This is a genomic window from Synechococcus sp. BIOS-U3-1, assembly GCF_014279975.1.
Lineage (GTDB): Bacteria > Cyanobacteriota > Cyanobacteriia > PCC-6307 > Cyanobiaceae > Synechococcus_C.
In genome coordinates, this window is record NZ_CP047936.1 from 2,196,837 (window position 1) to 2,250,728 (window position 53,892).

62 protein-coding genes, 1 pseudogene and 1 riboswitch are annotated in these 53,892 nt (G+C 51.2%); of the genes and pseudogenes, 33 read left to right on the forward strand and 30 right to left on the reverse strand.

Annotated elements, in window-relative coordinates; genetic code table 11:
- Nucleotides 1–520 precede the first annotated feature (520 nt).
- Entirely contained in the window at nt 521–667 is a 147-nt protein-coding gene (locus tag SynBIOSU31_RS12060; RefSeq protein ID WP_186490354.1) for a hypothetical protein, read from the reverse strand.
- Between the two features lie 244 nt (nt 668–911).
- Here SynBIOSU31_RS12060 and SynBIOSU31_RS12065 point away from each other — a divergent pair, with 244 nt between their 5' ends.
- The 3 genes from SynBIOSU31_RS12065 (at nt 912) to SynBIOSU31_RS12075 (ending at nt 4,428) form a co-directional block, all read left to right on the forward strand.
- Nucleotides 912–1,175, forward strand: a complete 264-nt coding sequence (locus tag SynBIOSU31_RS12065; RefSeq protein ID WP_186493181.1) for a hypothetical protein — start codon at nt 912–914, stop codon at nt 1,173–1,175.
- Nucleotides 1,176–2,142: 967 nt separating this feature from the next.
- A complete protein-coding gene (locus SynBIOSU31_RS12070; RefSeq protein WP_186493039.1) occupies nt 2,143–3,249 on the forward strand; it encodes a DUF389 domain-containing protein in 1,107 nt (368 codons plus the stop codon).
- A gap of 114 nt (nt 3,250–3,363) precedes the next feature.
- Nucleotides 3,364–4,428, forward strand: a complete 1,065-nt coding sequence (locus tag SynBIOSU31_RS12075; RefSeq protein ID WP_186490356.1) for a metallophosphoesterase family protein — start codon at nt 3,364–3,366, stop codon at nt 4,426–4,428.
- A gap of 109 nt (nt 4,429–4,537) precedes the next feature.
- Here the strand turns inward: SynBIOSU31_RS12075 and psbA (SynBIOSU31_RS12080) are convergent, their stop codons facing one another.
- Nucleotides 4,538–5,617 carry a photosystem II q(b) protein gene (gene psbA, locus SynBIOSU31_RS12080; RefSeq protein ID WP_186490358.1) on the reverse strand — a complete coding sequence of 360 codons (1,080 nt, stop codon included), beginning with the start codon at nt 5,615–5,617 and terminating at the stop codon, nt 4,538–4,540.
- 193 nt (nt 5,618–5,810) lie between these two features.
- Between psbA (SynBIOSU31_RS12080) and SynBIOSU31_RS12085 the strand changes: the two genes are divergently transcribed.
- From SynBIOSU31_RS12085 to SynBIOSU31_RS12100, 4 genes are all read left to right on the forward strand, one after another.
- Entirely contained in the window at nt 5,811–5,969 is a 159-nt protein-coding gene (locus tag SynBIOSU31_RS12085) for a hypothetical protein (RefSeq protein ID WP_186493183.1), read from the forward strand.
- Nucleotides 5,970–6,005: 36 nt separating this feature from the next.
- A complete protein-coding gene (locus SynBIOSU31_RS12090; protein ID WP_186490360.1) occupies nt 6,006–6,359 on the forward strand; it encodes a hypothetical protein in 354 nt (117 codons plus the stop codon).
- Between the two features lie 109 nt (nt 6,360–6,468).
- The gene (locus SynBIOSU31_RS12095; RefSeq protein WP_255477229.1) at nt 6,469–6,828 is read left to right on the forward strand and encodes a hypothetical protein; all 360 of its coding nucleotides are present in this window, start codon (nt 6,469–6,471) and stop codon (nt 6,826–6,828) included.
- Nucleotides 6,829–6,910: 82 nt separating this feature from the next.
- Nucleotides 6,911–7,279, forward strand: a complete 369-nt coding sequence (locus SynBIOSU31_RS12100) for a hypothetical protein (RefSeq protein WP_186490361.1) — start codon at nt 6,911–6,913, stop codon at nt 7,277–7,279.
- Here SynBIOSU31_RS12100 and SynBIOSU31_RS12105 read toward each other — a convergent pair.
- Complete coding sequence (locus tag SynBIOSU31_RS12105; protein WP_186490363.1) at nt 7,258–8,205, reverse strand: aspartoacylase; 948 nt, start codon at nt 8,203–8,205, stop codon at nt 7,258–7,260. The genes SynBIOSU31_RS12100 and SynBIOSU31_RS12105 overlap by 22 nt on opposite strands.
- 55 nt (nt 8,206–8,260) lie before the next feature.
- Here SynBIOSU31_RS12105 and SynBIOSU31_RS12110 point away from each other — a divergent pair, with 55 nt between their 5' ends.
- From SynBIOSU31_RS12110 to SynBIOSU31_RS12125, 4 genes are all read left to right on the forward strand, one after another.
- Nucleotides 8,261–9,250, forward strand: a complete 990-nt coding sequence (locus tag SynBIOSU31_RS12110) for a glutathione S-transferase C-terminal domain-containing protein (protein ID WP_186490365.1) — start codon at nt 8,261–8,263, stop codon at nt 9,248–9,250.
- Nucleotides 9,247–9,885, forward strand: coding sequence for a DUF2301 domain-containing membrane protein (locus tag SynBIOSU31_RS12115; RefSeq protein WP_186490367.1), 639 nt, complete (start codon nt 9,247–9,249; stop codon nt 9,883–9,885). Before SynBIOSU31_RS12110 ends, SynBIOSU31_RS12115 begins: the two co-directional genes overlap by 4 nt.
- Complete coding sequence (locus tag SynBIOSU31_RS12120; RefSeq protein WP_186490369.1) at nt 9,882–11,792, forward strand: ABC-F family ATP-binding cassette domain-containing protein; 1,911 nt, start codon at nt 9,882–9,884, stop codon at nt 11,790–11,792. The genes SynBIOSU31_RS12115 and SynBIOSU31_RS12120 overlap by 4 nt, the downstream gene beginning before the upstream one ends.
- 174 nt (nt 11,793–11,966) lie before the next feature.
- Nucleotides 11,967–12,185 carry a CP12 domain-containing protein gene (locus SynBIOSU31_RS12125; protein ID WP_186493041.1) on the forward strand — a complete coding sequence of 73 codons (219 nt, stop codon included), beginning with the start codon at nt 11,967–11,969 and terminating at the stop codon, nt 12,183–12,185.
- Nucleotides 12,186–12,288: 103 nt separating this feature from the next.
- Here the strand turns inward: SynBIOSU31_RS12125 and SynBIOSU31_RS12130 are convergent, their stop codons facing one another.
- Complete coding sequence (locus SynBIOSU31_RS12130) at nt 12,289–12,471, reverse strand: hypothetical protein (RefSeq protein ID WP_186490371.1); 183 nt, start codon at nt 12,469–12,471, stop codon at nt 12,289–12,291.
- A 102-nt stretch (nt 12,472–12,573) separates the two neighbouring features.
- On the reverse strand, nt 12,574–13,563 hold the full coding sequence (gene obgE / locus SynBIOSU31_RS12135) for a GTPase ObgE (RefSeq protein WP_186493042.1): 990 nt from the start codon (nt 13,561–13,563) through the stop codon (nt 12,574–12,576).
- Nucleotides 13,564–13,623: 60 nt separating this feature from the next.
- Here obgE and SynBIOSU31_RS12140 point away from each other — a divergent pair, with 60 nt between their 5' ends.
- Complete coding sequence (locus SynBIOSU31_RS12140; protein WP_186490380.1) at nt 13,624–14,856, forward strand: ABC transporter ATP-binding protein; 1,233 nt, start codon at nt 13,624–13,626, stop codon at nt 14,854–14,856.
- Between the two features lie 13 nt (nt 14,857–14,869).
- Here the strand turns inward: SynBIOSU31_RS12140 and SynBIOSU31_RS12145 are convergent, their stop codons facing one another.
- The 4 genes from SynBIOSU31_RS12145 to SynBIOSU31_RS12160 form a co-directional block, all read right to left on the reverse strand.
- The gene (locus SynBIOSU31_RS12145) at nt 14,870–17,245 is read right to left on the reverse strand and encodes an endonuclease MutS2 (protein ID WP_186490382.1); all 2,376 of its coding nucleotides are present in this window, start codon (nt 17,243–17,245) and stop codon (nt 14,870–14,872) included.
- Nucleotides 17,245–17,643 (reverse strand): VOC family protein, encoded by a 399-nt coding sequence (locus SynBIOSU31_RS12150; protein ID WP_186490384.1) that lies wholly within the window; start codon nt 17,641–17,643, stop codon nt 17,245–17,247. Before SynBIOSU31_RS12150 ends, SynBIOSU31_RS12145 begins: the two co-directional genes overlap by 1 nt.
- 162 nt (nt 17,644–17,805) lie before the next feature.
- Nucleotides 17,806–18,807, reverse strand: a complete 1,002-nt coding sequence (hemB, locus tag SynBIOSU31_RS12155; protein WP_186490386.1) for a porphobilinogen synthase — start codon at nt 18,805–18,807, stop codon at nt 17,806–17,808.
- Nucleotides 18,808–18,859: 52 nt separating this feature from the next.
- Nucleotides 18,860–19,849 (reverse strand): DnaJ C-terminal domain-containing protein, encoded by a 990-nt coding sequence (locus tag SynBIOSU31_RS12160; protein WP_186493043.1) that lies wholly within the window; start codon nt 19,847–19,849, stop codon nt 18,860–18,862.
- A 117-nt stretch (nt 19,850–19,966) separates the two neighbouring features.
- On the opposite strand from SynBIOSU31_RS12160, the gene SynBIOSU31_RS12165 reads away from it, so the two are divergent.
- The 4 genes from SynBIOSU31_RS12165 to fldA all read left to right on the forward strand — a co-directional run bounded on the left by SynBIOSU31_RS12165 (nt 19,967) and on the right by fldA (nt 23,139).
- Nucleotides 19,967–20,335 carry a hypothetical protein gene (locus tag SynBIOSU31_RS12165; RefSeq protein ID WP_186490388.1) on the forward strand — a complete coding sequence of 123 codons (369 nt, stop codon included), beginning with the start codon at nt 19,967–19,969 and terminating at the stop codon, nt 20,333–20,335.
- 4 nt (nt 20,336–20,339) lie between these two features.
- Nucleotides 20,340–22,013 (forward strand): SulP family inorganic anion transporter, encoded by a 1,674-nt coding sequence (locus SynBIOSU31_RS12170; RefSeq protein ID WP_186490390.1) that lies wholly within the window; start codon nt 20,340–20,342, stop codon nt 22,011–22,013.
- Nucleotides 22,014–22,303: 290 nt separating this feature from the next.
- Complete coding sequence (locus tag SynBIOSU31_RS12175; RefSeq protein WP_186490392.1) at nt 22,304–22,477, forward strand: hypothetical protein; 174 nt, start codon at nt 22,304–22,306, stop codon at nt 22,475–22,477.
- A gap of 155 nt (nt 22,478–22,632) precedes the next feature.
- Entirely contained in the window at nt 22,633–23,139 is a 507-nt protein-coding gene (fldA, locus tag SynBIOSU31_RS12180; RefSeq protein ID WP_186490394.1) for a flavodoxin FldA, read from the forward strand.
- A 74-nt stretch (nt 23,140–23,213) separates the two neighbouring features.
- On the opposite strand, the gene SynBIOSU31_RS12185 is transcribed toward fldA, so the two are convergent.
- The 9 genes from SynBIOSU31_RS12185 to SynBIOSU31_RS12225 form a co-directional block, all read right to left on the reverse strand.
- Nucleotides 23,214–24,173: an NAD(P)/FAD-dependent oxidoreductase gene (locus SynBIOSU31_RS12185; RefSeq protein ID WP_186490396.1), complete on the reverse strand. Its 960-nt coding sequence runs from the start codon at nt 24,171–24,173 to the stop codon at nt 23,214–23,216.
- 2 nt (nt 24,174–24,175) lie between these two features.
- Complete coding sequence (locus SynBIOSU31_RS12190) at nt 24,176–24,976, reverse strand: alpha/beta fold hydrolase (RefSeq protein WP_255477230.1); 801 nt, start codon at nt 24,974–24,976, stop codon at nt 24,176–24,178.
- A gap of 445 nt (nt 24,977–25,421) precedes the next feature.
- Complete coding sequence (locus SynBIOSU31_RS12195) at nt 25,422–26,456, reverse strand: chlorophyll a/b binding light-harvesting protein (protein ID WP_186490398.1); 1,035 nt, start codon at nt 26,454–26,456, stop codon at nt 25,422–25,424.
- A gap of 1,532 nt (nt 26,457–27,988) precedes the next feature.
- Nucleotides 27,989–28,261, reverse strand: a complete 273-nt coding sequence (locus tag SynBIOSU31_RS12200; protein ID WP_186490400.1) for a DUF3303 domain-containing protein — start codon at nt 28,259–28,261, stop codon at nt 27,989–27,991.
- Nucleotides 28,262–28,789: 528 nt separating this feature from the next.
- Entirely contained in the window at nt 28,790–29,266 is a 477-nt protein-coding gene (locus SynBIOSU31_RS12205) for a hypothetical protein (RefSeq protein ID WP_186490402.1), read from the reverse strand.
- 202 nt (nt 29,267–29,468) lie between these two features.
- A complete protein-coding gene (locus SynBIOSU31_RS12210) occupies nt 29,469–29,702 on the reverse strand; it encodes a Nif11-like leader peptide family natural product precursor (protein WP_186490409.1) in 234 nt (77 codons plus the stop codon).
- Nucleotides 29,703–29,964: 262 nt separating this feature from the next.
- Entirely contained in the window at nt 29,965–30,210 is a 246-nt protein-coding gene (locus tag SynBIOSU31_RS12215; RefSeq protein WP_186490410.1) for a hypothetical protein, read from the reverse strand.
- 188 nt (nt 30,211–30,398) lie between these two features.
- Nucleotides 30,399–30,593, reverse strand: coding sequence for a hypothetical protein (locus SynBIOSU31_RS12220; RefSeq protein WP_186490411.1), 195 nt, complete (start codon nt 30,591–30,593; stop codon nt 30,399–30,401).
- A gap of 230 nt (nt 30,594–30,823) precedes the next feature.
- Nucleotides 30,824–31,126, reverse strand: a complete 303-nt coding sequence (locus SynBIOSU31_RS12225) for a hypothetical protein (RefSeq protein ID WP_186490412.1) — start codon at nt 31,124–31,126, stop codon at nt 30,824–30,826.
- A gap of 933 nt (nt 31,127–32,059) precedes the next feature.
- Here SynBIOSU31_RS12225 and SynBIOSU31_RS12230 point away from each other — a divergent pair.
- On the forward strand, nt 32,060–32,716 hold the full coding sequence (locus SynBIOSU31_RS12230) for a response regulator transcription factor (protein WP_255477231.1): 657 nt from the start codon (nt 32,060–32,062) through the stop codon (nt 32,714–32,716).
- 311 nt (nt 32,717–33,027) lie between these two features.
- Here SynBIOSU31_RS12230 and SynBIOSU31_RS12235 read toward each other — a convergent pair whose 3' ends face one another.
- A complete protein-coding gene (locus tag SynBIOSU31_RS12235) occupies nt 33,028–34,035 on the reverse strand; it encodes a hypothetical protein (RefSeq protein ID WP_370593630.1) in 1,008 nt (335 codons plus the stop codon).
- A gap of 137 nt (nt 34,036–34,172) precedes the next feature.
- Nucleotides 34,173–34,454, reverse strand: coding sequence for a DUF3764 family protein (locus tag SynBIOSU31_RS12240; RefSeq protein WP_186493046.1), 282 nt, complete (start codon nt 34,452–34,454; stop codon nt 34,173–34,175).
- 1,073 nt (nt 34,455–35,527) lie between these two features.
- Here SynBIOSU31_RS12240 and SynBIOSU31_RS12245 point away from each other — a divergent pair.
- A complete protein-coding gene (locus SynBIOSU31_RS12245) occupies nt 35,528–35,869 on the forward strand; it encodes a hypothetical protein (protein ID WP_186490413.1) in 342 nt (113 codons plus the stop codon).
- Between the two features lie 689 nt (nt 35,870–36,558).
- The gene (locus tag SynBIOSU31_RS12250) at nt 36,559–37,776 is read left to right on the forward strand and encodes a site-specific integrase (protein WP_186490414.1); all 1,218 of its coding nucleotides are present in this window, start codon (nt 36,559–36,561) and stop codon (nt 37,774–37,776) included.
- Between the two features lie 419 nt (nt 37,777–38,195).
- Here SynBIOSU31_RS12250 and SynBIOSU31_RS12255 read toward each other — a convergent pair whose 3' ends face one another.
- Complete coding sequence (locus tag SynBIOSU31_RS12255) at nt 38,196–39,308, reverse strand: DUF1254 domain-containing protein (RefSeq protein WP_186490416.1); 1,113 nt, start codon at nt 39,306–39,308, stop codon at nt 38,196–38,198.
- A 362-nt stretch (nt 39,309–39,670) separates the two neighbouring features.
- Here SynBIOSU31_RS12255 and SynBIOSU31_RS12260 point away from each other — a divergent pair, with 362 nt between their 5' ends.
- On the forward strand, nt 39,671–39,832 hold the full coding sequence (locus tag SynBIOSU31_RS12260) for a hypothetical protein (RefSeq protein ID WP_186490418.1): 162 nt from the start codon (nt 39,671–39,673) through the stop codon (nt 39,830–39,832).
- Between the two features lie 229 nt (nt 39,833–40,061).
- On the opposite strand, the gene SynBIOSU31_RS12265 is transcribed toward SynBIOSU31_RS12260, so the two are convergent.
- Together SynBIOSU31_RS12265 and SynBIOSU31_RS12270 are read right to left on the reverse strand one after the other, a co-directional pair.
- Nucleotides 40,062–40,322, reverse strand: a complete 261-nt coding sequence (locus SynBIOSU31_RS12265; RefSeq protein WP_255477234.1) for a hypothetical protein — start codon at nt 40,320–40,322, stop codon at nt 40,062–40,064.
- Complete coding sequence (locus SynBIOSU31_RS12270) at nt 40,322–40,609, reverse strand: hypothetical protein (RefSeq protein WP_186490420.1); 288 nt, start codon at nt 40,607–40,609, stop codon at nt 40,322–40,324. The genes SynBIOSU31_RS12265 and SynBIOSU31_RS12270 overlap by 1 nt, the downstream gene beginning before the upstream one ends.
- Before the next feature lie 358 nt (nt 40,610–40,967).
- On the opposite strand from SynBIOSU31_RS12270, the gene SynBIOSU31_RS12275 reads away from it, so the two are divergent.
- A complete protein-coding gene (locus SynBIOSU31_RS12275; protein ID WP_186490422.1) occupies nt 40,968–41,246 on the forward strand; it encodes a hypothetical protein in 279 nt (92 codons plus the stop codon).
- Between the two features lie 146 nt (nt 41,247–41,392).
- Here the strand turns inward: SynBIOSU31_RS12275 and SynBIOSU31_RS12280 are convergent, their stop codons facing one another.
- Nucleotides 41,393–41,563, reverse strand: a complete 171-nt coding sequence (locus SynBIOSU31_RS12280) for a hypothetical protein (protein ID WP_186490423.1) — start codon at nt 41,561–41,563, stop codon at nt 41,393–41,395.
- Nucleotides 41,564–42,389: 826 nt separating this feature from the next.
- Nucleotides 42,390–42,518, reverse strand: coding sequence for a hypothetical protein (locus SynBIOSU31_RS14840; RefSeq protein ID WP_255477236.1), 129 nt, complete (start codon nt 42,516–42,518; stop codon nt 42,390–42,392).
- A 6-nt stretch (nt 42,519–42,524) separates the two neighbouring features.
- Nucleotides 42,525–42,673: riboswitch (cobalamin riboswitch) on the forward strand.
- A 34-nt stretch (nt 42,674–42,707) separates the two neighbouring features.
- Here SynBIOSU31_RS14840 and SynBIOSU31_RS12285 point away from each other — a divergent pair.
- A complete protein-coding gene (locus SynBIOSU31_RS12285; RefSeq protein WP_186493048.1) occupies nt 42,708–43,316 on the forward strand; it encodes a HupE/UreJ family protein in 609 nt (202 codons plus the stop codon).
- A 206-nt stretch (nt 43,317–43,522) separates the two neighbouring features.
- On the opposite strand, the gene SynBIOSU31_RS12290 is transcribed toward SynBIOSU31_RS12285, so the two are convergent.
- Nucleotides 43,523–43,732, reverse strand: coding sequence for a hypothetical protein (locus SynBIOSU31_RS12290; protein ID WP_186490424.1), 210 nt, complete (start codon nt 43,730–43,732; stop codon nt 43,523–43,525).
- A 24-nt stretch (nt 43,733–43,756) separates the two neighbouring features.
- Here SynBIOSU31_RS12290 and SynBIOSU31_RS12295 point away from each other — a divergent pair, with 24 nt between their 5' ends.
- Nucleotides 43,757–44,263, forward strand: a complete 507-nt coding sequence (locus SynBIOSU31_RS12295; RefSeq protein WP_186490425.1) for a hypothetical protein — start codon at nt 43,757–43,759, stop codon at nt 44,261–44,263.
- Between the two features lie 216 nt (nt 44,264–44,479).
- Nucleotides 44,480–44,923: a cupin domain-containing protein gene (locus SynBIOSU31_RS12300; protein WP_186490426.1), complete on the forward strand. Its 444-nt coding sequence runs from the start codon at nt 44,480–44,482 to the stop codon at nt 44,921–44,923.
- Between the two features lie 140 nt (nt 44,924–45,063).
- Here the strand turns inward: SynBIOSU31_RS12300 and SynBIOSU31_RS12305 are convergent, their stop codons facing one another.
- Nucleotides 45,064–45,444 carry a DUF805 domain-containing protein gene (locus tag SynBIOSU31_RS12305; protein ID WP_186490427.1) on the reverse strand — a complete coding sequence of 127 codons (381 nt, stop codon included), beginning with the start codon at nt 45,442–45,444 and terminating at the stop codon, nt 45,064–45,066.
- A gap of 457 nt (nt 45,445–45,901) precedes the next feature.
- Here SynBIOSU31_RS12305 and SynBIOSU31_RS12310 point away from each other — a divergent pair, with 457 nt between their 5' ends.
- Nucleotides 45,902–46,108: a DUF3104 domain-containing protein gene (locus SynBIOSU31_RS12310; protein WP_370593631.1), complete on the forward strand. Its 207-nt coding sequence runs from the start codon at nt 45,902–45,904 to the stop codon at nt 46,106–46,108.
- Here the strand turns inward: SynBIOSU31_RS12310 and SynBIOSU31_RS12315 are convergent, their stop codons facing one another.
- Entirely contained in the window at nt 46,109–46,822 is a 714-nt protein-coding gene (locus SynBIOSU31_RS12315; protein WP_186490428.1) for an SDR family oxidoreductase, read from the reverse strand. It abuts the gene before it with no gap.
- 256 nt (nt 46,823–47,078) lie between these two features.
- Between SynBIOSU31_RS12315 and SynBIOSU31_RS12320 the strand changes: the two genes are divergently transcribed.
- From SynBIOSU31_RS12320 to SynBIOSU31_RS12335, 4 genes are all read left to right on the forward strand, one after another.
- Nucleotides 47,079–47,705: a tetratricopeptide repeat protein gene (locus tag SynBIOSU31_RS12320; protein WP_186490436.1), complete on the forward strand. Its 627-nt coding sequence runs from the start codon at nt 47,079–47,081 to the stop codon at nt 47,703–47,705.
- A gap of 136 nt (nt 47,706–47,841) precedes the next feature.
- The gene (locus tag SynBIOSU31_RS12325; RefSeq protein ID WP_186490445.1) at nt 47,842–48,069 is read left to right on the forward strand and encodes a Nif11-like leader peptide family natural product precursor; all 228 of its coding nucleotides are present in this window, start codon (nt 47,842–47,844) and stop codon (nt 48,067–48,069) included.
- A gap of 138 nt (nt 48,070–48,207) precedes the next feature.
- Nucleotides 48,208–48,471 (forward strand): Nif11-like leader peptide family natural product precursor, encoded by a 264-nt coding sequence (locus SynBIOSU31_RS12330; RefSeq protein ID WP_186490453.1) that lies wholly within the window; start codon nt 48,208–48,210, stop codon nt 48,469–48,471.
- 19 nt (nt 48,472–48,490) lie between these two features.
- Nucleotides 48,491–48,715 carry a Nif11-like leader peptide family natural product precursor gene (locus tag SynBIOSU31_RS12335; protein WP_186490461.1) on the forward strand — a complete coding sequence of 75 codons (225 nt, stop codon included), beginning with the start codon at nt 48,491–48,493 and terminating at the stop codon, nt 48,713–48,715.
- A gap of 155 nt (nt 48,716–48,870) precedes the next feature.
- Here the strand turns inward: SynBIOSU31_RS12335 and SynBIOSU31_RS12340 are convergent, their stop codons facing one another.
- Nucleotides 48,871–49,215, reverse strand: a complete 345-nt coding sequence (locus SynBIOSU31_RS12340) for a hypothetical protein (RefSeq protein ID WP_186490463.1) — start codon at nt 49,213–49,215, stop codon at nt 48,871–48,873.
- Nucleotides 49,216–49,766: 551 nt separating this feature from the next.
- Between SynBIOSU31_RS12340 and SynBIOSU31_RS12345 the strand changes: the two genes are divergently transcribed.
- Complete coding sequence (locus SynBIOSU31_RS12345) at nt 49,767–49,925, forward strand: hypothetical protein (RefSeq protein WP_186490465.1); 159 nt, start codon at nt 49,767–49,769, stop codon at nt 49,923–49,925.
- A gap of 842 nt (nt 49,926–50,767) precedes the next feature.
- Here the strand turns inward: SynBIOSU31_RS12345 and psbA (SynBIOSU31_RS12350) are convergent.
- Nucleotides 50,768–51,847: a photosystem II q(b) protein gene (gene psbA / locus SynBIOSU31_RS12350; protein ID WP_186490358.1), complete on the reverse strand. Its 1,080-nt coding sequence runs from the start codon at nt 51,845–51,847 to the stop codon at nt 50,768–50,770.
- A 395-nt stretch (nt 51,848–52,242) separates the two neighbouring features.
- Here psbA (SynBIOSU31_RS12350) and SynBIOSU31_RS12355 point away from each other — a divergent pair, with 395 nt between their 5' ends.
- The 3 genes and pseudogenes from SynBIOSU31_RS12355 to SynBIOSU31_RS12360 all read left to right on the forward strand — a co-directional run bounded on the left by SynBIOSU31_RS12355 (nt 52,243) and on the right by SynBIOSU31_RS12360 (nt 53,746).
- Nucleotides 52,243–52,413: a hypothetical protein gene (locus SynBIOSU31_RS12355; RefSeq protein WP_186490467.1), complete on the forward strand. Its 171-nt coding sequence runs from the start codon at nt 52,243–52,245 to the stop codon at nt 52,411–52,413.
- 53 nt (nt 52,414–52,466) lie between these two features.
- Nucleotides 52,467–52,604: pseudogene (locus SynBIOSU31_RS14845) on the forward strand (high light inducible protein); the annotation flags it as partial.
- Between the two features lie 884 nt (nt 52,605–53,488).
- A complete protein-coding gene (locus SynBIOSU31_RS12360) occupies nt 53,489–53,746 on the forward strand; it encodes a hypothetical protein (protein ID WP_186490469.1) in 258 nt (85 codons plus the stop codon).
- Nucleotides 53,747–53,892: the final 146 nt, after the last annotated feature.

Genomic DNA, 53,892 nt, shown 5'->3' on the forward strand with positions numbered 1-53,892 from the left:
GAGAGAAGGGCTTAGAGCTGACGCACTGATCAGAGTGCGAGGCATAACCCCGACCAAAAGCGCTGAAACCGACCTTCCAACCAGATGTCCCGGTCAGGAGGAGATGTTTGCAGATTATTCCTTGTCGAAACTATTTAGATCCGTAAAGCGGCGCCAAGAATCGACTGGTTTATGACGCGTATTTCATGAACCTGTGCAACACGGGGTCTAAGGCCGCTCAAACGGCAACTTTTCGAAATGCCGCGCCTTCAGATTTACTTTAGATTTAACCCAACGTTGTTTCCGGGTCCTGCCCTTCTAGTCATGGCCAAGAGTCCAAAAGAGCTGGCGTTTCTTGGTGGCACGTTCCTTTTCGGCCTTGGAGCACTGGAAGTGTGCCTTCGATTCGGAGGGTTCTAAACCATCAAAAACAAAGAACCTCTGACAAAACGTCCATAGATCCAGTGAAAGAAGCAAGTTTGCACGGATAAAAAAAGCCCCGCATTCGCGGGGAAAGCATGAACGAGCACGATCACTTGGCTCAGATTGCACTAACCACAAGTTTGGTGGGTGACATGTGCGCTGATGTGACATCAGAACCCTCAGACGAAGCAGCAAAGGAATGCTGAGCGTCATAAAGACGGCGTGCCTTGAGCTCTTTTTCTTTAATCATTGCGAGGGTGTTCATGAGAACCTCCTACAGCGCCTCAAACCCCGTTGCCTGTTTGAGATCGAACTGCACCCTTCCTGGGGCCAACGTTTTCAAACCATAATCGATCGAAAGGGAGAGGTTGAGGTGAAAACCGAACAACTTGTGCCTGAAAGACCGCAACTCCCACAACAGCACTACTTAGCCCCGCAGCGCAGTGTCATGAGTCCACGCCCTAGAGAAACTTGCTGAGGAAAGCAAGGTCTAAAACAGCGTCCCAAGCTTGGCCATTGACGCAACGCAGGGGATAGAAGCTCTGTCCAAGCAGCTCATCTCCGCTCATTGGCCATCAAGAGTGACCAATGATGTCCTTCTAAGGCCGTTTCCCGTTAAGGTCACTCCTGCGGAACTGGATCAAATGGGCGACTACACCGTTGCGATTTGGGCCACCATCGGGCTTGTTGTAGTTTTCACGGTGCCAGTCGTCTGGCAATTCATGCAGCCCAATGATGATGACTTCGGCGATCTAACCAAACGTCGCAAGTAATCTCTGCCCTCAACTTCTCATCGCAGCTCGCTAAAAAACAAAAACAGATCAATTTCAGAACTGTCAAAATAGCTTAGATCTCTATAAGCCTGATCAGAGATTCACCCTTCAGCTAAATAAATCATGACGATTAGGTGCGATTTTTAATATTTCAAAGGCCCGGGCATGAATACTTTTAATCGAATAGGCTCATTTAAGTTGCGACTTAAAACAGTTTTAGTGAATTTTCAAATGAGAAAACTGGGGAACAATTGCTTCATGCCAGAATCAAATAAAAACCAGTTACTTCGATAACTCAAGCTAATCAGCTACTAACCACAAACCTAATCCACACTGGCAACACATTAATGATCAGGCTGAGAGCTTCTGTTCTTGGAATGGCTGTGTTTTAAGGACAACTGCAACAGACTTGATGCTTTTTCTGTTCTTCAACTTTCACCAGGCGGGTCACAAGATCCCAAGTGTCTTGAGCCGACATTTCGCCATTCGCTTCCCACTTTAAAGAAGACAGGTCAGAAGCAGACATCGCTCAAAAGACAGCCAATCAACTTAAGGGAAGGGCTGCTGATTTACGTAACTGCAACAGCAGTCAAACCTTTAATGATTTAGAGATTGGTGCTGGCGAATACGTTTGCCTTAGCTCCTGTACTAACTCACTCTCCCCGCCGCCCATAGTTGCCACAAAAGCTCTACATCCCGACGACCAAATAAAAACTCAGAGAACGAATCACAGCAGCAAAAGTCATTCCATTCATTGATTCAGAGGTTGAGGCTTTAATGCACAAATCATCGGGCAATGAACAGGTGGATCGCTCAGAACAATTGGTTAATTCTTAGATCGGAAGGCTGTACGTCTCCAGATCCTGAACAGCTGAGCACCAACAATCAGACTGCCCGCACCATTGACGAGTTCAAGGAGACGGGCAAGTTGTCCAGCCGCAAAATCAGGCAACTGCATCGCAGTCACATGCGTGATGCCACCTTGAATGAGGTGTTCATCGTGCTCAGCGTTGGCGCAAGTCTGATCTCAACCCTGGGTCTGCTTGCTAACAGCCCTGCAGTTGTCATTGGCGCCATGGTGGTGGCTCCATGGATCATGCCTCTAAGAGCCGCAGCCTTCGCCATCCTGCTGGGCGAGGTGCGGCTACTGGGTCGATCACTACGCACACTGCTTGTGGGAGTTTTGAGCACAACGCTGCTCTCTTTTCTGCTCGGTTATGCCGCTGGATTACCTCAGTTCGGCACAGAGGTTCTTGCCAGAACAAAGCCCAACCTGCTGGACCTGGGTATCGCACTCGTAGCAGGAGGTCTAGCGACCTACGCGAAGTTGCGCAGCGATGCCGTGAGTTCGCTGGCGGGAACGGCAATCGCTGTGGCCCTGGTGCCTCCTGTCTGCGTGATGGGACTGTTGCTGTCGCACCAGAACTGGAGTGAGGCCTCCGGAGCTGGATTGCTTTTCGCCACCAACCTGCTGGGAATTCTTACAGGCGGCTTGGTACTGATGGCCTGGAAAGACTCTGAATTCCGCCATGAGCTGCTCCGAAGTCGACTCAGCGTGGCCAGCTTCACACTCACAGGCCTGTTGCTAATTCCACTGGGAGGCAGCTTCATCGGATTACTGACTCAAGCCAATCGGGAAAACCGGCGATCCATGGTGGAACAAACGGTTCGAAAATTTCTTGTTAATGAAACTCTTACCTTCGGCGACCAGGAATTAGTGGATGTGGAACAGGTCGATATTGACTGGAGAACAACGAAAAATGGCAAAAATAAAAAAGAAGGAATTATTCGGATCATTGTTCGCGTGACAGATCCCGACCTTCCGAGTTACAAACAAGTCACCTTGGTACAGAAGGAGATCAACAATCTCCTGCAGAGCAATTATCAGCTTGTGGTCCAACGCACCGCTGTCGATGTGGTTGGTCCAAAAAAAGTAATTCTTCCTGCCCAGGAATTGGAGGAGACTAAGATTCAACAACCATTGGAAATCGACCAGACTGAGACTGGCGGACCCGAGAACAATCCGCTATCGCAGAACTCCAAGGATGCATTCGATGACCCAGGACAGTTTTGATGAGAGAGCAGCATCTTGTTGCGAATTCTTGAATGGACTCCAGAACGCAACGGTTGGGAAATCATGCTGAATCTGATGCCATCCATGCATTGATTCCGGCCATAAACTCGGCAGATGAAACAGACCGGACGTCGAACATTTCTACGATTGATCGCTGGTGCGGCTGTTTCAGGCAGTGTGCTTGATGGGCTGCTGCAAAAGACCGGTTCGCACCCGCTAGGTCCAGCCTCGGCTCCAACCGCTGAAGGGTTGAAATTGGGCTTGATCAGCGACCTCAACGGTTCCTACGGCAGTACGAACTACAGCAGCGCCGTTGAGCGTGGAGTGACGTTGCTGAGGCAGCAAGAAGCCGACCTGGTGCTCTGCGCAGGAGACATGGTGGCTGGCCAGAAGAGATCGTTGACGAACTCTCAGCTGGAGGCGATGTGGGCTGGTTTTGAACAATCGGTTCGAGCACCGCTTGAAAAAGCAGGCATCGCCTTGATCCCGGCCATAGGCAATCACGATGGCTCGAGTCAACAACATCAAGGACGCTGGATTTACGGAAGAGAGCGCCACCAGGCGGATCTGTTCTGGCGCAAGCATCGAGGAGATCTGCAATCCGGGTTGATTGACAGCGAGCGATTTCCCTTCCAGTACGTGTGGAAACGTCCTGGACTGTTTGTGGTCGTCATCGATGCCTCTTCAGCCAACGTTGATTCCTCACAACGTCAATGGATCGAAAAAGCACTGAACTCAACCCATCGCCACCCTGACGATCTATGCCTGGTGATGGGTCACCTTCCGCTCACAGCCGTCAGTGAAGGGCGGGCTCGCGCTGGGGAGTGCATCGCCAATCCTCAAGGGCTAGCCGGTCTGTTGCGAAGGGCCGGTGTTGACCTGGTGATCTCCGGTCACCACCACGCCTGGTATCCCTCTGAATCATTGGGTCTACGGCTACTCAGCCTGGGGGCGATGGGAAGCGGACCGCGCCGGATCATCGGCAGTGGTGTGATTTCACCTCCATCTTTGACGCTTCTTGAGTGGTCTCGAGCCTCGGAGCTGATTAGCGAAATGACCATTGATCTCAACACCATGCAGCCCATGACTCACCATGACCAACCTGCGCAGGTAAGTGTTCCTGGTTTTCCCGTCGCTCGTCGCAGAAGCCTGCAATGGCAACGAGCATCACCGATCTGACAACTTGCTGATCCAACAGCGTTCTGATCCAACAGCAAGCCAACAAAAAGCCCCCTCGTGAGAGGGGGCTTTCCGATTCAGTTGACCTGAATCGTTTGTTGATTCCAGATCAACCGATGGCAGGTGCTTGCAGAGCCACAGGTGTGGACTCAGCAGCAGCCAGGTCGAGGGGGAAGTTGTGAGCGTTGCGCTCGTGCATGACTTCCATGCCGAGGTTGGCGCGGTTCAGCACATCAGCCCAGGTGTTCAGGACGCGGCCCTGACCATCAAGGATGGACTGGTTGAAGTTGAAACCGTTCAGGTTGAAGGCCATGGTTGACACGCCAAGGGCGGTGAACCAGATGCCGACAACAGGCCAGGCAGCCAGGAAGAAGTGCAGGCTACGGCTGTTGTTGAACGACGCGTATTGGAAGATCAGGCGACCGAAGTAACCGTGGGCAGCCACGATGTTGTAGGTCTCTTCTTCTTGGCCGAACTTGTAGCCGTAGTTCTGGGACTCGCTCTCGGTTGTTTCACGAACCAAGGAGGAGGTCACCAGTGAACCGTGCATGGCGGAGAACAGTGAACCACCGAAGACGCCAGCCACACCAAGCATGTGGAAGGGGTGCATCAGGATGTTGTGCTCGGCCTGGAACACCAACATGAAGTTGAAGGTGCCGGAGATGCCCAGGGGCATGCCGTCAGAGAAGGAACCCTGACCGAAGGGGTAAACCAGGAACACGGCGGAGGCAGCAGCCACAGGTGCGCTGTAAGCAACGCAGATCCAGGGGCGCATGCCGAGGCGGTAGGAGAGTTCCCACTCGCGACCCATGTAGCAGAAGATGCCGATGAGGAAGTGGAAGACAACCAGCTGGTAAGGACCGCCGTTGTACAGCCACTCATCAAGAGAAGCAGCTTCCCAGATGGGATAGAAGTGAAGGCCGATGGCGTTCGAGGAGGGAACAACAGCACCAGAGATGATGTTGTTTCCGTAGATCAGGGAGCCAGCAACGGGCTCACGGATGCCGTCGATGTCGACGGGGGGTGCTGCGATGAACGCAACGATGAAGCAGGTGGTGGCAGCCAGCAGGGTGGGGATCATCAGCACACCGAACCAGCCCACATAGAGGCGGTTGTTGGTGGAGGTGACCCACTCGCAGAACTGCTGCCAGCCGTTAGCGCCGGAGCGCTGCTGAATGGTGGTGGTCATGAGAACGGGAAAGAATGTCTCCGAAGAGACGGTTACGGAAGGGCAGGAAGCCCTGCCAAGCCGGATTGTAAAGCAACATTGCGCAAGATGTCGACAGCTTTATGAAGCCCTCGTGAAGAACCATTGAGACCTCGCTCAGGAGCGACCCGCACAAGAGAGCAATCCCTAAAGGATCACTTAAGGTTCTCAAGTTGTGTCTCGGAAGACGCTTGTGGTCCTGATTCGTTGGTTGATCTCAGGGCAGCGTCTTGAGGAAACCGTCCCCACCAAGGATGCTCGCCATAGACGCCATGAACTGGAAGCCCAGGGTGCAGTTGTCTACTGGAGCGAACGACTCGTCGAAACTGGCTGAACACCCAAACTGAATCAATCAACCATCGCTGCGGTCATGCATCCGTCTTCAGCTCCCGCCGTTCGATCGCTGGCCATCGCTCTCACCGCAGTCATGACAGCGGTATTGATCAGTGCCTGTCAGAAACGCGGCGACACTCAGACGTCAACAGACATCAGTCGGGCCGCACAAATCAATGCGCTAATAACCCGTCTTAACCAGCTTGAAGAACGGGTCAGCAAGCAACTGCCAAGCAGTGATGACAGTGGAGAGCGTGTCCCACCAGGACCGATCAAATCAATCACATTTCGCAGCGGCACCGCCGACGACCGACTGAGGATTTACTGGGAAAACGGCAAAGTCAGCAGCCTGCCCTGCACTCTCGAGCAAGGCACCTGGGCCTGTGGATGATCATCTCAGGAGCAGTGATCAGCAGTCACATCAAAACATCCCTTCGCTGGCTCGAGACACACCATTCACCGACCATGGTCATCAGGCTGTTAGCCCGTTCAGGAGACCCATGAACCGACTGCTAACAGTGGCCTGCGGGCTTGCGATCTCGGTTGGAGGAATGGGTGCCGCGGAAGCCGCCCCCTCCCTGCCGCTTGCTCAGCCAAAAGCAGCGAACCTCGCAAGGATGAGAGCCGAGTCTCTGAACGGAGGGCTCGCGTCATACCGCGCTGCAGCCTGTATGTACGAGACAGGGGGAAGCTCATGCCTGATCTCCAAATCAGACCAGGGCTTTCTGTTCAGTTTTCGGGGCGGTTCACCAGGCTGGGAACTTCAATCGCCCCCAAGTCCGACTCTGGAAACAAGAGTGCTCGTGTCAAAAAATGGGGAGAGGATCCTGGCTGTTCCTTACAACGGTCCGATTCCCTGAATCCGCTGGTCAACAGAACCACAACGAATTAGTTGACAGAGGTTGATGCTCTGTCTCCGATAGAAGAGTCTTCCAAAAGGTCATGAATCTCTCTTCTTTAACTGCTCTTGCTGTGATCGCTGGAACAGGCGCTTTTGCAAGCGCCCCTGTCACAGCCCAAGCAGCAGTGCCAGCGTCCCAGGTGCGTGCGTTGAACCTGGCACGCAACACAGCAGTAGCCGAAAACGGTGGGCTCAGCGTCTACCGCCCCCAGCCCTGCATGTTCCAAACCAACTCGGGCGGCGGAGATTGTCTTGTGGATAACTCTGCAAACGGTTACACCTTCAGCTTCCTTGGCGGCAGTCCTGGTTGGCCGGAAAACGGCAGTGATGCCACCACGGATACGGAGGTTCAGATCGCTCCTGACGGTCGCAGTGTCCTGGACATCATCTACAACGGTTCTCCACGCTGATTTCCGTCCAGCAAGAGAGCAAGTGCCTCTGTCCAGCTCTGGGACAGGGGCCACTCTTCACGACTTGTGAGGCTTAGAGCAATGGACTTTTCCGCGTAAGCAGCTTCATTGATGAAGACAGGAATAGCTCCATTCGGCCCCTCATAGGCAATGGTTGTTCCCTGGGCCGAAACAAACAGAGGATCACCGCAGCGCAGCGGAATCCAATCTCGATCCTGCAGTTGGGGATGAATCAACGCTGCAGCCTCACCTGAGGCCTGTCGAGGCAGATCAAGGCTTTTGAGATGACGGTGAAGTAGAAGCTTGTCGGGATAGCAGGCTTCGCCGGAAACGACGTCAGCGATGGCTTGAAACACCGCCTGAAGCGCAAGCTGCGTTTGTTGAACGATGTCGTGCCTGCGGACGCTTTGAGGCACTGGCCCGACTTCAATCACAAGCCCACAGGGCCAGCGCTCCACCATGAAACCCTGTTGAGCAGCATCCGCTTCATGCAAATAGACCTGTAACCCCAGCGATGACTGGATCAGCGCTGCCAGGGCCAGATCAGCTGGCCTGCGGCCATACACCACCAGGCAGTTACCCATCGCAGCTGTGGTGCTGTGCAGGTCAACCACTAGGTCGCAGGGTGTTTGTCCCTCAGGCCCGAACTCGCGCTGCAGTTCCAAAGCCCTGAGCATTTCACGATCGCACCGCTCGGGGTGGTTCGCACTTTCCTGCAGAAGATCGGGACGGAAGGAACGATTGAGATCGCGATCGCAATAACGACGACCCACTGCGCGGGCCTCCGGATTACCAATCACCGTTCGGACGACACATCCACACGCATCAATCAGCTCCTTCTGAAGGGCCCATTGCTCCAGGAGCCAGGGAGCATTGACTTCGTTGCCGTGGGTACCAGCCACCACCAGCACTCGGGGGCTTGCCATCAGGTCGCTGCACTCATCCACAGACTGAAGGACAATGCCTTGAAACGGAACCGTGATGTCGATTCCTCCACTGATCGTTCGCAGCGTGCGAAAGGGCTGGCAGTGGCAGTGGCAACGCCTGATGACAGGGCTGGGGCCAGCGGATGAGCAGGGCAACTACCAAAGGCCAGACAGCGCTCCGATGCAAACTTCGGTTCCGGAGGCAGAAGATCTGCAGGGGCGGGAGCCAAACCATCGACCGCGGCTACTGATTGGACGCAGCTGTCCGTGGGCACACCGCACCTGGCTGATGGTGAAACTGCGGGGTCTTGAGAGCAGCCTTGAGGTGATCCCCGCCAAGGCTGACCACGAAGAGGGCCGGTGGCGACTGGAGCCGAGCTGGCTGGGCTGCACCAGCCTTCTGGAGCTGTATCGCCGCTGCGGAGCTGAACCCAGTCTGCGGGCGACCGTGCCGGTGCTGGTCGATCCTGGCCGCAGCGAACAACACAAACCACAGCTTCTCGGCAATGACAGCACTCCCCTGAGCGCCGCGCTGAACCGTTGGCCAGCAGCACCAGACGCACCGGATCTATCACCAGCCCACCTTGAAGAGGCAATCGAGAGATGGCAAACCTTGTTGCAGCCCGCAGTCAATGACGGCGTTTACCGCTGCGGGTTTGCTCGCAATCAAGCGGCCTATGACCAGGCCAGTGCCGCCATGGGCGATGCTCTCGAGGAGCTGGAACGAAGTCTCAGGCAGGAGGGTCCATGGCTTTGCGGTGCAACCCTGACCCTTGCCGATGTGCGCCTATTCCCGACCCTGATCCGCTGGGAAGCTGTCTACGAACCCCTGTTCGGATGCAGCGCAAAATCCCTGTGGATGCTGCCGGAACTCTGGAAATGGCGACAACGTTTCATGGCATTACCGGGAGTAGAAGCCACCTGCGACGCCGCAGCCTGGCGCCATGACTACTTCGGCGCCCTCTTTCCTCTGAATCCCGGTGGAATTGTTCCGAAAGGCCCGAAGCTGAGCACACTGGTTGACAGCACCATTTCCCTGCCATGACGACCGCCGATCCCCAGTTCGACGGGATGTATGGACCGTTCACCATCACCTCGACGGACAGAGAGGAGGTGCAGCGTTACAGGATCTGTCTGCTGGTCAGCGGCCTATCACTGAGCGTCGGGCTGCTGCAGTGGTGGCTGCTAGGGGGGCAGTGGGCATGGCTTTGGCTTCTACCCCTTAGCGTCAGCCTCGGGCTGTCCCTGCATTGGATTCATATTTATCTGCGACCACTGCATCGAGCGCTGCAGCTGTTCTGGCTCATTGGCTGTCTGGGGTGGCTGGTGCTGATGCTTCAAACATCTACCCATGAAGCCCTCGACACGCTGACAAGCCAGCCCCTATGGATCCTGGCCGTTGGCCCCATGTTTGCTGCTCTGACTGGTATCGGCTTCAAGGAATTCTTCTGCTTCCGTCGTGCCGAGGCGGTTGGTCTCACACTGCTGCTTCCCGTGGCTCTTCTGGGACGGCTGCTGGGGCTGGTTGGCAACGGCCCCTGCGGAATGTTGGTGCTGGTCGCCGGGCTGCTACTGGTCGTGCTCGCCTTGCGTAAGTTCGGCATGGAGGCAGCAGCAGATGTCGGAGACAAAAGCGTGTTTGCTTATCTGGACGCCCAGCGCGAGGTCGCAGGCTCGTGAGTCTGATCAGCCTGGTTGATGCATCAAAAGATTTCGGAATCCGAACCCTGTTCGAGAACCTCACGCTGCACGTCCGCGAAGGGGACAGGGTTGGATTGATCGGACCGAATGGCGCCGGTAAATCAACCCTGCTGCGGGTGCTCTCAGGGAAGGAACCTCTTGGAGGCGGAGAGCGACGCTGCTCCTCCCGTCTGAGAATTGAGCTGGTTGGTCAGGACAGCACGGTGGAGCCTGGGCTCACCGTGCTCGAACAGGTGCTGGCCGGCTGTGGAGAAAAGCGGGAGCTACTGCTGCGCTTCAGCGCGGTCTCTGAGGCGGTGGCCCGGTCTCCTGAAGACACAGTGCTGATGCGTGAACTCGGTGTTCTAAGCGAACGTATGGATGAAGAGGGGGCATGGGGACTTGAACAGCAGTGCCAGGAAGTGCTGCAGCGCCTAGGGATCAGCGATCTTCACCGGCCCGTAGAGGATTTGTCCGGGGGCTATCGCAAGCGTGTGGGTCTGGCCTCGGCACTGGTTGCCGGCCCTGATGTGCTTCTCCTGGATGAACCAACAAACCATCTGGATGCAGCAGCTGTGGAATGGCTACAGAGCTGGTTGGATCGGTACCCGGGCGCTGTAGTGCTCGTGACCCACGACCGTTATGTGCTCGATCGTGTGACGCGCCGAATTGTGGAGGTGGAGCGAGGACAAGCCTCCAGCATTGATGGCAATTACAGCGCGTATCTGCAGCGCAAGGCTGACCAGGAGGTCTCAGAAGCCGCTGAAGCTGCCCGGTTCAAGAGCGTGATGCGACGGGAACTGGCCTGGCTGCGTCAGGGCCCCAAGGCGCGGAGCACCAAGCAGAAAGCTCGCATTCAGCGAATTGAGGAGATGCGGGCGGCACCCTCAAAAACCAATCGCAGCCAACTGGAGATGAGCAGCGTCAGCCGTCGGATCGGCAAGCTCGCGATTGAAGCTGAGCAACTGACGGTCACCGCAGATGGCCAGGCCGACGGCCCTGTGCTTCTGAAGGATTTCACCTACAGCTTCAGCCCCGAGGATCGGGTCGGCATCATCGGCCCTAATGGCAGCGGCAAATCCACCCTGCTGGACCTGATCGCGGGACGGAGGCAAGCCACTGCTGGCAGTCTTCGCCTTGGGGAAACAGTGCATCTCGGCTACCTCGATCAGCACACCGATGCACTCACGGAAGGGCGTGGACTGGAGCGCAAGGTGATCGAATTCGTCGAAGAGGCCGCATCTCGAATTGATTTGGGCGGAGAGCAACTGAGTGCCTCCCAGCTGCTGGAGCGCTTTTTGTTTCCGCCCGCTCAGCAGCACAGCCCGCTCAGCAAGTTGTCAGGAGGGGAGCGACGACGGCTGAGCCTGTGTCGAATGCTGATCCAGGCTCCCAACGTGTTGCTGCTGGATGAACCAACCAATGATCTCGATGTTCAAACTCTGAGCGTTCTAGAAGACCTTCTCGAGGACTTTCGCGGCTGTGTGGTTGTGGTCTCTCACGACCGTTACTTTCTGGATCGCACCGTGGATCGTCTGTTCTGCTTCGAGCAAGGACGCCTCCAGCGTTTTGAAGGCAATTACAGCGCCTTCCTTGACCATCGCCGGGACAAAGAAAAAAGTGCTGCGACTGAAGGCCATCGCAATCGCTCCAACGGGCTGCAAACCAGCCAAGAATCGGCCCCGAAGAACCAGGGCCCACGTCGACGCAGTTTCAAGGAATCACGGGAACTGGAATCACTGGAACGTGACCTGCCGCAAATGGAGCAGCGCAAAGCTGACCTAGAGCAAGCCATCTCCAGCGGACAGGGCGATCTCACCAGCCTGAGCCACGATCTGGCCAGCCTGCTGGAAGCGCTCGAAATGAGTGAAGAACGCTGGCTGGAACTCAGTGAACTCGTTCCATAACAAAGGCAGCCATCATCCGTTGAGTAATGAAGAGCTATCTAGTCGCTCCTACAACGCAGATCGAGATCATGGGTGTTGATACGGAAACGAGGTCTGATGTCCGGCAGCTGGCAGCCCAGCGCAACAGCCGTATGGTGTGGGCGTCGACATTGGTTGGGACACGCCAACGACTCCATGAAATCCATCGACGAACACATCCAGAAGGACCAGAGCGAGCTCGAAGCTGCCAAGGCAGAGGGCAACGATGCCAAGGTCCGCCACTTCAGCGAAGAGCTTGAGTCCTTGCAGGACTACAAGAAGGAGCATCCCGGCGACAGCCACGATCCCACTCCCATTGAGCTCTATTGCGAAAACAACCCAGAAGCGGACGAATGCCGCGTTTATGACGACTGAGCCATCAACAACAGCAGCGCAATAAAAAAGCGGGGATTAATCCCCGCTTTTTTATTGCGCTGCCACGGTTAAGTGCTTTGCAGGATGAAGCGTTCAGAGTCGCTCACTGTTCTTCATTGAAATCAGCAGGGCTGCCCGTGAGGCTGCAGACCACTGCCTCCTCCGGCTTCATCGCATGTACACCAGCAATCGGACGTCCGCGGCGGCGCAGAGCCTCGATTTGCTCAGGCGTTTGACAGCGAGCGATCAACTGGCCCTGGGAGTCGAAACAGGTGAAGAAGGTCATTGGACGTTCTCTCGTTACTCCCGTTATCACCATGTCGCGCTCAACGCACAAGTCCTGACGCCGCCACAAACACGGATTGCGACAAATAGAACACCGATGGGCTCAGACGCCAAGTTCCATCCACACCTGATTCAACAGCTCTTTCAGCCCTTGACCCATCACCGCTGAAATCAAAAGTGGCGTCCGCCCACTCACTTGTTCAAGAGAAGACACCAATGCGTCGCGACCCGACTCATCCAGGAGCTCAAGCTTGTTGACCACCAGCAAGCGTTGACGATCGACAAGGCCATGGCCATAAGCCATTAACTCTTTCTCCACCACCTTCAGATCAGCGAGTGGATCATCCGCTCCTCCATCCACCACGTGGATCAGGAGGCGGGTGCGCTCAATATGACGGAGAAAATCATGCCCGAGGCCGGCACCCTGTGCTGCACCGGCAATCAGGCCAGGAATATCGGCGAAGACTGTGCCATCACCGGTCGGACGGCGCACCACGCCGAGATTCGGCACCAGCGTGGTGAAGGGATAGTCGGCGATTTTGGGACGGGCTGCAGACAACACGCTGATCAGCGTGCTTTTACCGGCATTGGGCAGACCGATGATGCCGACCTCGGCCAGCAGCTTCAATTCGAGCTGAAGAGGCCACTCCTCTCCATCGCGGCCCTCCGTGCACTTTTCGGGCGCGCGATTGCGGTTGCTCAGGTAGTGAGCATTTCCCAGTCCGCCGCGGCCTCCGAAAGCCACCATGAGCTGCTCTCCAGGCGCGGTCAGATCACCCATCAGTATTCCGGTTGTGAGATGTCGCACCTCCGTTCCGCAGGGAACGTGAATCACCAGAGGCTGGCCGGAAGCACCGGTGCAGCGATTGGGCCCGCCTCGACGACCATCAGTTCCTGCAAACAATCGCTTGTACTTGAAATCCAGCAATGTCTGGAGGTTCGAGTCAGCCTCCAGAATCACGTGGGATCCATGCCCCCCGTCACCCCCTGAGGGACCACCGGCTGGGACATATTTTTCACGACGGAAGGCCACGATGCCGTCACCGCCATGGCCGCCACGGACGGTGATACGCGCCTGGTCGATGAACTGCACGAAAAGCTTCGATCGGGACCGGCCACCAACCCTAGGATCGCGGGGCAAGGGAGATTGAGCTTGGCCGGCGTTCGCTTCGAGACGCTCAGCAAGAGCTATCCAGGTCATGGAGGGGAAGACCCTATCGAGGTCATTCGTGACCTCTCGCTGTCGATTGAAGATGGTGAATTTCTGGTTCTGGTCGGGCCTTCAGGCTGCGGCAAGAGCACCTTGCTCAGGCTGATGGCAGGCCTTGAGACACCCAGCGCTGGTGAAATTCTGGTGGGGCAGCAGGCCGTGACCAAGCTGCGGCCTGCCAAGCGCAATGTGGCGATGGTGTTCCAGAGCTACGCGCTCTATCCGCATCTCAGCGTTCGCGACAACCTGGGCTTTGGACTGCGTCGCAGCCATCGCCGAAGTGCCATGGAGCAACTCCATGACCAGTTGCATCGCAGCACACGGGAGCTACCCGGCCTACTTCAAGTCCGATCGGAACGAGAAACGAAGGTGGAACATCGGGTACTGGAAGTGGCCCGCGCCCTCGAATTGGACCAGCTGCTGGATCGACGACCCAAGGAGCTTTCCGGTGGTCAGAAACAAAGGGTGGCTCTCGGACGAGCCATGGCACGTCAGCCGGATGTCTTTCTCATGGACGAACCGCTGAGCAATCTCGATGCCAAGCTGCGCGGCAGCACACGCACTCGCATCGTGGACCTCCAGCGTCGGCTGGGGACCACCACCCTTTATGTGACCCACGATCAGGTGGAAGCCATGACCATGGGTCACAGGATCGCCGTACTCAACCAGGGTCGTCTGCAGCAACTAGGTACACCAATGGAGCTTTACCGCTGGCCATCAAACCTGTTTGTGGCCCAGTTCATCGGTAGCCCACCCATGAATGTTCTGCCCATTCAGGTGGGTCGCAGCCAGACACTCCTGCTAGGTGAACGACGTCTGAGTGTGGAGGGTCCACTCGCCGCAGCACTCGAAGGCCTTGAGGGGAGTCAGCTCAATGGCGGCATCCGTCCAGAAGACCTCAAGGTGGCACCTGCCACCAACCGAAACCTTCAAGCAGATGTCAGCCATAGCGAAGTGCTCGGCAACGAGCAGCTGATCACCTGCAGACTGCTCGATGGCGAGCACCTGGTCCAGGTGAGAGCAGATCCTGGGCTGAGAGCAGTACCGGGCAGTCGCATTCATCTCGATGCTGATCCCCGTGGATGGCGCTTATTTGACGAGCAGGGAGACGCCATTCCCATACCCATACCCCCATCAGAGCGCGATGACACACCCGTACTTCCCGATCTGAACTGAACAGAAGCACGCGTCAGCGAACCCAAATCACACTGCATCCAGCTCCGCCGTCTCCCTGCTCGGCATCAAGCACCCGCTCCACGTAAGCCAGTGAAGCCAACCAATCGCGCAAGCCACGTTTCAGGCGACCGGTGCCGATGCCATGGATCACCCAAACGGGGCCATTGGCACCTCTCAGAACGTCGTCAACGGCAGCCTCAGCCTCATGTACACGCATTCCACGCACGTCAATCGTGTTGCGGGAGGTGCGTACCTCAGCAGCGCCACTACCTCGGCGCGCCTTGATCTGAACCACTGGCGCCGGGGGTTCAGGTTTGCGTCCATCAAGACTCTCCACCGCCGAGAGCTCAACGGTGCTGCGCATCACCCCACATCGCACGTTGAGCTGCAAGCCATCATCGGAAACAGCCAGTACCTCAGCCGCTTTGCCGAGGGCCAGAACACGGATGCGATCACCCACCTGGGGGCGCCAACCCTGATGCTGTCGTCGCAGTTGCTCAGGTCGATGACGGTCCTCGAGCTTGCGCAGACGCTGCCCCGCCTTCCGTGCCGTTTCACCATCAGCCTGATCATCACGAAGACGGCGGATCAGCTGTCGCACTTCCTTCTGACCTGAGCGAATGGAGGTTTCGAGGCGCTGCCTGCCCCGTTCCTGTCGTTCAGCGGAATATTGCTTCTGTGTCTCCCATCGCTTCAGCAGCTCTTCATGCAGCAGTTCAGTGCGCGCCAAAAGAGCGGCCGCATCCTCTGCTGCAGCCTGCTGACGCTGACGCTGTTCTTCAAGACCACGGATCACAGTGTTGGTCTCTCCATCTCCTCGTGGTGAGAGCAGGCTGCGAGCTTGATCGATCACGCCAGCATCAAGACCGAGCCGCGTCGCGATGGCGAGAGCATTGCTTCGACCGGGAATTCCCCAAAGCAGGTGATAGGTCGGAGAGAGGGTTTCACTATCGAAAGCGACCGATGCGTTTTCGAAACGGGAATCGCTGTATTTGAGAGCCTTGAGCTCACCAAAATGGGTTGTGGCCACTGTGAGTCTGGCCCGGTCTGCAAGCACGCGCAGGAGAGCGGTGGCCAAGGCGCTTCCCTCGCTTGGATCCGTCCCCGCTCCCACTTCATCTAGCAGCACCAGTGCAGGAGCTGGGCCCGAACCGATGGCCTCCAAGATGCGACCGATGCGCTTCACATGACCACTGAAAGTGGACAAGCTCTGCTGCAGTGATTGCTCATCGCCAATATCAGCAAGAACCTGGGCGCACCAAGGCAGGGTTGGACGACCGCTGCAGGGGAGCCAGAGGCCTGCACGCGCCATCAATGCAGCGAGCCCAAGACTCTTGAGCGTGACGGTCTTGCCACCGGTGTTCGGGCCTGTGATGGCAACCACCCTCAGGGACGCTGAGACATCAACGCTGACGGGAACCACAGCTGATCCCCGCTCTCTGCGCTCCTGCCACACCAGTAGTGGATGACGCAGATTCTGAAGAGTGAACGGAGCATCGCTTGCGGCCTCGAGCTGAGGCGGTACAGCACCAAGCCATTGCCCGTAACGACCTCGGGCCAAAGCCAGATCCAGATGCAACAGCACTGCAATGAGTGCAAACAAACCATCGACCTGTTCTGCGACAACAGCACTGAGTTCGGCTAGAACGCGCTGCTCCTCCTGACGGATCCTGCCCTCGAGATCCACCAACCGATTGCCTAGATCGACCACCGACTTGGGCTCCACAAACACTGTGCTTCCCGAGGCGGAACTGTCATGAACCATTCCCGGACATTGACCCCCTGCCCCCGCCTTCACAGCCAGCACAGGTCGTCCATTCCGTTCAGCGACCACGGTGTCCTGAAGGTGTGCTGACCAGCGCCGAATCAGATCCTGCAACTTGTCGCGTCGGCGTGAACGCAGTTCCTGCCATTGCCGACGCAATCCCTCCAGCGGGGCACTGGCGCGATCGGCCACGCGACCGCCTTCTTCAATGGCGAACTTGAGACGTTGTTCCAGCTCCGGCAAGGTGGCCACATCCGAGAGCAGAGCTGTACAAACAGGCCTCAGCTCAGGATCATCGATCTGCCGGCGCAAACGACGAGCTGCGCCCAGGGTGTCGGCCACTGCGAGCAGCTCCTCCCCAGACGCAATACCTCCCTTGCTGCAACGCAGCAGAATCATCTCGAGATCACCTACCCCCTGGAAGCTCAGACCTCCATCTAAAAGACCGTCCAGGCTTGCCATCTCCTGAGTTCTCGCCTGAAGGGTGAGGCTTTCAGAAAGAGATTCCGGCAGTGAACCTCTGCAACAGTGGCGTCGCCCCTGAAGCGTGCTGGTGAAGCTGGAGAGATGCTGGCAAAGGCGCGGCCACTCGAGCAGCTCCAGTGTTTCCTCAAGAGCGGACATCAATCGAGCTGAGCGACTCCAGGTTGATTCGTAGGGATTCCCCCCGGAGGCTCGTAGAGCATCTCTAGCCAATTGCCTTCGGGATCGCGCAAGTAAAACGATGCCGTGCCATCACGATGGTCATGGACCCCACCCACTGCGACACCTGAAGCCTTCAGACGGTCATGCACCACGTCCACCTCTGCACGATCGCGAAAATGGAAGGCGAAATGGGGACCTGCAGCCTTGTATTTAGGTCCCAGCAGCGCCAAACCATCTCGAGAATCACCGGCTTCGAGATAACACCAGTCATTGGCCTCCCACACCATTCTCATGCCGAGGCCTGTGTAAAAACTGACAGCCCGTTCCATGTCATTCACGCGAATGGCGACATGACCAAGGCGCTGCACGGCAGACATGAACAATCTCATTCAGCCCACATATTCTGTAGGGCGCAGGCCCCTGAGCGGTGGCCTGACTGTGAATTCGATCCAAGAACTGATCGAATCTCCTCCAAGCTGAACAAGTGCTCTGTCAAATCAGGGCAGAGACGCCCAATCTCAGCTCTTGATCCTCACCTATCACCCCTGCTGCAGCCATTCAGCGGCATCGCAGGCGTGATACGTAAGAATCAGATCCGCTCCAGCCCTTTTAAAGCTGAGCAGCGTCTCGAGAACCACGGAGCGCTCATCAATCCATCCCTTCTCGGCCGCTGCTTTCACCATCGAATATTCGCCACTGACGTTGTAGGCGGCGATGGGAAGCTCAGACTCCAGTCGCAGCCGAAGAATGATGTCGAGATATGCAAGGCCCGGCTTCACCATCATGATGTCGGCCCCTTCCTGTTCATCCAGCTGAGCCTCAGTAATCGCCTCCCGAGCGTTGGCCGGATCCATCTGATAGGAGTCTTTGTTTTTAGGAATTGGCTTGCTGCCCGTTGTGCGGGGGGCTGAATCAAGTGCTTCGCGAAAGGGGCCGTAATAAGCGGATGAGTACTTAGCCGTGTAGCTGATCACACCCACGTGCTCAAAGCCTTCATCGTCGAGAGCTTCGCGGATGGCACCGACACGACCATCCATCATGTCGCTTGGACCAATGAGATCGGCACCGGCACGAGCCTGCATTACGGCCTGCTTACAAAGCTGCTCGATGGTTTCATCATTGAGCACGACGCCTTGCTCATTCACGATGCCGTCATGGCCATCACAGGAATACGGATCAAGGGCGACATCGGTCATGACCGCCATTTCAGGGATTTCCTGCTTCAGCTGGCGGATGGCACGAGGAATCAGACCGTTTTCGTTAAAACATTCGGCACCATCTTCGGTTTTGAGTCCTTCAGACACCTTGGGGAAAAGCACTACGCAACGGATGCCCAGACTCCAGGCACGCTTCACCTCCAAAGTGAGTTGATCGAGGCTCCAGCGACAGGCTCCCGGCATGGCGGCAATGGGCTCAACTCCAGCACCTTCATGCACAAATAACGGATAGATGAAATCTGCTGGGGAAAGACTGGTTTCACGGACCATCGCACGCAATGCCGGCGAGCGGCGCAGGCGACGCGGGCGGTAGGTGAGATCCATCAGCAGCCTTGATCAGTACAGAAAATCGTAAGCGTCAACCACTGGCAAAGTCTCAAAGACGAGCGTTCTTTAGCCAGTCGCTTCGAGGATCGTCCGTTCGAGCCTCCCTGAGCTGTTCCAGCAAATTGCGCTGCTCATCGGACCATTGGGTGGGCCACTGCACACTGAGATTGAGCAGCAGATCACCTCGACCTGCCTTTGAGGGCCAGCCTTTCCCTTTCAGACGAAGGCTTCTGCCAGGAGATGTACCGGCAGGAATCGACACCTCAGCCTCACCGTCAGGTGTCATGACCTTCACCATGCCACCAAGAGCAAGCTCATCGACGGAGACGGGCAGATCAGCACGCAGCTGATCACCATCAAGACGCCAGACCGGGTGCGTTTGCACCTCAAGGTTGAGATAAAGATCACCGCGACGTCCAGTCCCCGGCTGCAGATTCCCCTTCCCTTTGAGTCGAAGCCTGGATCCTGTTTTGACACCGGCAGGGATCCTGACTTGGACTCTCTCATCATTCACAGAAAGCGTTCTCTCAGCACCGCGGAAGGCTTCGGCAAAACTCACTTTCACATTGGCTTCGGCATCGAGATTCAAAGGAGCCCTCGAGGCCCCGCGAGGGAAGCCACCACCAGGGAAACCGCCGCTAGGAAAACCACCGCCGGCGAAACCACCTGGGGCACCTCCAAAGCCTGCATTTCCAGGTCCAGCGAAACGACCCAGCAGGTCATTAATGAAATCGTCGAAATTGCCATAACGACCAAAATCAACATCAAATCCAGCGCCGCCCGGTCCAGCACCAGGAGCCCCAGCCTGATTCCAATACTGACCGAACTGCTCGTATCTACTGCGCTTATCCGGATCGGAGAGCACCTCATAGGCCTCGCTCACCTCCTTAAATTTGGCCTCAGCAGTGGCATCACCAGGATTCACATCAGGGTGATATTGACGGGCAAGCTTGCGAAAAGCGCGCTTAATCGCATCGGCATCAGCACTGCGCTCTACCCCGAGCACCTTGAAGTAGTCGCGGTATCCACTGCCGGCCATGGTGATCGATGAGCTCCAAGCGCTCCGGTTGGGTTCAGTGTCCCAGTTCCGTCCGGGCTTCGGCACCGATCGAGGGGGCCGGATGCCCGTACGTCGGAACACGCGTACATTTCGCGCATGTTCAAAGCTCTTTTGCTTGGCGCACTTACCAGCGTCAACATCATTTTTGTGGGCAACGGCGCAGCCAAAGCAGTCCCCGACCCCGGTGCTCTTGCCGACTTCCTGAGCCAGACCAAGGTCACGTACTACGGCTCATGGCGCTGTCCGGCGTGTCAGTACCAAGGGCGTCTGTTCGGCGACGCAGCAGTGCGTCTTCCCTACGTGGAATGTGGCAAGCCAAAGGAACTACCGATCCAAGCGGCTGCCTGCAAACGACAAGAAATCCTGGCTTATCCCACCTGGATCCTGCCCAACGGTGAACGCCGGGAAGGTGTTCAATCCCTAGAAGATCTCAAGATCTGGTCGGGAATGCCCCGCAACCCCTAAGGCCATGACCGCGAGCAGGCAGCCCCTGATCAACGGCTTTCAATGGAGACACTGGCGAGGAGATCTCACAGGGGGTGTTACGGCCGCTGTCGTAGCACTTCCGCTCGCCCTCGCTTTTGGTAACGCGGCGCTGGGTCCCGGAGGTGCGATTTACGGTCTCTACGGAGCGATTATCGCCGGCTTTCTTGCAGCAATGTTTGGGGGCACACCGGCTCAGGTCAGCGGCCCCACAGGCCCGATGAGTGTCACGGTAGCTGGCGTGGTCAGCAGCCTCGCTGCCGTTGGAACAAGCCGTGAACTCAGTCAAGGAGACATGCTGTCCATGGTCATGGCGGCTGTGGTTCTTGGGGGGTTGCTGCAGATCCTGATGGGGATATTGCGCTTGGGGAGATACATCACCCTGGTTCCCTACTCGGTGGTCTCCGGATTCATGTCAGGAATCGGCGTCATCATTCTGTGTCTTCAAATTGGCCCTTTGCTGGGAATTAATAGCCAGGGAGGAGTGGTGCCTTCACTGCAGATGGTGATCAGTAATTTCACACCCAACACTGCAGCGGTGACAGTTGGAATCGCAACACTCGCAATCGTTTTCGCCACTCCGAGGCAGATCAGCAAGGTGATTCCCTCGCCCTTGTTGGCACTTCTATTGATCACACCACTAGCCCTGTGGCTGTTTCCAGAAAACCTGCCTCGCATCGGTTCGATCCCCGAGGGAGGACTGAGCTTCAGCGCACCCAACTGGACCAACCACTTTCCGCTGTTGATCAAAGCGGGCCTGGTACTTGCGCTGTTAGGGGCAATTGACTCATTACTGACATCACTGGTTGCGGACAACATCAGTCACAGCCGCCATCGATCAGACCGAGAGCTAGTGGGGCAAGGCATTGCCAACAGCATCACAGGATTATTCAGCGGACTCCCAGGCGCAGGCGCAACGATGCGCACAGTGATCAACATCCGATCAGGAGGACGAACACCGCTGTCTGGAATGACGCACTCAGTAGTTTTGCTCGTTCTGCTGTTAGGAGCCGGTCCACTTGCCGAAGGGATTCCGACCGCACTGCTCGCGGGAATCCTGATCAAGGTTGGGCTGGACATCATCGACTGGGGGTTTCTGCGTCGAGCACACAAGCTGTCATTCAAGACAGCACTGGTGATGTGGGGAGTCCTACTAATGACAGTGTTCTGGGATCTAATCGGGGCTGTGCTGATTGGGATGTTCGTAGCCAATCTGCTCACGATTGAATCGCTGACTCACCATCAGCTCGGCAACATGAATACCGGAACGAGCCACCTCTCAACACGAGAGCAGGATTTATTGAGAGGCTGCGGAGACGATCTGATTCTTTTCAGAATGCAAGGCCCACTGAGTTTTGGAGCAGCGAAAGGAATCAGTGAGCGAATGATGTTGGTAAGACAATACAAAGTACTGCTTCTGGATATCACAGATGTGCCACATTTAGGCGTCACAGCAAGCCTGGCTATCGAGAGAATGGTCAAAGAAGCGGAACGACAACAACGAATCGTACTGGTAGCAGGGGCAAGCGGCAAAGTCAAAAAAAGGCTGGCTCAGTTTGGCATTGAAAATCTGATCGACGAAAGGCTCCAAGCATTAAACAAAGCTGCAAATTGGATCAACAAAAAAGCAACCAATCCAACTAAAGACCATAAAAATTAAATCTCAATAATGCAAACTACCAATTCAAACACGCATACATACTTCAACATGTCATGCAACACAATGACTTCCAAGACTGGGCTGCAGAGGCGCGAAATAAGAATTGAATGAAACTTTTCAGCTATGAAAAAACGCCAGCAAAAACCGCTTGAAGGCATCAGCGCCGAGATCAGACATAAAAGCCCTTAAACACAAGCCGGCTAGCAAACAAACGACAATCGATACATTGACAAGTAAAAGCAAAGCCGTCGAACGACGCAGCGAAGGATACGGTTGTTCCAGAAAAGAAGGTGTCTATGCCCTGGGCAGGCGAGCAAACTCTCGAAGCTTTTATTGACTACATCGAATCCGATTCGCTCAAACGCAAAAAGTGGTTATCACGCGTCAGAGAGGCAGGATTCGAACAAGCGTTGACCGAATATCGGGAAATGACATCAGCGAAAGAGATGCCGTTACAGATGTGACAGGAGCCTCGCAAGAAAACAGGAGGCTCAACACAAAATGTCACAAGCTTGTAGCAAAATTACAGCCTCAAGTGTCACATACAACTAAGCAGCGCGTCAAAAGCAGGATCAATCTCGCCCAGAAGCAAGGATGATGATTCAGTTATCCAATTTCTATGGCTTTCACGATTTTCTTTGCAACATCAACAGGCAAAACGGAAGATATATCCGATCGCCTGAAGGAACTCCTGGGGACTGATGCCAAAGATGTTGACAGCATCAGTGGTGTTGACGAATTGGCTTCCGCAGAAGCACTCGTCTGCTGTATTCCAACATGGAATACAGGCGCTGACGAAGCTCGCTCAGGCACAGCCTGGGATGATCTGATTACTGAAATTCCTGGTCAAGACTTTGCGGGTAAGCCCGTTGCCATCCTTGGATTGGGAGACTCCTCAGGTTACGGCGACTATTTCTGTGATGCCATGGAAGAGCTGTACAGCGCATTCCAAAAATCTGGCGCAAAGATGATCGGCAAAGTATCTCCCGAGGGCTATACCTTTGATGAGTCAAAGAGTGTGATCGACGGTAAGTTCTGTGGACTTCCTATCGACGAAGACAACGAGTCTGAGCTGACTGATCAACGCCTATCCGCGTGGGTGCAGCAGATTAATTCTGAAGCCTGATCGCTGATCAAGATCGTCAAAAAGAAAGCGCCCAAGGGCGCTTTTTTTATGGCTTAAAAAAGGTAGTCAAGTAATTAACGGTGAACCCAATCAACCCTGATCTCCTTACGTTGGTTCAGAAACTTATCAATTGACATCGCAGCAATACAGCCGTCTGAACAAGCAACAACGGCTTGCTTAAATGGAGTATTACGGATGTCTCCAATTGCCCAGACACCATCGAGTTCGGTCTTCATGTCATCATTGACTTGCACACCACCTTCCTCCGTTAACGGAATCTGGCCATGCAAATAATCAGTAATTGGCAAGCTACCTGAAGAGTAAACGAAAACACCGTTAACATCCAATTGAGTATCGTCTTCACAGCCTGATTCTTGAAGCTTTACAGCAGTGACACCTGAATCATCACCATCAACAGACGTGAGTCGAGTACGCTTCCAACGCTGAACATTTGGCGAAGATTCAAGCTGAGATAAGCCTGTACAACTTGCACTAGGCTTGCTGTTAGTAATCCAATGAACAGTAGAAGCGAATTTAGTTAAAACGAGAGCTTCGTCAATAGCTTCTTGGTTAGATCCATAAACGGCTACTTGTTGATTTTTATAAAAAGCACCATCGCAAGTCGCGCAATAACTCACACCACGCCCCAGATACTGATCTTCGCCGGGCAGCGTAGAAGTGCGGCCCATGGCACCAGTAGCCAACACTAGTGTCTTTCCCTTGAACGTACCTTCAGGGGTATAAACAGTTTTTTCAGGACCAGAAATATCGATTCCATAAACTTGGACCTGCTGATAATTAGCTCCATAACTAATCGCCTGATCCCTCATGGTTTTCAGTAGATCAGCGCCAGAAGTATCAGTAGGAACCCCAGGATAGTTTGCAATTTTGTGAGTAATCGCGAGAGCACCGACTGCAGGATTTTTATCTAAAACATAAGTCTTTAATGAGGAACGAGCTGTGTACAACGCACAAGCACAACCTGCAGGGCCACCACCAATAATAATGACATCAGCTTCGAAAATATCAGACATAATTAACTCCGAGCGAGAGATGTAAAGTCGTTAGCGTTAAGTCCTCGATCAATCCATTGCCCAGGAACCATTTGAATGAAAGCAGTAATTAATTGTGCAACCTGTTGAGAGTGATCAAAATGGAAAAAATGACGGCCCTGTTTCATGCTGACATAACGATCACCGGATTTTAGCGTTTCAGACCAGCGGTCGTGTGAATTCACATCAACAACAAAATCAGAGTCACCATTTAAAACAAATGTCGGAACATTGGGTGCCAGCAAATTGTCAATAGGCTGATGATTAACGATGGAACCTTGAATAAACTCAGTATCTAAGCATTTCGCTAACAAACAGGGAAGTGCTTCAAAAGCACGAGAATTTTGATTTGAGAAGAGCAAAGATGAAAGATGACTCAAAATGGCTTTCCTCGAAGCTGGCAATTGACTTCGCATGTCCAGATAATGAGAGGACCAGTGATTGGCTGAGAAAGTATCCACGGAGAGCAGTGTAAGCGATTTTACCAGCTCGGGGTACTTTTCTGCAAAAAGACAGGCGATTGTGCCACTAATGCCGTGACCAATCAAATGCATCGGTTCGGAAGAGGCCATCAGCGTCTGCTTAAGGAGCTCGTGAACCGTCTCTATAGAGCACGATTCGTCGAGATCATGCTGAAAAGACCAACGCTGAACAGCAAACGAACGGCTTAATAATTGAGAAACGCGCTTATTGAGACAATACAAGGTCGGCTGCAGATCAATCCAGAGGACCTTGTCATGAGGCATATGTTGCACCATTTCATTTATTTTGAAAGAGCGCAGCACTCGAGGGAAAGCACAACTAACAAGCAGTTGTATAAAATGGAATCACGGTAAGTAGACAATAAAACTAAGTAAGAGTGCTGGTCACCAAAATTGAACCCTGCATAACCCTGTTTTTCAAGTGCAGGATCAGCTTTTGATCAATCTTGTCAGCGGATTGCTCAAGACACATCAGAGATTGATAAGCAGTCTCAGAAATAGAGCCCGAACAAGTCGTCTCAAGGTAGAGATCAACCACGTTCGGACGCGAGGAGAGCAATTGGGCTTGGCTATCAAACAAAAGAGAACGCAGCGATCCTTAAGTAAAAATAAAGGAGCAGAGAGGTGCGGCTTGTAACAAATGAAGCAGGCGAAGAGGTCGTGTCAGGCCAACAATCATCTGTGAAAATCAAACAATAAAAAAGACCCCTTTTGAAGGGGCCTTAGGAGGTCAACTGAAAGATGTGGATCAGTTGATTTTTGCTTTATCCATAGATTCAAAAGCGTTCACAACACTCTTGAAGTTAAAACCCATGCCTCTCAAAGCATGCCAGAGATGACCTTGTAGGAAGAAGAAAGCGAGATAGAAATGGGTATTCGCCAACCACGCACGAGCAGTATGTGCGTCACCAGGAAGAGTAGAGGTGTCTGTGAAGTAAGGGGAGAAAGCGAAGTTCAGCTTTAGGGGAGCACCATACAATTCGACCGGATAGATCGTTGTATTTTGTGCACACCAAATAGCAGTCACAAAACCCATTAGTGCAATGCCAGCCAATGAGTACGAGAGAATCGACTCACCGTTGTAAATCAGGACTTTTTTGAAAGGACCAAAAGGAGAACTGATGATATGCCAAACACCACCGATGGTGAGAATGAAAGCGAGAACAGCATGGCCACCCATCACATCTTCCAAGCTGCTGATCGTAAGGAAGTTTGTCTGATAGCCCCAAACCATTCCAAGATCAATATTTGGCTCAACAGTACGAACAGCTCCAAGCGAAGCATCGTAAATACCGTGAATTCGAGCCCATTCGACGAAAGCGATGACACCTAGACCTAGAAAAATCAGGTGATGGCCAAGAATGAAGGTGAGCTTTTTGGGATCATCCCAACTGAAATCAAACTTTTGAGCGCGTCCCGTGGCTTCTGAAAGATCCTTAGGAGCACGAAGAGTATGCCAAATGCCTGCTGCACCAAGAACAGCGGAAGAAACAAGGTGCGTCGCAGCCACAACAATCAGGGGCTGTTGGTCAATAATCACTCCACCATCACCAACGCCAAGGCCTAAACCAGCCAGGTGAGGAATCAAAATCAGACCCTGCTCACCCATCGGAAGGGAGCCGTCGTATCGAGCGAGTTCGAAGAGAGTGAATGCTCCGGCCCAGAACATAATGAGACCGGCATGAGCCGCATGCGCAGCGATGAAAGAGCCGGAGCGCTTCGCTACTCCAGAATTTCCCGCCCACCAGTCATAAGTGACTGATGAATTTCCATACGATTGCATTGGGAAAATGAAAGGCAATCACAACCTAATAACAAGGCAATTTGCTCTAATCATCCGTTAACAATAGTTTTCAAGGTAAAAATTTATGAGGCAGGGGTGAATTTCTTTTGTAACTAACTCTCGTAGCGTATGTCAACGAAACCGAAGAAGCGTCATGAAACCACAGCAAACCTTGTGAAAAGTCAATATTGCCCGATGGAAAACAAAAAGCGCTGTAAAGAGGAACAATTCAAAGGCTGTCAAACCCTCAAAGACAGCCAGGACCTGGCTTTCAAGCCAAGCCAAAGATGCAGCGACACACTCAATCAATTAAAAACAATCAAGTACTAAATCTTAAGGCAAATAAAAAACAAGCGAGAATAAAAAGTCAAGCCAAAGGAAGAATATCAACGCAAAAACTCGCCCGAACAATACAAAATCAAACCAAATGCAGGATTAAGATGATGCAGACGGAAAAAACAAGTTACGAAACGACTCGCGAATATCAAACATTAATTAGTGATAATAGAAGCAGAGTAAAGCCGACGTAAATGCAGACTATAAGATCGGCCTATAGGTAAGCAACAAAAAAGATCACCAAAGAAGCTCATGAATCAAAAATAACCTAGAAACAAGGTCAAAGCGTCGAAAAAGAAATTTCTACAATTAGATCAAAAGAACAGCATTCAAAATCTACCTACGCATCAATCATTACTAACATAGAAGGATCGCGCCAAAGCGGATAATCAATTCACTGATAATCGCCACATGTCAGTGAGTTCATCGAATCAGATATCGCGAAGATTAGGACCGAGTGAGGGTTGGCGACGCAAACGCGTAAGAATTGCGATGGCACTAAGGCAACAAGGGTGGTCTTACAAAACAATTTCAGAACATTTATTCGTATCACCTAAGTCAATCATGAGAGATATCAAATGCTTTGTGATTAATCCACGGAATTTACCTCGGCCTTAATTCTCAGAAGATGAACTGAGCAAAACGCATTAATCAAGATTCAAGATTAACTATATAGGGTATTGCTGAAAAAAATAGCTAAGCGAAGCCATCGCGTGGAAGGTAGAGGATTGAGGAGTTGTCAGCCCGACAACTCCTAAATCCAGATGCCGGTGCCCACCTGCATCATACTCAAGGCAGCCATTAAGACTGATAGAGCAGCGATTATCCAAGTCGCAATCTAATTGTGGTAGAAGGAGCTGCAAAGATCTCGACATTTTTAACAGAGCGGCGAATCATCAAGTTCAAGCAAGCAAGTGAGATGCTACAAAACAGAGATAATTAAAAAAACTATTCAATCGTTCAACATCACAAACTTGCAGATCGGATGAGATATTCAAATTAAACGCTGAACTAAAGCAATCGAATGGAAAAAGAACGAAGGCTCAGTCACCGATATAACACCTAGACCTAAAACTGATTTGAACGCAGATGCTCATATAGAGAATCAATCACAAAAAATATAAATCACAGTTATAAGATTACGAAAAAACAATGGTTCTCACCGAAGGAAAGAACCATTGGCAACATCTAAGCAATCAGCTATAAGCTTTAGCGATCAGAGGACCAGCTTGGTCATCAGTAAGAACTGGTGTGACTTCCCAATTAAGATATTCGGCCCATTCAGCAGCATGTTCATAACATGCATCAGCGTTATCAGCCTCAACGAGGATCCAACCTTCAACTGAGCCTGGACCATGAAAACGCTTCCAAGATTGACATGCTGGAAAAGGCGCTCCAGACGAAAGAAATTTCTTGGCGGCAATTTCGTGGTATCCGGTCTTAAAAGACCAATGCATCAAAAAAGTCATAAAAAATGATTGACTCAAATGGGTCGCACAGATACTAAGAAAAATACAGTACTTGAAGGGGCTTTGATGTAGAGACCGGCAATCAGATGCCGACAGCTAAAACGTAACCGCCACAGCTCAGAGAACATCTGAGATATGTGTCCGCTAAACAATATTTTTTTGATAAACAGTCATATCAACGCAAAAAGAGGTCTTAACGAATTAGAAAGACGATTCAAACTCTAATTATGTTTGCAGAAATTCAAAGCACCAAAACAGGATCACTCAAACAATGACAGAACAAACAAACCAACCCCAAAGGCAAGAAACAGGCCTAGAGCGACGAACACATCATTTACGCAATGGACTCATACTAGGTAAAAACACTCACTGAGTGCGCGGCGTAAGTCCCAGGTTTGATACCTGCCAGTTCAGCAAATGAAAAAACCAAAAGGTTAAAACCGGGTGAAAAATCAACACTATAGATAAAAAGACTAGAATCAAAGCAAAGAGAGTTATAAACACATGATTCAAGATCTTTATTATCTATCAACCCTCTATACTACGCTCAAGTGGAAGGATGTCCTCCTCAGAGGAGTCTTTAGAGATTGTTGGAACTGGTATTGCTATTTTAGCCTTTGCTTTTTTTATCGTAAATGGAGGAACTGCAAATGATGGAATGGGTACGCGCACCGAGAATTGACTGGTGCCAATTGGTACATTATTAATTGAACCAATTCTAGGACGATTTGGCAGTACTTCTTCACCAGATGCATCATAGATAAAAGCAAAAACATCGACATCCTTGATCAAACTTTTAGCAGTGCTCTTAATCTCTCCGTCCAAGATATAACATCCAGAACGGTAGCCCTTGGGCTGCTTAGACGCCGGATCAGCTGTATCACATTTGACAAGGTTAAGCTGACTTAACTCGAGATTAAGCGCTTCAACAGAAGGGACGAGTAGGGAAAAAGACAGGAAGAGGACTAAAAATATTGAAAAAAACCTGCTTTTCAGAGAGTCCATAACAAATTGAATATCGTTTGCACACTGATGCATATAAGGAAAATCGGCAAACGCTAATTACCCAAGGCTTGTATCGATTGAATCACTTGCTTTGCGCAACGCAGGGGATTAAGCAGCGTGAAATAGGCACATTAATTCAGAACTATGGAGATGATACTGAGTATGTCAAATAAATTTTCCAAAAGACATCAGTAATCGTGGATTAATGCTTTGAATAGAAGCCACGTCGCTCAACGTATCTCTTGAAATCTTTTGATTCATATAACCAAAATTTTTCCTTATCAAGAACGAAGCCCTCAGCAAGGGCAATTGCAATCACATGATCTTCATTATTGGCCGTACTGACTTTTTGCTGAAGACTCTGATCCTCTTTTAGACGAGAAAGAAAGGAGCAAAGATCCTGCTCAGACTGCTGACATTGCTTAAATCTGCCCATATAAAAGGGGACTGAATTGTGAAGCATCACATAACTGAATAAACTTGACTAACGATACAAGCAATGAACACACTAATGCATCCCAAACAAATATCTTATATTAAGATCTTTACGTCAATTATTTAGATTTACTGAGCACTATATAACGAGGCTTGATCAAAACAAAGCGCAACAATGAAAACAAAGATCAATCAATTTCAAACCATTTCGATGAATCAGAAGCTAGTGAGTAGATCTCAAAAGCTACTGAACTTGTAAGCATCTAACTGTTGATTGGCATGACAGGATCGATGGTCCAGCGCCTGCCTCCCATGCGATCATCTTCTGAATAGCAATTGGCCAATAAATCTCCACTGGCACTGCGAACCATACATTCAAGGCCGTCGTTGGTTGTAATAAAGCTAGAAGAATTAGGACAAACAAGTTTAGCCAAATCATCACTCATGCTTTTGACAATTTGATCCCAAATAAAATCAATATTATCATCAGAAGAGGCGGCAAAGTGCATAAAGCAGCAATTAGAATTTAATCATCGTAAAGAGATCGACGAATCGGGCAATGATCAGATGTGCAGATGAGGTGCATCTTATGATCAATACGAGACTAAACCTGTAACCAAGGTCGGTTTAAAGCACTATTAATGACAGACAATTGCAAGCAAAAGGCAAAACCTATCGACTAAGTACTAATTTATAGTTACTTTTTGATCCTTGACGCAACCTTCATGTAGTCGAAACCATCTAAATCATCGATCTCTTGCGGTGCGAAGCCCTGTGGTTGCACGGTTTTAGCCATACCGAGAAACTCACTGATGTATCCACGTCGAAGAGTTCGTGCAGGAATGCGCTTAGGAGAAAGGTCGCTGATGATGAAGCACGCGATTGTAGTCATTATAGAACTTCATGAATTCATACGAAGAACGTTTTTACGTGCCTCGGGTTTTAAGCAAAAAGCGGGTTCCAACTCAGACCACGTTTAAAATCCTGTAAGACGATATAGAAGGAGAAAACAAATAGATCCTCAATTAATCTAAGAACCTCTGCATCTGCAGAGTAGAGCTTGATTTAACATGTATCGGAAGCAGGGACTTAGAATAAAAGGATTACTCTATTTTTAATCAATCAGACAACATCACTTAGAGCGTATCTGAGAAACTTAAGCAAAGAAATTGGATTCAAGGTTGTCCAAACCTCTGAGATTGTCAAACAGTCAGATGAAAAAGAGCTTTGGAATTCGTAGCGACGATTAAAATAATCTTGCAGAGCCGCTTGATCTCTCCTCTGCTCAAATTGCTTTTCCAGGTTTACTAAGTCTTCCTGAGCAACAATCACCTCATCAATGACCAAAAACCATCTGTCGCCTCCCTTCAAAACAGTGGTAAGCCTTTGAAATAGGCTGATGATCAGAGCCAGTATTTTTTGCATCGTTTCAAAAACACAACTGATCCTAAGGCTTGTTCTTCAATGTCACTGGTGCTGCACAACACACGGGTCGGAAATTAAGCGTTGCTAGGGATGGCTATAGTTTGTAAGTACTCGCATGAACAAGCGAACCATACTGATCTACACAGGCATTTTCATTGCAGGTTTTCTATTTGTGTCATCAGGAATGGTCTACAACAACTTCTGAACAATAGCCAAACGTATCATCATTTGTTCTGCCCCCAATTCAGATAAACAACTGACGGTCGAATAAACATTAACATTAAGCCTGACATAGCTCACCGAGAAATCAGCAAGCAAAGCCTCAAATCATAGGAACAGAACGCTAAGATCAAGGCGATTAATATTCGACTAATGGAAATTTCAACCCTAATGCTGCAACACACACGAAAAGTGCAAAGCCCAGATTAGTAACACATTCAAGACTAATATTAAAGCTTTAAGATCACATTGACTCTGCAGAGGAATTTACTGATGAAAAACTCAGATCAGACAGATTACCCAAAAATAGTCTATGATAATTCCTGGCAAGACCTAGGTGTGATGTACGAAAACTGGAAGGCAGTACACGGAATCGATCGACAGTTCTGCATCGAAATAATCCGCAAATTTGCAAACTATCTTGATAGTGACAAATAAACGAGTGCAACAAGTCTGTGATGCTCACAGACTTTATCTTTCGCTATCTTTACATCAAAACAATACAGATTGAGTAATCGCCGAAATGCCCATAAGCAATCGCAAAGCGAAAACAGCAAGATCTTAGGCAGGTCATGAAGCCATGCTTCGAGTAAAGAAAAATAAAACCAAACCAAATTGCATAAAGTTCACCAACACACTATCGTGTTAAATAGCTAACGCTCAGCGCGTGCTCATCGACCCAAACGAATATCCGCTTAGGCAAGCGGTAGATCAATGTCAGGCACTTTTAAGTCAAAAAAAGTATTGGTATGTAGTAAAAACAGATTAACCCTGTCTTCATTATGCCTTTGCACACCAATTCTTCAATCACTGATTGGTGGAGCAACTACTGAGGATGAGGGTCTAGACTTACAATTAAAGTTTAATCCAGATATCTTAATCACAAGCGAAGATCTTGAAACTGGATATGGTATCCGCCTTGTCGAAAAAGTCAAAATACACAATCCCAAAATTAAAGCACTTATTTTTCTAGCTAGAGAAACAACTGAGGTTGTCCATGAAGCGATGGCTGCTGGTGCGGATGGAGTCATGTTCATCTCATCTGTGGGATCGGGCCACGGTGACTTCATTAATGCACTCACAACCACAAACAATGATGGTGTCTATTATCCGAAATCAGTTCGCGCAGCAGCCACAGCAATCATCAAGCAACCACCTGAGTTGATCGATCCACTATCTGAGCGTGAGCGTGAAGTTCTCCGCTGCATTATCAAAGGCATGAAAAATTCTGAGATCGCAGAATCGTTAATTTTGTCTTCAGAAACAATCAAAAGTCATGTCAGCTCGACGATCCAAAAGCTAGGAGTTAGAGACAGAACTCAAGCTGCTGTATTTGCGCTGACTCATGGTTTGGTCGAAACCGATATTTAAAGTTCAATGTTTGATGAAACTATTGCCAGTTATGGGAAATAACCAATTAAGCAAGCCGACTCGGCGATTGATTGCATCACTCTGGAACTGCGTGGCTCAAACTTTAAGGAACGACGGCATAACAAGACAAACAGGATACTCCAGCTGACTTTTGTAACTCAAGCAAGCAACCCACTCGCAGCCAAAGGGTTAAACGCCTAAAGTATTTATACTTAGCCTATCATCATGACGAGTTCCAATCTGCTGGTTTTGTTTGTGAGTTTTTCAACTGCCTGCCTTGTGCTGAGTATTTACAAAATCAACAAGACAGTTCAGTAAGGCCCCACTGACAAGGTGCTCCACATGATCAAGGGTTGTATTCCGAGCGCGATAAGCAAACTCAGAATCAATCCCACAGAAGCTTTACCAAGATCACTGCCGATCACCCTCATCAGGCTTCCATCCGTCTGATAGGTAAAAACAGTTTGTAGTTCCATCTCTCTGATCCGTAGGGCTAACTCTCGACCTGCAAGCAACCCAAGAAAGACCCAGGTTGTGCTTAAGGGAAAGCTGCTGAAAACCGCCTCATAAAGCAAACAAAAGCCAAACACAACGTCGATCACAGTGGCTGATCGCAAATCTGATGTATTGGTTTTCGATCGCAACACACTCTGAATTGGACCACCTCCAGTCAAGATGAGCATGCAGAGGCCCACACAAAGAGTCAGAATGCATAAGCACATGGAAATGAAATTAAGATGACGAGGCAGATAAACAAAAATATTTGCCATGTCCTGTAGCAGCCACATGCTCCACAAAAACCCGGTCGAAAACCACTGGATAGCAAACCAATTTATGCTAATCACTTTTAAATCCTGATTGTGCTGAGAAATCAATCGTTCCAAAAGCCATACTCCTAAACCCCAGACAGCAAGTCCAAGCAAGAACGCCATGGCATATCCGGAAATTGAACTCCCTAAAAGCCTTCCGATATTTTCAGGAACGAAAGAAGAAAGCACCAGAAATGAAGTACTCACAGGTGCGCCCCATGCGGTTAGTGCTAGAACTGCAATCGGGGGAATCAAATAGGCCCAGGTGAAAGTTTCTGGCACTGGAAATGACTGAAGACGCCCCCAATCAGGTTCGCCTTGATGAAGAAACCAACCCAAGAAAAGTACGCCAATAGTTATACTACAAACAAAAAGCATTTGAACATTTTTGGGCGTTCGCTGTCGATTTGAAGAAATATATGTCCCCAGTGTTTGCAGAGAATCGTTGTAAACAACTGAAAAAGCTGCCAGCAGGAATCCGATAACCATCCAGGCATTGATATTAATCACCAGCAGACCTATTGACTAACATGATTAGATCTTGGTAACGGTGCACTAATCGATCGAGTGATGGGAGATGGAAATTTGATGGCCTACCAAGCATTATCCATGAGCCAGCTCATGGCGCATAGCCCGCTCAGGAACACCTATTGAGCCAACCAACGAGTTATTACCGTCCCCTCATAAACATGTCCAGAGGCCTCAACAATAGCCTTGGTTCGTGGGTTCATAAAGATGTTATATAGAACATTTTCTTGCCCCTGAAACATCACGGTTGCCCTATTGGGGTTCCCGTGAGAAACACCAAGATAGAAAATCTTGACACCCATTTCTGAAAACATTGCCTGCTGTTCAGGTTCTTCCATATAGGCTCTGTATTCTTCAAAGCTCTTGCTGAGCTTGAAATCGAGAACAGTGGTTTCAATCATTGATGGTTGGAAAGCAGAACGAGTACAGAAAGGATATTCACTGAGAGCAGTGATGGAGTAGGTCAATTCAAGACCGTTGTTCTCGTAGTTTGGCTCGAGCCGGTGTGCATTGGAGCACACACTCAATGCTGATTGAGCACGACAGCTAGCCATAGGAGAGACGATGTAGGGCAAAAACGACGATGAAGAGTGGCTTGCGAACAGATCGAACCACTCGGCCTGAACAGCCCTTGGTGACATTCACAACTCAGGGCATCAAGCAGGTGCAAATCACCAACTCAACCCAATGGAAGCAGCTCTGGGCCCAGTCCCAGCATGCCTATCGCTGTAAAACAGATGCTGACAACAACTGAAAAGCCTGTAATTGGGACTAGGAGCTGCCAGCTCGCTGCGATATGAGGAGAAATTATTATCGATGCTTGACTGTTCTCGAGACATTTCTAGAACTCTTGAAAAGGCATAATTCCAATGGAAATCCACACTGCCCACGCCGAACCCATTGGTGAGTTAATTCGTGAGGGGCATCACAAGCCATTTCGTGCTTTGGCCTGCCCAATTGGCCCCAGTTGCAAACTTGCAGGTCCAAATACACAGGTTCAACAGAGCTGAGGCCGAGGGGCAAACATCGTCTCAACTCAGTCATCAGGCAATGAGTCACCAGCGAGAATCAAAAACTCTGTAGCAAATTTCAATTGAGGTCAAAACAAGTGAGCGCTTTTTGACCTTGATTTGCTTTTGATACGCCTGAGTGCAATCATTTATATTCGCAAAAACAAACTAATTTCAAAATAAGCAGATCAAACTAGAAAAGATGAGGTGGCAATACCGAGAGGGAGATTTTTGCCGAAAATCACTGAGGTCTTTCTACTAAGCGCAACAGCATGCAATTCTCCCCATCGAGCGAGTTGGCGTTGGCTGGTTAAGAAACAAAAGAAAGGGTACCTCTCGGTCCTGCTGGATTCATTGCGAACTGCCAGCTCATCTGTTCAGAGATAAAAACTGTATTGCGAAGCTTCGGATACAGGGGCAGCTGTTCCATCACGCGATGATCGAATGGCACTCGGCATCGATTGATGGCTTCTAAGTTCTTCCACGTTCACCATGAGTTTCGAGCTGGGAAAGCCCAGCAATGGTGGGAGGCAGCTCAGAAAGCAATGGCTCCTGGCGGAGGCTGGGATGATTCTGTCGCCAATAACTTGAAGGCTGGTTTCTATAACCACTGTTTCTGCCCAGTTGGTTCAGAAGGACCTGCGTTCTGCATCTGGGAAGTGCGTGAAGGCATCACTGCTCAGCAGTTCCAGGACTTCATCGATGGTCCAAACGGCGTGAACTTTGGACTTGGTGCATGGATGAATATCTGCAAGGAAATCAACGTTGAACTGGCTGGGAATCCCCCCTATCCGCGCAAGTTCTGAATAACACTGGTGAACAGGCCTAGATCACCCGAACCTTGGCCTGTTCTAAACCTCCTCTGCGCTAAGACGAGCAACCTCGTCTGGTCCCCATGCACCGAACCAAACAGCTGTTGTTGTTTTGCTGGTGCCCTGATCCCATCAGTCGTCTGCACGTCAGCGCATGACCGGCACATCATGTGCACAATTCCGGCTCAGGCGGCAGCTTGCTCGGAGATATTGCGAAGGACTTTTTCTTGAAGTTGCTGGACAGCGCAAAGTGCCTCGTGGGCAGGCCACCCATGCTTGTTCATGAGCTCCTCCACCAGATAATCGGGAGAGTTTGAGATTCGAGCGTTGAGGTCAGCCACGGCCCGGTCATCACGGGCTAAAGCATCGAGTCGGAGTGATCGAAGTTTTTGAATACTTGGCTGATTCATCCACACACTCTGCACGTCAACGGTGCCTGAGCGCCATCAAATGACAATCAAACCCACCTCAAGTGGGCATACCAGGAGCCGATGAGCTGTGTTCTGGGAGAGCGATGCAACCCTTCAACTCCCCATGAGTCAATTGAGAATTGAAAGTGGCTCATGTCTGATCATCACGCAAGAACCCAACCAAGGCAGTGCTTTGCGATGACGGATACCGAACCGGTCGACGTTTTGTCACGCTGATGTCACGTCTTTGTCACGCAAAGCTAGAAGTGACTCATGCCTAAAACAAACAACGGCGCACCCTGGGAAGCCAATTTTCGATTGATTATCAGAACAGCTCCCGGATTACAAGGCTTCACGGTGAGCAATGCGGGAACCAAGATCCAAGTGCGCTTCAGGCCCGCTGGTGGCAAAGGCCAAGCAGCGCGCCTTCCGATGCTCTGGGAGCAAGGGAATGTCAATCAGGCCACCCTGCTGATCAACCACGCAGCGAAAGCCCTGCTGGAGGGAAAGACCGACTCCCTTGCCACGGCGATCGCAATGAGCCAGAGCAACAGAACCATGCAGCACGGATTGGATTGGCAGGCCGTGGCCGATGGGCTCCGGGAGGCCTTGATGAATCACCGCAACGCGATCCGCGCCACGACCTGGCGTAACAACTACCAGGCCTATGTGGAAGAGGCCCTACGCCTGATCGCAGCCGGGATGGCCTCAGATGGCCACAGCCTGCTGAAGAGCACTCTGGCCAAGTGGGCAGGCATGGACCCCTCCAGCGCCGCCTGCGGCAAGGCGCTGCGCAACCTGACTGATCACGCCATTGCCAGATTCGGTGCAGACAAGTCCTGGCAGATCACCTCTGAACACATCCAGGAACTGCGAGGCAAGCCACCGAAGAAACGCCGGAAGGCCACTCTCAGCGACAGCGAGCTGATCCTCCTAATCGACGGGATCGCCAGCAGGAATCCAGGGTGGGCAAACGTGCTGCGGATCATGACCCTGTTCGGCCTACGTCCAATCGAACTCCAACATCTGACCCCCAACACACGAGAAGACGGAAGCCTGGGTGTCTGGTGCAGTCATGAGAAGAGCTGCGGCGGAAAGCAAACCCAGCAGCGCCAGCTTGAGCCCTGCTGGCTTCAGGACACCGATGGCTCAGCGATCCATTGGAACGTCATCGAACTGTTCCATACCGGCCTGCTGGAGCTCCCTTTGGGAATCGACGGTGAACCCCGGAAGCTCGACGGTCACCACTGCGAAGTATTCCTGAAACGCCAGCCTGAATGGAAGCAACTACAGCAAGATTGCGAAAAGCGCGGAGAGTGGCTGAGGACCTATTCCTTCCGGGACACATTCAGCCTGCGGTGCCACCGACAAAAAATCGAGCTGGGTGCTATCTGCGCCGCGATGGGGCACAACATCGAAGCCCATAGCCGGGCCTATCGCTGGGAGCCAAAGCAAACAACTGCGTCCGCATTCTCATCAGCACATTTCTGATGACTGGAGCTTGGTAGAGCTGTAAGGAATGAAGTGATTGCAATTAAGAAATCATTCATTGATTAGAAGCACCAGCAGCTCATGACCCCCATACATGAATTGACGAGTGGATTAGATGAAAAAAAATTCTCGGCATCCCGAAGACATCACGCACTACCTAATTCGTGCTGCAGCGGTTTTTTTCATCGTGTCTATAGCTGGAGCGACCTATTGGGTCGTTCGCGATCCGGGAAACAACATCTCGATCCCTACCGTCGAACCCATGACTCGCCAAGCAATGCCGGCACATTGAACCCCACTCATTCAGCTGAATTGCAAGACGGAGGCCATCCCTTCCAGAGCACTGTGCAGTCCTCTAAAAGGGAAATGGAAATTCTGTAAAGGATTCGATGGCGTTGCAAGCAAGATTCAGCAATAACTCACTTCAGTTGTAATTCTGGACGCACCCAGGAACCATCGAAATAGGATGTTTTGGGATTATAAATACGGAGGGTTGCATTCCACCCTGGATAAATGCTCAGGTAATTATCCTGACTGACATCACCACCAAAATTCAGCACGACCTCGCCTTGAGCATTCGTTTTCGCAAAAGCGCTATTGATGTTGTAATTTTCGCCTACTGGAAAGCCGTCCTTGTCGTAAACAGTTAAAGACCAAAACGCATTACTTCCATTAGGCACATCTTTAAGAGTGAGAGTTTGCTCTTTCTCCGAAGACGGCGTATAGAAAAGATAGACTGCACCTTCTTTCGGGAGACCACCAATACCTACTGCAACACCCATATTGTTTTGCTCTGGAGAAATATCGCTCTTTCGACCATACAAATCCTCAGACTTCACACCCTGCTGATCGCGCTGTTCATTGTAAGCAGCACGCAGTGCAAGCATTTCATCTTGATTCCAGCGATTAGGCTGAACAAATTCGCCAGGACTAGCCTGTGCAACTTTTAACCCCTTCTGCAACTCGCGAGCTTTGACGAGGTCATCTGGATCACTCATATTGACACCGGTGCGGTACGCCACCAAGGCATATCGGCTGCCAACGTTGTCCTTCGTCAACTCATATTCACCAGGAGTCTTGTAAACAGATGTATAACCCTGATCATCCACAACCATGGCGCTTTGATAGCGACCACCTGTTTGCGGAAGCGTGATCATCGCTGGATCGTTGAGATCCAGAATCAAGAATGAATACAGCGTGTCGAAATTAATGCGAATGACGGTTCGATCCTTGGGGTCAGCCGCTCTGCTGTCATTCCAAAGCACACCCATACCACCAGTGCAGGTTTCTTTGGCAATCTTGGCGATGTACTTGGCGAACACTGTCTGTGTTTCAGCAGCTGCGAAGGTTGCTTTGTTCACGGGAGCAACAGCATCGCTCTGAACAACAACAGCAGGCTCAGGGCAAGAATTCGCCCCGGCCATGGATTGCGACTTTGCTGAAGAATCCGAAACAACAGAAAGCAACCCAACGCTCAGTGCTGACACAAGCCCTGCACAACGCGCAGAAAAGCCGCCAAAGTTTTGAGCCATGAACCTATAAATTCCTAATGACTGCCTAGCCAGATCCCAGCCTGATGCGACGTGAATGGCTCAATGAATCCACTTCATTCGCCCTTTCAGGGGCTTTGGATTTTTGCGATCAATCCTGAACCCGAGGGCACTGGATGACTGCCCTTGTCGCCAGCGAACCTAGGGGGTAGAGGTGATCCGATCGCAATGGATTAGGAGTCGTGAAAGCCCACCGACAGCCCAAAAGTGTCAGTGGATTCCAGATAAGGCTGTAACAGGGAGGTGGGCTTGCTTCATTATTTCTTCCATGAACGTTCGGGGAGCATTGGCACAGCTGCGATTTGATTGCCCCTAGTTTCAGCATCCGACGTTCTCCGCAGCTGATGTCTCCCATCGACCTATCCAGTCTCAAGTGGGGAGAAGACGGAGAGTTATCCCACAATGACAACCTCACTCTGGTGGAGAGGCTGATGAGGGTTGAGGAGGAATCCAAACGATCTGACCTCAATTCCAGTCCAATCCCGCAACGGGAATCCGCTGAGTAGGTATCCGCACCACGACAGGCCAAGGCAAATTTCTAGAACATCAGGAATCAATCATTTCCTGATGGCGATTCATACTGCTCACGCAGAACCAATTGGCGAATTCATCCATGAAGGTCGTCACAAACCCTTTCGCGCATTGGCTTGCCCAATAGGACCTAGCCACCGACTGGCAATCTGGAAAGAGCCAAACAAAAGAGCTGATGAGGGCTGAAATCCAGTCCCACAATCATCAAAGGCCTGTTGGAGTCAGCTTCCACAGCGCCCCCTCGGGAATCTCCGGACGAGATGTCATGTCTCGGGGCTGCTCAAATGCAACACGCCATTCCGCGACCCGTGAGGGGGGATGGTCAGGATGTTCAATCCGGATACCGCCAAGAGTTGACGGAGCGCCGAACCAACCACCTCTCCAATGGGGGATCCCATGTTGACCTCCACTGAAGAACACCCAACATCTCGCTAACGATTGGTTGGCTGAAGACGTGGCTGCCATCAGTTTGCCTCCGCAAGAATCTTCCAGGAAATATCCTCCATCAACACGGACGGCTGACCGGCAATGGCAGCTGCTAAATCAGCTGGTTCAGACAGGTCAACCAAAATTTCTCCATTCCTACAAAGAAATTGAAGATCCGATTGATCCATATGAATCACCCGATATGCAGCAAATTTTTCTCCTGATAAAAGCTTGGCTTTTGCTCTTGCCTCTAAAAGGCTGACGTCATCGGCAATACTCACCCAACCCTTTTCTGAAAGCCGTTGAATACAAAACATTTGCTGCATCAATGCGATGAATGAACTCTCGACCGCTCAATCCCTTTTTGGTTGCAACTAACAGGTGAGCTTCGGGATCATTGCCTCCGCATGGCTTCAACCTTCACGACGGGTCGATCGGCGACGGCTTCCACAAAGCACCTTGAAGCACCTTTCGACCGACGATCAAAATCGCGGGCCGGTGGACGACTCGGCTGCCACCTCAGGCCCTTAGAAGCACAATTCGCAATTCAGCTCTGAATCATCAGATCAGAAGCCATGACAGGCTTCTCTTGCCTTCCAAGCCATACGGTGTTGTTCGGCAGTACAAACGACACCTGACAATGCAACCGCAGCGACTCACAATTCATAGGTGAATCAAAATTGAATGAGCCCCACCTACCTGATCACCACTCCCGTTGAAGTCGATGTGCTCTGGAAAGTGAACGCAGATAGCGAAGAAGAGGCGATTAAGAACCTCTCAGAACACTGCAGTGAGCTGAAGAAAACACCCGACGCAATCACTGTGGGCTCGATCACAAAAGGCATTTCATACCGAGGGCTGCCTGACGAAACGCAGAGCATCCAACAGATGTCGATCCGATTTGCTTCGGACAATCCTCGTCGATGCGTTGTCTTCGACGAAATTGACGAAGAAGAAGCCTGAGCGTCCTCACTGCAGGACAACCCGATCCAACCTCAGTGGTTGATTCAGCTGCAGTCCATCCAAGCAACGCATCCCTGATTTCAATGAATCCAATTAAGACGGAACAGAAACGGGTCTTACTTCTGCAAGGCCCGTTTCTGCAGTAATCAGCCAGCTACAGCTGAAATGCTGTAAGGGGCTTCAGGAAAGCTGGTGGGCATTGGATCGAGCTTGCCTTCAGCCAATGCTTTGGCTCGAAGGTACATCTGACTTGATGTGGCCCCAGCTGCTTCCAATGCTTTGGCGACGACATCCCAATTGCGGATTTCAGTAGACATTTGATTCTCAATTGAAGTTGACACAAACATCGCCAGCCAACTGACCTAACCGTGACGGTGAAACCCGCCAAGGAACCGAACACCCATAACGAGACACTCGAAGTTAAGAGACACCTACGTCGAGCGACCTGCCCCCCGGCCGGGCGTCCTCTTTACATCCCGTTACAAACCGCTTAACATTCCAACATCGCAAGAAACAGCATGTTCGGCACTTCAGACCTTCTCGTTCTGATCGGCAGTTTCGGAGCTGCGTGCTTCGCTTTGAGCCTCTACAAAGCAGCCCGTCCAGCCCACTGATCAATTACATCCGACAGCCCCAGGCCGTGGGAGAAGAAATACCTGTCAGAGTATTTGTACTTATCGGCAGCTCATGACTAGCGAAAATGCTCTGGTGCTGATCCTCAGCTTCTTATGTGCTTGTCTGATGGCGAGCATTTCTAAGATCTATAGCCCTGCGGAAGACTAAAGATCACGGGAACAAGACATTTTTTTGAAGACAGCATTTTTTATTGCTATCAGACAAATTTTTGTTGAACTATTCAGGTGTATAAACGCGTCCCAGAAGAATTCTTGAGGCCAATTTCACTCGAAATGAATCGGTCCAATGACCTTTGCCCGCCAAAGAGATGACTTCTTTGATGAACAGTGTGTTTGCTTCTCTCTTCGTCATCTCAAAGCCTCGACTCACTTCGTGTTAATCGAGGGCATACCGAAGATTCAAGGGGTTGAGGTCAATCCTTATTAATGATGTGCCTTAAGGCGTCTCGATGGGCCTCATAACGCTCTCTCGAAATCAATAAAAGATTCAAGCGAGAGTCTCTGAGCGTCAGATCAAGACGATGAGAAGTGTCCAGCCGTCTGACTTCTGCATGGCCTCCCAGGCTTCGATGGCGTTATGTCTGAGCATCCTGCGGATGACTGGTTGACCGCTGCCGCGTAGCGGTCTGGTCTCCACACCGAACCGTAGTGTGAGTTCACTGGTTTCAGCGGGAATCAGCCGCTGAAGGAAACGGGGAAAGAACGGTGCGAATCCGTCGCTGTCCCGCAGCTGTGAAACGTCGGCTTTCCGCCCGCGTCAGTCAGAACGCCCGCCAGGATTCCTCACGACGCGGATCGTATGAACTACTTGTCCAAGTCCAGCCCCATGCTGCGGGCTGGTGTGATCTCCACCGCGGGATTGCTAGCCGCTTCTCTGCTCAGCCCTGCCCATGCCCATCACCCCTTCGGAATGGGAGACAGCACAAACCTCACCGCTCTACAGGGCTTGTTGAGTGGCCTCGGCCACCCGCTACTGGGACCTGACCATCTGCTGTTCTTACTGGCCATCGCTTTGATCGGCCTACCGCGACCCCGCGCCTGGGTGCTGCCCTTGCTGGCAGCTGGTCTGAGCGGCAGTGTTCTGTCTCAATTCATTCTCCTGCCGGATGCTGTGGCTCCCTGGGCGGAGGCACTGGTGTCTCTCACTCTTGCTGCAGAAGGCTTGATGGCTCTTATCGCCATACCTACATCTCTTTTATTCCCGTTGGTGGCTCTGCACGGTTTTTTGCTCGGGAGCACGATTGTGGGTGCCGAACCCACGCCTCTGGCGACTTATTTCCTGGGCTTGCTGATCGCTCAGGGAGCCTTGCTGCTGGTGGTCACCAGCTGGTCCAAGGCCCTGCTGAAGCGCATCGGCGCTCAGGGGCAACGGCTTAGTGCTGGTATCTGGATTGGCATTGGTATGGCGTTTGCCTGGGTAGCCCTGATCGACTGATCAAGAGTGTCAAACGTCTTAATGCCACTGAGGCCGAATGACTCAAGGCTGTGACATCAACCATGCGGGATGACCCCGAGTGGACCTGAAAAATCCCACAGCGACGGTGTTCACCAATTTGGTGGGCACCGCTTCCACCCGCCCACTGCAGGCAAACAAAAACCCCACTCGTGAGAGCGGGGCATTGAAGTATGAGGGTCAGACCATCAACGGCAACCACAGATGAGACCATCCGCGCATGGTTCGCAGCAGAAGGCTTTGCCATCGCGCATCACAGCTTTTGAGACCTCGACGCTGCACTGACAGTCGGCGTTGCATTGGCACTTGATGAGATCGGTATTCATGGTGGTTACCGGAATGGAACAGTTCTTTTCTATACCTGATGACCGTGTCTCAACAGGGGGACAACCGACCATCGAGGTACGGCTTAACGTGCGTTTATGCGTAGCCGTAAAAGCCAGAAGCCGCCGCAGCTAGAGCCCTTGCAAACTCTCTGCAGAGCGAGTCCGCGACCCGTTGCAATGCACCGCCGGGAACTGACTAGAACCCCCTGGCAAAACAGTGAAGGCTGGTGGAAGCTCACGACATCAGGTCAGCTTTGGTGGGCGCCTTTCGGTGCTCGCCGGTGGCGCAGGACACCATGGTTCGTCGCTGGCGATCAGCTGTGGCACTCAAGCCAAGCCACTAGCTCTGAAGAAACCGAATCACTGCTGGATCTGCTAGCTAAAGGGCGTCAATGGCAGCTCGATGATCGACTTGAAAGGCGTGCTGCTGATGCCCGTCGCCGCCGGGCTCTTAAGCCAGCCCATCCTCCGAGACAGTGCTGCTGCTGTGGCTGCACGTTCATGCCCAAACGTGCGGATGCCAGGTGCTGCTCAGGTAGCTGCCGGGCAAAGCTCAGCCGACACAAAGCATCAGAAGTTTGGTGCGGTAGCGAGTGCAGTTGACTCTCCTCCTAGACAAGGGAGGGGGGCACAGGCTTGCTGACTATCACCAACTCAACTGAAATAGTCTCCAGCCAACTGATTTCAGCATCGTTTCCCATGCCTCAATCGCGTTGTACCTGAGAATCCGTCTGATCACGGGCTTAACATTTAGAGAATGTTACTCCGCAGTTCAATAAAGATTGAATAGTCATAGTTCGCTTGTTATCCCATCAACGCATGAAACGACTTGCACTCACGATTGTTTTTCTACTGACCATCCCGCTAGAGAGCCAGATATCAAGAGCCCATGACGGTCATGGAGCGGACAGTCTTGGTGTCAAAATCGAGAGACTTGCAAATTCAACAAGACAATGGGATGGAGCCCGTTTGCCGAACTATCCGCAAGGCCAACCAGAAATTAAGGTTCTAAGGATAAAAATTCCTGCAGGTGTGACTCTCCCTTGGCACTATCATCCAGTCATCAACGCAGCAGTGATACTTGATGGAACGCTAGAGCTATATTTGCAAAATGGAACTAAGAAAAGATATGAAAGCGGAGATGCTTTGATTGAAGTCGTAAATACACTGCACTCAGGGAAAGCCGTTGGCGACAAGCACGTCAATCTAATTGTTTTTTACGCTGGAGAAAAAGGGGAGCAAACAACTATTTTGAAAAAGTGAACTACAACACTTTTCTTTGCCCAATTATAATAAGTTTTGGTCTTGAGCTATCTGCGCATTATAAAACCAGTCAACACCATTCTTTGGTGAGTGAGGTTCAACCTGTGGGCGGTCCTTATTTGGCATGCCCCCGAACTATTTCACATGCTTGATGCTTGACCTATTTCGTACTTCCCGCTGGGTTGGCACATCAAAACAATGAACCAGATGCCACCAATGAAAGGGACAAGGCTAATAAACATCCACGTCCATTTTTTACCTATATCACGAAGGCGACGAACCACAATCGAGAGATTGGGGAAAGCGCTTGCCAATACATAAATAAATAATAGAGAAAAAACGAATTGTAGTCCCTGAATATCTACCAAGCCATTGGCAGCAGCAATCCCCATCAGCACATAAACCCCGATGATGACAATCAAGTTCACGAGATAGAACCACCAATACTCGGCTCTTGTTGCTTTACCGCCGTAGGTGAATGACTTTCTCCAAGCAATTGTGAATGCTTCTACAGGTCCCATGAAAAATGATGCTGTCTCCTAATGACCTGTTATAGAAGTCATCAATAGGTTTAGCCACGAATCGTTTTATTCGACATTTGGCATCTAGACAGTCCAGACCTCTGGTTCGTCATTGCTCCCTTGCTCATCGTTCACCAGCTAACCCCTACCTGTCTTCGGCGAGTGTCTATCGACAAGTGGGCGGTCCGTTTTCGGCATCAGTGGAGTCTGGCCATCATTCGAATCAGACTGGCGGCTGATTGATCTGCTGCATGGCGAATCCCTGGGGGGAGCAGCCCGATCGAGATAAATTGCTGGATTTACTAGTCGCCATGCCGACGGAGATCCTTTACGACATTCCGCGCCTAGCAACGACGCCTAGACTGGTACATAAGTACCAAGGCCTATGTCTGTTGATCATGGGGTCTAGAGCTCGCCAGAGTCAGATCGCCCGATCTTTTTGGATGTCGCTCCAGGGGTGACGGTCATCGTCCAGCACGACCTTCAGATCGGAGAGAAGCGTGACAAGGATTGGTGGATAGGGCAGGTGATCCACTGCGGTGGTGGTGCCCGTGACCCGAAGATCCACAACCTGTTCCAGATCAGTGATGTGGATACAGGCGTGATCCGCTGGGTCAATGCAGATCTGGTGACCCACATCCTCCCGAAGGCTCCAGGGCAATGATCAGAATGCGCAATCAGTCGGCATAACTGCAATATCTCGAATGCAGATGTGTTGTGGCTGCTGCCAACAGAAGAGGACAATTTTTGCGAGTTCCACCGGCTCAATGAAGGTCGGATTGCCAAGCATTTCGCAGTATTCCTCAAAGCTGATCCCCATCTTCCGATGAATCGCTGTTCGGATCAGTCCGGGCGCAAGGTTGATCACACGGACGTTGTGCTCTGCCTCTGACATGTTCATGCTCTCGCCCAACGAGCGCACTGCGTGTTTGCATGCGTGATACACAGGTGCTCCTGGCGCAGGCTTTCGGTCACCAATAGAGCTGATATTGATGATTGTTCCACATTTGCGTTCTCGCATACCTGGCAAAACATGGTGAATGCCATTGGTCACCCCTTTGATCATGGTGTCGACTTCCTCGTTGATCTGCTCGAAGCTGATACTGTCCAGTCCACCGATGTGGATCATTCCTGCGTTATTGATCAGACAGCCTGTGGCCCCGTACTGACTCTCTGCTGACGCGATGGCATCCCCCAGCGCTTGGGAATCGGAGACATCGAGCTGTCTGTAGAGCACTGCCTTATTGGCCAATGCGGGATCGGCCTCCTGGTTTCTTGATATCAATAAACAGGGGTGACCGGCCGATGAAAAAGCATGTGCCAAAGCCTTCCCGATCCCTGCGCCCGCCCCTGTAATCACCACCAGTTCTGTTGTCATGGCTTCGATCGACTGATTAGGTTATTCATAGCTTGGCAAGAGATTCTTTCACTGAGTAATTAACTTTCTTTTGAAACCCACAACCTTCTAAGGGCCCATGGCAATAAAAAAACCCACACCTGGCGGCGCGTTGAGTAGTCGCTATCGATCTCCCGACATAAACCTCACACCAATCACGCCCCGCTATGCGCGGGGTTTTTATTGCATTGGTCTTTGGGGTACATCTAAGCTCACAGCGAAGCAGAACACTTAACGAATGCCTCGCAGGACTATTGCCATTGCTGCAGCACTGTCTGTGCTTGCTCTTGGGTCGCAGTTGAATGTCGTTCGTGCGAACCCTTTATTTAATCAATTATTTCGTCAAGGAGCTGAAAGTTACAACTCAGGCAATTATCGAGGAGCACTTACTGCTTACACGAAGGCGATAGAAATTAATCCTAAAAGTGCTGTACTCTACGAATACCGTGGAGACGCTAATTTTCAGTTGCAAGATTACCAAGGAGCAATTGCTGATTACACGAAGGCAGTAGAGATTAATCCTCAGCTTGGTGATGTATACTTAAGTCGCTGCATTTCCAAGGCTCATTTAAAAGATTATCAAGGATCAATTTCTGATTGTACGGAATCAATCCAGATTGATCCTCAGAATGCCATTGCCTATTACAATCGTGCTTATTCCAAGGGTAAATCAAAAGACCTTCAAGGAGCAATTGCTGATTACACGACGGCAATAGAGATTGATCCTCAGTATGCCAACGCTTATGTGGATCGTGGAATTGATAGAGAAAACATGAATGATCTTAAGGGCGCCTGTCTTGATTGGAAAAAAGCAGCTGGTCTTGGGAAAGAAAACGCTGCTGAATGGGTGAAGAAGCAGTGTTAGAGATTAGTCCTGTAATCACACGATGAGATCATCACACCTGAATTCCTCAAATACCTGGCACGATTGAGCGCAGCAAGTATTAACCAAAGACGCTGCAGCAAACCGTTGCTAAAACACTTAAAGACTCCCGTTACCTATGTCCCTAGAACAACTCAAAGCCTTTTTGGAAAAAGTCAAAGGTGATTCTAGCCTTCAGGAAAGACTAAAAGCTGCAAAGTCTTCTGATGAAGTTGTATCTATTGCCAAAGAGCATGGCCATGAATTTACTGCTGATAAGATCATTCAGCTCAGTACAAAGGATCTAGAAAACGTGTCTGGAGGTATGGATACTTCCTTCTTTGACTCGGCATGTTATGAGGATTGACAAGGTCTTTGATTGCTTCAATAGCCTTAGGTATCCCATAAGCAAGACTCCAATGCCTGGCAAGATTGATCGCAGTAGTTATTGACCAAAGACGCTGCAGCAGACCATTGCTATAAATATTGAACTGGCCTATCACCCATGTCACTAGAGCAACTCAAAGCATTCCTCGCCAAGGTCAACGAAGATTCCAGCCTTCAGGAGAAGCTCAAAGCAGCAAAGTCACCTGAAGATGTTGTAAGCATTGCTAAAGAACATGGTCATGACTTTGCTCTCGAACATATCAACCAGTTGACTGACAATGAGCTTGAAGGCGTATCAGGCGGCACTGCTATTACTCCAATAATTGCTGCTACAAATGCTGCAAGCAATGCTTTGAGAGCCGCAGGCCAAAGTTGCGGTTAAGCCTTAATCAAACAAACCCATGTCCCTAGAACAACTCAAAGCCTTCCTCTCCAAAGTCAAAGGTGATTCCAGCCTTCAGGAGAAGCTGAAAGCAGCTAAGTCACAAGACGATGTTGTTTCTATTGCCAAGGAGCACGGTCATGAATTCACTACTGACAAGATCAGCCAGCTCAATGAAGAAGAGCTAGAAGGCGTGGCTGGGGGTTGGAATATTGGGTTAGGCGCGGGGGGTGGAGGCACATGAATGGCGACAGGGGCGTCTTAGGCGTACTTCTTCCCCTCGGCTTCAAAACTTACACACTCAAAGCCTCTGCATTGACAGGGGCTTTTTATTTCTTCAGTTACTTTTTAATCTCAGAAAAAGAGGTAACAGGCGCAATCAATACTTGCGCATGATGACTATTTCAAGTTAGGAAGTATCACGTTTTGAATAACTTCGTTAGCAACTTTGCCGTTGCAATAAGGACCTAAAGTAGAAGCCAAACCGACTACAGCTGCTCTGGCATTGTCCGATTCTACTGCCCATAAATAAGCAGGCCTGAGTTGAGGTTGTTCCTCAACGGTCGCTACTATTAATTCATGTGCAGTTTCTTCTGAAATAAATTCCTTAATTACGTTACATTGAGCCGTCGCAATAGTACTAATAATTGCGGCTCTATAATGCTGTTGTAGTGTTTGTGCGTGTAAAGGCAAGCCAATGTCGACGGATGCCATTACAGCGATAATCAGAAGCTTAGATTTCATCCGAGTATTGGCGTTAGGTTCATTCTACGGAGTTAGCCTCTTCGACTTCTATAGCACTTAGAAGAGCTTCAATAATGTCTAGAGAACCATTCACCTGCCGGACATCCTCAAGTGCCTTTTGAAGACGCTTGAGGCGTTCTTTAGACACAACTAGGGCGGACTCACTGAGTTCGTCCACTACAGGCTCTCAATAATGGCGTTGAACTCTTCAGGTGTCTCAGCATCCATAGCCATCCGTTGTTCAGGCACCTGTAAAGCGCACTTTTAGGGAAATTCCTTGGATCGTTGAGAAAGTGCAGACGTACACCACCGGTAGTACACGGCAGGTACTATCTGGCCATCACCACTATTTGTGGTGGGCCGGGTGATGGGGATTATCTGGTTCGAAACGCTCCATGAGGGGGCGTTTTTTATGGCCAACTACGCCAGGCTGCATCCCCTCAAAAAAGCAAGGCAAGCCTTATCGGGCTGGTCCCGGGACGGTCATCACGACAGAAAGAAATCGCAGAAGCACTGCTTGATTTCCAGGATTAATCAACTGATTTATTCCCATGGATCAAGCCGAAATCAACAACTGGATTGCCATCGCTGAAAAGATGGAAGCCAATGACGACACCAGTAGCTGGTTTTATCTGCGTGCACGAGCCATTGCTGATGGAAAGCCTGACCCGATGCCCAACGTGTCCGAGTTGATGCCTCAGTCGTTTTAAGTCGAAGCAGTGCGTTTTGAGTTGAATTGGTTATGGACCTCGAAGGGCTGGGTTAATGACCCCGCATGGTGGGCTCTTTGAGTGACCGAACCTCAACTGTGTAGCAAGCCGTACGCATAAATACTCACAGACTGGTTAGACCTGTATCAACGTCATGAGTGACGAGGCCTCGGTTCAAACGCCGGTGCCATTTTTTTGTGGCTGACAGCATTCGCGGTCAAAGACGTGAGATCGAGAACATGAGTTAGGGCGATAGGGATACCGCCCCCTTTCCTCTTCAAGCAACAAACGCATAAGCCTCCAACGTCGGACGGATTGGCTTCTTAGGCAATGCGCGATTCGACCGATGGCAAGACCGCCACTGCGGGTGGAGAGTGAGGCCACGAGATCGGAGGCGTTCATGACAGACGACGGTCCAACACAGCAGATTCCAGAAGCAGACTGACTTTCTGGCCCCTGCTCCAACAGTCTCAACCATGACCTGGGTTGGTCCTTTGGTGGGCATTCCTTGTACGCCACGCCAATCGACGCTCCGCTTGCACCGCTCTAGGTGCCCCAGGAGTTCGCACCCGACACCTAGAGCCAATGGCCCCAGGGCGCCTCTAGCCAGACGCTTCGACCCCTTCCTTCCACAACAAGTGATGGGTTGAACAATGCACAAACGAGCGAGTTAGGCCGTCTTTCCAACCGGAAGGGCGGCCTTCCTCTTGGGAACTCAACGTTCTTGCCACTGAACACGAAATGATTCGGTGCTCGTTGATCCAACAGCAAGCCATCAAAAAGCCCCCTCGTGAGAGGGGGCTTTCCGATTCAGTTGACCTGAATCGTTTGTTGATTCCAGATCAACCGATGGCAGGTGCTTGCAGAGCCACAGGTGTGGACTCAGCAGCAGCCAGGTCGAGGGGGAAGTTGTGAGCGTTGCGCTCGTGCATGACTTCCATGCCGAGGTTGGCGCGGTTCAGCACATCAGCCCAGGTGTTCAGGACGCGGCCCTGACCATCAAGGATGGACTGGTTGAAGTTGAAACCGTTCAGGTTGAAGGCCATGGTTGACACGCCAAGGGCGGTGAACCAGATGCCGACAACAGGCCAGGCAGCCAGGAAGAAGTGCAGGCTACGGCTGTTGTTGAACGACGCGTATTGGAAGATCAGGCGACCGAAGTAACCGTGGGCAGCCACGATGTTGTAGGTCTCTTCTTCTTGGCCGAACTTGTAGCCGTAGTTCTGGGACTCGCTCTCGGTTGTTTCACGAACCAAGGAGGAGGTCACCAGTGAACCGTGCATGGCGGAGAACAGTGAACCACCGAAGACGCCAGCCACACCAAGCATGTGGAAGGGGTGCATCAGGATGTTGTGCTCGGCCTGGAACACCAACATGAAGTTGAAGGTGCCGGAGATGCCCAGGGGCATGCCGTCAGAGAAGGAACCCTGACCGAAGGGGTAAACCAGGAACACGGCGGAGGCAGCAGCCACAGGTGCGCTGTAAGCAACGCAGATCCAGGGGCGCATGCCGAGGCGGTAGGAGAGTTCCCACTCGCGACCCATGTAGCAGAAGATGCCGATGAGGAAGTGGAAGACAACCAGCTGGTAAGGACCGCCGTTGTACAGCCACTCATCAAGAGAAGCAGCTTCCCAGATGGGATAGAAGTGAAGGCCGATGGCGTTCGAGGAGGGAACAACAGCACCAGAGATGATGTTGTTTCCGTAGATCAGGGAGCCAGCAACGGGCTCACGGATGCCGTCGATGTCGACGGGGGGTGCTGCGATGAACGCAACGATGAAGCAGGTGGTGGCAGCCAGCAGGGTGGGGATCATCAGCACACCGAACCAGCCCACATAGAGGCGGTTGTTGGTGGAGGTGACCCACTCGCAGAACTGCTGCCAGCCGTTAGCGCCGGAGCGCTGCTGAATGGTGGTGGTCATGAGAACGGGAAAGAAGCCTGTGGGTCGAAACCCGGCGGCAAGTAAAGAAAGTCGGATAACCGACCACGCCAATGTAAAGCTGTTTTGCGCAATGTGAACCATTCGTCTCGCCAAAAACGGGACAGCAACCTTGATCGCAATGATCAGCTCAGCTAATCGTTCCTGCTATGGCCATGTGGGGTGGTTGATGAACGACCAGAAAGGGAACTTGTGCAGTCGTTGTGATTTTTGCCTGAACAACTAGATGCCAAGACCACAAATGAACATCGACCCAGTCCGATCAGGGTGGACATAGCGGGACATTTCTCGTTTCGGATGTTCGGTCCCTTGGCGGGTTTCTCCGTCACGGGTAGGCCAGCTTGCTGGCGATAGTTTTTATCTTCAAACGATCAGCAATGTCAACTGAAATCCGCAATTGGGATGTTGTCGCCAAAGCGATGGAAGCAGCTGGTGCCACATCAAGTCAGATGTATATCCGCGCCAAAGCATTGGCACTGGGCAAGCTTGATCCGATGCCCACTAGCTCCCCCGAAGCTCCGTACAGCATCTCAGCTGTAGCTGGCTGATCACAGCAGACCCAAGCCTCACAATTGTGAGGCTCACCCACTCAATCAAAGACATGACAACTTCAACTCAAACTCGATTCGGTTTCAGCAACTTTGCTGAGACTTGAAATGGTCGTTTAGCAATGCTGGGCTTCGTCATCGGCCTTGGCACAGAGCTGGTCACCGGCCAGGGAATTCTCGGTCAAATCGGTTTCCGACCCCGCCCAATCGGGGTCGCATTCGTGACGACTTGCCCGGCGGGTGCCCATGCCGGACTCATCATCACGTGATCGCGTGCATCCTGTAATGCGCGCGACCACACTGTGATGTTGACCTCTTGAGCAGCCTCGTTTGGTGTTGTCGATGACCTGATCTCCGCAATGGTGTCGTTTGCGGACATCTAATCAACTTTTTATTCTGTTCAACTAGTTGGCTGACACGATGATCTGCCCGGCGATTATGGCGATGTCACCGGGCTCGTCGTCTCGCGGTCTCCCCTCACAAAGCAGCCGCATTGTGATGTTGGTCATCTCGCCAGTGCTGTTGTGGTGTCGATTGCGCTGATCTGATCGACATTTGTATTGAGCGGGTGAAAGTAGAAGCCTTAGTGGGAGCAGCTCTCATTGATGCCTGTGCACAAAACAACAGAGCGGTGATGACTCAACCTCAGAAACGTCTTGACAAGCTCAGAAGTTGCAGATTTTGGAGTTAGTTGCATCCTCGGCGCAGTAGCACTTATTTGACCCTGAAAATCAGTGTCTTTGCAATGAATAAAAAATGGCCGTCAATTCTAGTAGTTTGCTTGAAACATGATTCGACTTTTCCTAAAGTAACCAACTTGAAGGGCTGTGAGTCAAATTTCGGTCTGCTTTACGAATCTGCATCTGAAGCATGCCAATAGTACGCTTCGTCATTATCAATTGCTGGTCTCTGGCCCTTGATTGGTGGAGACTTGGCAGCCTTTTAGAGCCTATGCCTAAATTAAATGTGAAAATATAAATATTGATATGTTCGGTTATTGCTACAAATCAGTATGGTTTTCGATAGCGGATTGTTTTAAGTGTTTCTTAGTATTAGTTATCCACTTGGATCTGTCATGGCATCACGCATAAGACTTTCAACATCAGAGGAGTTTGAAATTGCAATTAGATGGGAGACGGTCCGGTCTGAATACTTCCGTTCAGTCGGTAATATTCAAAAGTCTGATGAATCTCTTCTGACAGTCAAAGAGCTTCGATTGCGCCTTAAGTCTGAAGGCATAGACACTAATCCTGATAAGATCACCGAAGCAGATAATCTTGATGTGGGAGATATTTCTATCACTGCAAAGCCTTCAGAGACAGTCTTTGCTTGATATGTCTCTGTTCACTTAAGTAAAGCATATAAGGCGGGAGTTGATCTGCAGTGCCATGGTCTTCAGCCGCCTCAACCCTAGGAGACGGGAGAATTTGGTTTATAGCTTTCTCAGAATTCTTTGTGTAAACTAAGAGATAGAGTTAA

Coding starts and splice junctions, on each gene's coding strand:
- SynBIOSU31_RS12060 (WP_186490354.1), bottom strand. CDS start 667: ATGAACACCCTCGCAATGATTAAAGAAAAAGAGCTCAAGGCACGCCGT.
- SynBIOSU31_RS12070 (WP_186493039.1), top strand. CDS start 2,143: ATGCGTGATGCCACCTTGAATGAGGTGTTCATCGTGCTCAGCGTTGGC.
- SynBIOSU31_RS12075 (WP_186490356.1), top strand. CDS start 3,364: ATGAAACAGACCGGACGTCGAACATTTCTACGATTGATCGCTGGTGCG.
- psbA (WP_186490358.1), bottom strand. CDS start 5,617: ATGACCACCACCATTCAGCAGCGCTCCGGCGCTAACGGCTGGCAGCAG.
- SynBIOSU31_RS12090 (WP_186490360.1), top strand. CDS start 6,006: ATGCATCCGTCTTCAGCTCCCGCCGTTCGATCGCTGGCCATCGCTCTC.
- SynBIOSU31_RS12095 (WP_255477229.1), top strand. CDS start 6,469: ATGAACCGACTGCTAACAGTGGCCTGCGGGCTTGCGATCTCGGTTGGA.
- SynBIOSU31_RS12100 (WP_186490361.1), top strand. CDS start 6,911: ATGAATCTCTCTTCTTTAACTGCTCTTGCTGTGATCGCTGGAACAGGC.
- SynBIOSU31_RS12105 (WP_186490363.1), bottom strand. CDS start 8,205: ATGGCAAGCCCCCGAGTGCTGGTGGTGGCTGGTACCCACGGCAACGAA.
- SynBIOSU31_RS12110 (WP_186490365.1), top strand. CDS start 8,261: ATGTCGATTCCTCCACTGATCGTTCGCAGCGTGCGAAAGGGCTGGCAG.
- SynBIOSU31_RS12115 (WP_186490367.1), top strand. CDS start 9,247: ATGACGACCGCCGATCCCCAGTTCGACGGGATGTATGGACCGTTCACC.
- SynBIOSU31_RS12125 (WP_186493041.1), top strand. CDS start 11,967: ATGAAATCCATCGACGAACACATCCAGAAGGACCAGAGCGAGCTCGAA.
- SynBIOSU31_RS12130 (WP_186490371.1), bottom strand. CDS start 12,471: ATGACCTTCTTCACCTGTTTCGACTCCCAGGGCCAGTTGATCGCTCGC.
- SynBIOSU31_RS12145 (WP_186490382.1), bottom strand. CDS start 17,245: ATGTCCGCTCTTGAGGAAACACTGGAGCTGCTCGAGTGGCCGCGCCTT.
- SynBIOSU31_RS12150 (WP_186490384.1), bottom strand. CDS start 17,643: ATGTCTGCCGTGCAGCGCCTTGGTCATGTCGCCATTCGCGTGAATGAC.
- hemB (WP_186490386.1), bottom strand. CDS start 18,807: ATGGATCTCACCTACCGCCCGCGTCGCCTGCGCCGCTCGCCGGCATTG.
- SynBIOSU31_RS12160 (WP_186493043.1), bottom strand. CDS start 19,849: ATGGCCGGCAGTGGATACCGCGACTACTTCAAGGTGCTCGGGGTAGAG.
- SynBIOSU31_RS12165 (WP_186490388.1), top strand. CDS start 19,967: ATGTTCAAAGCTCTTTTGCTTGGCGCACTTACCAGCGTCAACATCATT.
- SynBIOSU31_RS12170 (WP_186490390.1), top strand. CDS start 20,340: ATGACCGCGAGCAGGCAGCCCCTGATCAACGGCTTTCAATGGAGACAC.
- fldA (WP_186490394.1), top strand. CDS start 22,633: ATGGCTTTCACGATTTTCTTTGCAACATCAACAGGCAAAACGGAAGAT.
- SynBIOSU31_RS12185 (WP_186490396.1), bottom strand. CDS start 24,173: ATGTCTGATATTTTCGAAGCTGATGTCATTATTATTGGTGGTGGCCCT.
- SynBIOSU31_RS12195 (WP_186490398.1), bottom strand. CDS start 26,456: ATGCAATCGTATGGAAATTCATCAGTCACTTATGACTGGTGGGCGGGA.
- SynBIOSU31_RS12200 (WP_186490400.1), bottom strand. CDS start 28,261: ATGACTTTTTTGATGCATTGGTCTTTTAAGACCGGATACCACGAAATT.
- SynBIOSU31_RS12205 (WP_186490402.1), bottom strand. CDS start 29,266: ATGGACTCTCTGAAAAGCAGGTTTTTTTCAATATTTTTAGTCCTCTTC.
- SynBIOSU31_RS12210 (WP_186490409.1), bottom strand. CDS start 29,702: ATGGGCAGATTTAAGCAATGTCAGCAGTCTGAGCAGGATCTTTGCTCC.
- SynBIOSU31_RS12215 (WP_186490410.1), bottom strand. CDS start 30,210: ATGCACTTTGCCGCCTCTTCTGATGATAATATTGATTTTATTTGGGAT.
- SynBIOSU31_RS12220 (WP_186490411.1), bottom strand. CDS start 30,593: ATGACTACAATCGCGTGCTTCATCATCAGCGACCTTTCTCCTAAGCGC.
- SynBIOSU31_RS12225 (WP_186490412.1), bottom strand. CDS start 31,126: ATGCAAAAAATACTGGCTCTGATCATCAGCCTATTTCAAAGGCTTACC.
- SynBIOSU31_RS12230 (WP_255477231.1), top strand. CDS start 32,060: ATGTCAGGCACTTTTAAGTCAAAAAAAGTATTGGTATGTAGTAAAAAC.
- SynBIOSU31_RS12240 (WP_186493046.1), bottom strand. CDS start 34,454: ATGATTGAAACCACTGTTCTCGATTTCAAGCTCAGCAAGAGCTTTGAA.
- SynBIOSU31_RS12245 (WP_186490413.1), top strand. CDS start 35,528: ATGGCTTCTAAGTTCTTCCACGTTCACCATGAGTTTCGAGCTGGGAAA.
- SynBIOSU31_RS12250 (WP_186490414.1), top strand. CDS start 36,559: ATGCCTAAAACAAACAACGGCGCACCCTGGGAAGCCAATTTTCGATTG.
- SynBIOSU31_RS12255 (WP_186490416.1), bottom strand. CDS start 39,308: ATGGCTCAAAACTTTGGCGGCTTTTCTGCGCGTTGTGCAGGGCTTGTG.
- SynBIOSU31_RS12260 (WP_186490418.1), top strand. CDS start 39,671: ATGTCTCCCATCGACCTATCCAGTCTCAAGTGGGGAGAAGACGGAGAG.
- SynBIOSU31_RS12265 (WP_255477234.1), bottom strand. CDS start 40,322: ATGGCAGCCACGTCTTCAGCCAACCAATCGTTAGCGAGATGTTGGGTG.
- SynBIOSU31_RS12270 (WP_186490420.1), bottom strand. CDS start 40,609: ATGCAGCAAATGTTTTGTATTCAACGGCTTTCAGAAAAGGGTTGGGTG.
- SynBIOSU31_RS12275 (WP_186490422.1), top strand. CDS start 40,968: ATGAGCCCCACCTACCTGATCACCACTCCCGTTGAAGTCGATGTGCTC.
- SynBIOSU31_RS12280 (WP_186490423.1), bottom strand. CDS start 41,563: ATGTCTACTGAAATCCGCAATTGGGATGTCGTCGCCAAAGCATTGGAA.
- SynBIOSU31_RS12285 (WP_186493048.1), top strand. CDS start 42,708: ATGCTGCGGGCTGGTGTGATCTCCACCGCGGGATTGCTAGCCGCTTCT.
- SynBIOSU31_RS12290 (WP_186490424.1), bottom strand. CDS start 43,732: ATGGTCGGTTGTCCCCCTGTTGAGACACGGTCATCAGGTATAGAAAAG.
- SynBIOSU31_RS12295 (WP_186490425.1), top strand. CDS start 43,757: ATGCGTAGCCGTAAAAGCCAGAAGCCGCCGCAGCTAGAGCCCTTGCAA.
- SynBIOSU31_RS12300 (WP_186490426.1), top strand. CDS start 44,480: ATGAAACGACTTGCACTCACGATTGTTTTTCTACTGACCATCCCGCTA.
- SynBIOSU31_RS12305 (WP_186490427.1), bottom strand. CDS start 45,444: ATGGGACCTGTAGAAGCATTCACAATTGCTTGGAGAAAGTCATTCACC.
- SynBIOSU31_RS12315 (WP_186490428.1), bottom strand. CDS start 46,822: ATGACAACAGAACTGGTGGTGATTACAGGGGCGGGCGCAGGGATCGGG.
- SynBIOSU31_RS12320 (WP_186490436.1), top strand. CDS start 47,079: ATGCCTCGCAGGACTATTGCCATTGCTGCAGCACTGTCTGTGCTTGCT.
- SynBIOSU31_RS12325 (WP_186490445.1), top strand. CDS start 47,842: ATGTCCCTAGAACAACTCAAAGCCTTTTTGGAAAAAGTCAAAGGTGAT.
- SynBIOSU31_RS12330 (WP_186490453.1), top strand. CDS start 48,208: ATGTCACTAGAGCAACTCAAAGCATTCCTCGCCAAGGTCAACGAAGAT.
- SynBIOSU31_RS12335 (WP_186490461.1), top strand. CDS start 48,491: ATGTCCCTAGAACAACTCAAAGCCTTCCTCTCCAAAGTCAAAGGTGAT.
- SynBIOSU31_RS12340 (WP_186490463.1), bottom strand. CDS start 49,215: ATGAAATCTAAGCTTCTGATTATCGCTGTAATGGCATCCGTCGACATT.
- SynBIOSU31_RS12345 (WP_186490465.1), top strand. CDS start 49,767: ATGGATCAAGCCGAAATCAACAACTGGATTGCCATCGCTGAAAAGATG.
- psbA (WP_186490358.1), bottom strand. CDS start 51,847: ATGACCACCACCATTCAGCAGCGCTCCGGCGCTAACGGCTGGCAGCAG.
- SynBIOSU31_RS12355 (WP_186490467.1), top strand. CDS start 52,243: ATGTCAACTGAAATCCGCAATTGGGATGTTGTCGCCAAAGCGATGGAA.
- SynBIOSU31_RS12360 (WP_186490469.1), top strand. CDS start 53,489: ATGGCATCACGCATAAGACTTTCAACATCAGAGGAGTTTGAAATTGCA.